This window comes from Streptomyces xingningensis (assembly GCF_054957865.1).
Genome location: NZ_JBDJPF010000039.1, coordinates 1 through 56,615, shown reverse-complemented (window position 1 = coordinate 56,615; position 56,615 = coordinate 1). Strand labels below are relative to the sequence as shown.

Below are 56,615 nucleotides of genomic sequence, written 5' to 3'. Positions count from 1 at the left end.
TGGTCTTCGACGCCGAGTTCGGCGACCGGGTCGCCGCGGCCCTGCCCACCGCGGAGAAGCTGCGCCATCTGATCCGGGTCGGCGGCTCACCCGGCGGCCCCCCGACGGCCGCCGTCTCCTTCGCGGACGCGGAATCCGGCCCGGCCGGCCGCGACTTCGGCCCGCGTTCCGGTGACGACCGGTTCATCGTCTACACCGGTGGCACCACCGGAATGCCCAAGGGCGTGGTGTGGCGGCAGGAGGATCTCTTCCACTCCGCGCTCGGCGGCGGCGCACCCCGCGGCATACCGGTGCAACACCCCCGGGAACTGGCCGAACGCGTCGCGGCGGGCGGCGACGGCCTGGTCTTCTTCCCCACCGCACCGCTGATGCACGGCACTTCGACGTTCACCGCGCTGATCGCCTTCAACTTCGGGCAGAAGGTCGTGGTCCACCGCGGCTATGCGCCCCGGGAGGTGCTGCGCACCATCGAGCAGGAGAGGGTCACCAACCTCTCACTGGTCGGCGACGCCATGCTGCGCCCGCTGGCGGAGGCACTGGCCGGACCGATGCGGGGCACCGACTGCTCCTCGCTGCTGAGCGTCAGCAGCTCGGGGGCCATCCTCTCGGAGGCCGTACGCGCCCAGTTCACCGAGCTGCTGCCGCGGGTGACGCTGGTGAACAACTTCGGTTCCTCCGAGTCCGGTTTCAACGGCACCGCCGACGCGGACTCCCGCCGGGGGCTGCGCATCAGGGTCAACGAGCGTACGGCCGTGGTCGATCCGCTGACGCACCGCCCGGTGGAGCCCGGAGCGACGGGCCGGATCGCCCAGCGCGGCCATGTGCCGCTCGGCTACTACAACGACCCCAAGAAGACCGCCGAGACCTTCTTCCAGGAGCGGGGCGAGCGCTGGGTCATGCTCGGCGACCTGGCGACGGTGGACGCACAGGGCGTGGTCACCGTGCTGGGGCGCGGCTCGCAGTGCATCAACACCGGTGGCGAGAAGGTGTTCCCCGAAGAGGTCGAGCAGGTGCTCAAGGCCCATCCCGCGGTGTACGACGCACTGGTGACGGGCGTCCCGGACGAGCGGTGGGGGCAGCGCGTCCTGGCGATCGTCCAGCCCCGGGAAGGCATGGACCCACCGACCCTGGACGGCCTCCAGACGCACTGCCGCACCCGGCTCGCGGGCTACAAGCTGCCGCGCGGCATGCTCCTCGTCGAACGGATCCGGCGTTCACCGAGCGGGAAGGCGGACTACCGATGGGCACGCTCGGTGGCACTCACCCACGAGCACCGGCCATCGGACAACCCCTGAGCTATTCTTTCGACCGGGTCAAACTCCGGCCACACCCAAGAGACTTCGGTCATGCCTTTACCTGAAACCCCTCATAGGCGAGCCTAATTCAGGCTGAATATGTCAGGTCTCTCCGTCACTTCCGTAAGCAAGAAAGAAAACATTGACCTTCTCTCGGGCTCCTGATGAACTGTCCGGCGTCATCGATGCGTTGACCCTGGAATCCGAGAGGACATCGGCAATGAAGAGAATGTCGAGACTTACCGCCCTGGCCCTTGCGCCGGCCGCAGCCGCTGCGGTTCTGGCGGCGCCGGGCACAGGTCAGGCTGCGCCGAGGCTCAAGGATGGTCCAGTGATGCTGATCAACCGGGAGAGCGGTAAGTGCCTGGAGATCGAAGGCTCCAGCCAGAGCAACGGTGCGAGAGCTCAACAGTGGGACTGCAACGGCCAGCCAGGTTCTTTTTGGATCCTCGATGGCCAGTACATCAAAAATTACGCGAGCGGGAAATGCCTGGAAATCGCGGACTCTCGCAATGATAACGGCGCTCCGGCCCAGCAGTGGACCTGCGCGGGTGTCTACACCCAGCGGTGGGATTCCTGGTCATGGGCGGGCAAGGGGCGCATCCTCACAAACCTGAACAGCGGCAAGGTGCTTGAGATTTCCAATGGGAGCCATGCAAATGGTGCGCGAGCCCAACAGTGGGGGAACGTGTTCCACGACACTCAGGTATGGTCCCTCCCCGACGGCACCTGAGCCTGCGCCAAATAGCCCTGCCTACCGGTCAGTTGGCGGTCCGGCTGCATGGCGCGGCGAGCGGTTCGGCCTGGTGGGCCCGGTGCAGCAGCTCCAGGAAGGGCGGCGCATCGGGCAAGGGCGCGGAACCGATTCGGCGTACCACCACGCCTGGTGTCCATTAAGGCCGCAGAAACTCCTCGACAACGGCCCGGAACTCCCCCGGGCACGCCTCGTGCACCAGATGCCCCGCCCCCTCGATGGTGACCAGACGGCCGTCCGGCAGCCGCTCGGCCGCGGCGGCGAACAGCTCCTGGGGCAGCTGGCTGTCCCCGCCGCCGGCGATCAGCAGTGTCGGCGCGGTGATGGCCGTCAGCCCCTCCCACCACCGGGGATCCGGCGCATTGCGCTGCCTGGTGATCTGCACCTTGACGTCCCAGTCAAAGCCGAGCATCCCCTCGGGCCGCTCCGGAACGACGAGCGGCGGATCGGCGGGCACCAGCGGCGCGGCCTCCTCGAGCACCAGCCTCTCGACCGCCCCCGGCCGCTCCTGGGCGACCAGTTGGGCCACCGCTCCCCCGAGGGAGTGCCCTATCAGCACCACCCGGTCCAGGCCCAGCGCACCGAGAAGGCCGATCACATCGTCCCGCATGTGCGGCAGGCCGTAGTCCCCCGGCCAGTCGCTCTCGCCGTGCCCGCGCAGATCCGGCGCGAAGATCCGCCGGCCGGCGGCCAGTCCTTCGGCCACCTCGCTCCAGTCCCCGCCGTCCGAGCCAAGGCAGTGCAACAGCACCATCGGCGGGGCGCCTTGCGGCCCCCATGCCCGGTAGGCCAGCCGCACTCCATTGGTCTCCACCCGCTCAAGATCGCCCATACGGCCGAGGGTAGCCATGGCTCACCCCTTGACGTCCACACTCGCTGCTGATTGTTTGCTCTCAGCAGATCCACCGAATGATCGGTCGGCACTCAGGGCGGTGGTACATCATGGCGGACTCCCACGTCCCGGCGGACGCGGCGGAGCTCCTGTCCCGCGAGGAGCTGACGGCGCTGCAACTGGCGCGACTGCGCACCACCTTGCGGCAGGCCTACGATCACGTGCCCTTCTACCGGCGGTCGTTCGACGCGGCGGGGCTGCGCCCCGAGGACTGCCGGGAGCTCGCCGATCTCGCCCGCTTTCCCTTCACCACCAAGGCGGACCTCCGCACCCACTACCCCTTCGGCATGTTCGCCGTGCCCGAGGAGCGCGTACGCCGCATCCATGCCTCCAGCGGCACCACGGGCGAGCCGACCGTCGTCGGCTACACCCAGCGCGACCTCGACACCTGGGCCGATCTGGTGGCCCGCGCGATCCGCGCGGCGGGCGGGCGGCCCGGCGACAAGGTCCATGTGGCCTACGGCTACGGCCTGTTCACCGGGGGTCTCGGCGCCCACTACGGCGCCGAGCGGCTCGGCTGTACGGTGATCCCCGCCTCCGGTGGAATGACCGCGCGCCAGGTGCGGATCATCCAGGACTTCCGTCCGGACATCATCATGGTCACGCCGTCCTACCTGCTCACCCTGCTGGACGAATTCGAGCGCCAGGGCATCGACCCGCGCTCCACCTCGCTGCGGGCCGGCATCCTCGGGGCCGAACCCTGGACCGAGGCGATGCGCCGCGAGATCGAGGAGCGCTTCGCCCTAGACGCGGTCGACATCTACGGCCTCTCGGAGGTGATGGGCCCCGGCGTTGCGCAGGAGTACGCCCGGACCAAGGACGGGCCGCACCTCTTCGAGGACCACTTCTACCCGGAGATCGTCGACCCGGTCACGGGCGAGGCGCTGCCCGACGGCTCCCCCGGCGAGCTGGTTCTCACCTCGCTCACCAAGGAGGCCATGCCGGTGATCCGTTACCGCACCCGTGATCTCACCCGGCTGCTGCCCGGCACCGCCTGCGCCTTCCGCCGGATGGAACGGATCACCGGCCGCAGCGACGACCTGGTCATCCTGCGCGGGGTCAATGTGTTCCCCGCCCAGTTCGAGGAGATCGTCCTGCGGGTGCCCGGCATCGCCCCGCACTTCCAGCTGCGCCTCACCCGAGAAGGACGGATGGACCGGCTGACCGTACGCGCCGAGGCCCGCCCGGAGGCGACACCGGAGCAACGCACGGCGGCCGTCGGGGAGATCGCCCGGCGGGTGAAGGACGGGATCGGGGTGTCGGTGGGAGTCGAGATCGTGGCCCCGGAGACGCTGGAACGTTCCCTGGGCAAGCTCAAGCGGATCGTGGACGAACGCGGACCGCGCGTCGGGCGGTGAAGTTCCCGGCTCCGTGTCGGCATCCCTGCAACGTTCCGGGTCAACTCCGCCCGGCGATACGGCCGATACGGTCGACGGCCCGCTCGAACCCCGCCGTCAGCTCGTCGAATACGGCCCGCACCCCGCGCACCGTGTCCATCCGCCCCACGATCTGGCCGACCGGCGTACCGAGCAGCGGCACCACCTCGTACTTCCGGATGCGGGTCAGCGCCTCGGCCACCAACAGTCCCTGGAGCGGCATGGGCAGGGCCCCGGGGCCCGCCGGATCGTCCCAGGCATCGGTCCAGGCGGTCCGCAACTGGCGGGCGGGCTTCCCGGTCAGGGAACGGGAGCGCACGGTGTCCCCGGAACCTGCGGCGAGCAGCTTGGCGGTCAGCGCGGTGGAGCGCAGCCCGGCCTCCTCCACGGTGAGCCAGACCGACCCCAGCCACACGCCCTGCGCGCCGAGGGCGAAGCCGGCGGCGATCTGTTCCCCGCTGCCGATGCCCCCGGCGGCCAGCACGGGCAGTGGGGCAACGGCCCGTACCACCTCGGGAGTCAGCACCATGGTGGCGATCTCCCCGGTGTGGCCGCCCGCCTCATAGCCCTGGGCGACGACGATGTCGCACCCGGCGTCCCGGTGCCGCAGGGCGTGCCGGGAGCTGCCCGCGAGCGCGGCGACCAGGACGCCCCGCTCATGGGCGCGCCGGATGACATCGGCCGGCGGCGAACCCAGCGCGTTGGCCAGTAACGTGACCGGATAGTCGAAGGCGACATCGAGCTGCGAGCGGGCGACCTCCTCCATCCAGCCGGTGATGCGCCAGGAGGACTCCTCCCCCTCGGCCAGCTCGGGAACGCCGTGCCGGGCCAGCATCTCGCGCACAAACCGGCGGTGCCCCTCCGGGATCATCGCCTCGACCTCGGCCTCGGTCACCCCCTCGGCCCGCCGGGCGGGCATGACCACATCCACCCCGTACGGCCTGCCGTCGGTGTGCTCCTGCATCCAGTCCAGGTCTCGCGCGAGCTCCCCGGGCTCGCGATAGCGCACCGCCCCGAGCACGCCGAACCCCCCGGCCCGGCAGATGGCGGCGGCCACGGCGGGGAACGGCGTGAACCCGAAGACGGCGTGTTCGATGCCCAGTTGCTCGCTCAGCTCTGTCCGCATGGGCGGCAGGATGGCCCAACGGACCGGCCGAAGGAAGGGCCGCGGGTCAGCCTTAACTGTCCAGGACCGGGTTGTCGGTCGCGGTGACCGTCGAGACGGCGCCGTCGCCTATCCGGTAGTCGACGTTGGTGTCGTAGTAGACGGCCACCTTGTAGAAGCCGAACTCCTTGTCCGCATGGGCGGTGATGGCGCTCAACTGGCCACCGGAGTCGGTCACCTGGCTGGTCTCGGCGATCTGCTTGGTGGTGCCATGGCCCAGCGGCCAGTAGGCGATGCGCTCCACCAGCGTCACCTTCACGATGGTCACCCGCTGGTTGCCGGCGGCGGTGCCCACCGCACGCACCTGCGGGGTCTTCGGGTCGTTGGTGTACTGGACATGGGCGCACACCTGGGCGGCGCCGCCCGCGCAGACCACCTTGGCGTCCTGGTACAGGTCGTCGGCGGAGGCCGGGGCCGCCATGGCGCCCATCAGTGCGGCGGTCAGCGCCACCCCGCCAAGTCCGGTGGCCGTCCTGCGCGGTGAGATTCTCATCAGTCACTCCCCTTGCCTGGTCATCCCGAGCGGCCCGATCAGGCCCCTCGGGATGCTAACGGGGCTGCCGGAGGGACGCCCGGGAACAACGGCCTCGCGGCCGGTGACGATGAACACCCCCGACTCGGCGAAATCGACGTTTGACCGGGCTGGGAATTCGCCGGGTCCCGGCCGCCCCGCTGGTCCGGGGGACCAGGTCGGCGGCGCCGGCACGCTCGTCCGGTCGTCGAGGGCACCACCCGTGCCCACGGCCGACGCTCAAGCATGGTGAGCGCGATAAGCCCGGTGAGGCGTGCAGCCACGATCTGCAAGCGTCGGCGCACGGGGGCGGGGTGCCGGCGGCGGAGGTGGCGCTGCGGCGCGGCGAGGTCGTGCAGCAGCCCCTCCTCGGACCGGTAGCGGGTGGCGCGGCCGTGCCTGTCGGCGGTGTACTCCCATTCCTCGACGCTCGCCTCCGTCAGCGCGGTGGCCATCGGCGGTGACGGCTGACCGCGGCCGGACTCCAGATCGTCGACGGAGGACTTCCCGCACTTGGCCAGGCGGGCGACGTCCCGAAGGCGGCCGAGCACCAGTACGCCGGGGTGACCGGATGAACGACGGGATCACTGACCACCCGCTACGGGCTGCCCTGGCGCTGCTCGTTCTCGGGCTCGCGGGCCCGGCGGCCGTGCTCCACCAGCAGGTCGGCGACCTGTCCGGTTCGTCCCCGCCGAGTCCCCCGCGCCGGTCATTGCGCTCGATACCGCGCCCGCGGAGCCCTGAACCGAACACCGCCACAACAGTGCCGGGCAGGCCAGAGCTCATGGCCCCGGCCTGCCCGGCGCCCCGTCTGATCAGCGCCTTTCGCCGTCACCGGTCACCCGGCACACCACACTGAGAAGGCCCGGGGAGTGGACGATGTGGTCATGTGAGCGCGTCCCGGATGCGGTCGCGGGTTTCCGCCGCGGCCGTGGCGGACAACGCCGCGAGTTCGGTGTCGAGCTCGCGGAGCCGGTCGGTGACTCGCGTCGAGGTCACCCGCCCGAGCAGGTCGAGCGCCGTGGCGGTGGTGTGGTCGACTGCTTCGAGCTGGCCCGCCTGGATCTGGGCGCGGGCGAGCGCGATGTGGTCGAAGGCGCGGGAGCGAACCCGCTCGGCCGGACGCTGCGCCGTCCCCCTGGTGATCAGCTCGATGGCCCGGAGCGCGCGGCGGGGGTCGTGGGTCGCGGCGATGGACTCGCAGACGCCGGCGGTGACGCGGTACTCGGCGTCGTCGAACCATGCGGCCCAGCTGGGGACCGGCTCGTCGTGCTCGGCGGCGAGTGCGTCGTCGGCGGTGCCCAGGGCGCGCTCGGCTTCGGGGAGGTGCCCGAGCACGGCGTGGCAGCGGGCTTCGAGGGTGGACAGGAAGGCCCGCAGCTGTCCGGGCGGGAGTTTGCGGGTGCCGTACTGGGCGGCCTGGACCAGGTCGAGGGCGTCTTCGGCGCGGCCGAGGTGGTTGGCCTGGCGGGAGAGGCAGTTGAGCAGGTGTCCGGCGATCCCGGCGCCGTCCCGGCCTGCTTGCTTGGCGGCCTGCAGGCCGAGGAGGAAGTAGTGCTGTGCTTCGCTGTGGCGGCCGACGTCGTGGTTCATCCAGCCGGCGACGGAGGCGAGGTCCGCGATGGCGACGAACAGGGCGCGTCCGACGTTGTCGCTGGTGCGGCCGTGGGTGGCCAGGAGGGTGACGTCGTGGAGCTGGCCGACGACGGCGCGGCGGGAGAGTCCGCCGCCGTGGGCGCTGTCGAGTCCGCGGAAGGCATCGGTGGTGGCCATGATGTTCTGGACGTCGTTCATGCCCAGGCGGCCGGGCCGGATGGGGCTGGGGAGCGGTTCGTCGGGGAGGTGCAGCCAGGGCTGGACGGCGCTGATCAGCTCGGAGCCGGTCAGCATGCGGGCGGTGGAGGGGCCGGTCTCGTCGGTCACTGCGTCGCTCCGTGCGGTGTCGATGATGGCTGCAACAACGGCTTCCGCCTTCCACGATCCGGTGGGCCCCGTCCCCGGAGGACTGTGCAGTCCGAGGTCGGCGGGGGTCAGGGGCCGGGGCCGGTGGCACAAGCGGGTCAGGGTCTCGGCGATCAGGGCGGGCAGCGGCCTGCGCGGCTGCTCGCTGTACTTGATCCACTTTCCGACGCGGGACCGGTCCGGCTGGATGTTGTGCAACCCGTGGGTGCTCGCTGTCGTGGTGACTTCCTCGGCGAGTTCCTCGTAGGTGACGTCAGCAACGTCCACCCAGTAGGCGAGGGCGACGTTGCGTCGGCGTGCCGGTCCCGTCACCAGGGCCCCCTTCGGTCAAGGGTGCAGCGATCGATGGACGGTGGCGCACCAGCCAGCCTACTGCCGGGCTGCCAACTGCCCGAGAGCTGCGCGCGCTTCGCCACAACACGCCACAGAACGCCACATGGCCCGGCCTGCGGTATCCGCCCGTAACCACGCCGGTCAACGGCTCGAAGCGCCACAGGCCCCGGGTGTCTGCTCATGAGCGACCGGCCGGCGCCCCTGCCGGGGCGTCCGGCGCCGCAGGACCACCACCAAGGAAGGGGACGCCCATGCGTATCAGCGTCAGCGGCTTGGACGGGAGCGGTAAAACCACCCTGGCCGAAGCGCTCGTCGAGGAGTTCGAACATCGCGGCCACCGTGCGGTGCGGCATCGGGGCCTGCTCGCCGAGCACCACCCCGCCCGGCGCCTGCTGAAGAAGCTGCCGCTGGTCAGGCAGCCGGACAGCGGCTTCATCACCACCGCGTACCTGCTGGCCGGGTACGCACTTGACACCCTCCTGGTCAAGCACGACCCGCCCCAGCCCTCGGATGCCGTCATCGTCCAGGACGGGTACGTCGACCGCACCGTGGCCTTCGGCATGGCCGGCGGCCCGTACCTGGCCGCCGTCCTCGCCCTGCGCTGGCCCCACCTCTTCGCGAAGTTCGACGTCGCGGTCTACCTGCACGCCCCGCTCGAAGTGCGGCGCGAGCGCCTGATGGCACGGGAGAAGCTGGACGCGGTGGACCTCCGCGGCATCGAGGACCCCGACTTCGCCGCCACGTTCACCGCCATGTTGGTGCACGGCATGAGGCGACGGCACCGGAACCTGCTGGTCTTCGACACCTCCCGCCACACCCCCCAGGAGATGGCCGCCCAGATCGTCCAGGTCGCTCTCGACGCGACGCCGCCTCCCCTGCGGGGCACCCTGGTCCGCTCCGCGTGGGGCAGGGCCGCCTGATGGCTGCTCAGGTCCTGGTCGAGGCAGGCGTCATATCGGCTGCGGACCGCGCGTTGCGCGAGGCGCTGGCGGGCCGGCCGCTGGTGAGTGCCGAACGGTTCTGCGGCTCCCTGCGCACCGCCTACGCCGGACCCGGCCCCGTCGAGGCTGCGCGACCCACCGTGGCGGTCGGCTGCTACCCGGCGTGGACGGCAGCGGCGCCGTGCTCGATGCTCGCTGCCGAGGAGCGCACCGGCGTGCGGGGGCCGGACGAGCGCCGGTCCTGGGAGGATGCCCTCGAGGGCCCGGCTCGTGCGCTGCTGGCCGGGCTCGCCCGGCGGCCGGTGATCTCTGCCTGGTACGCCACCGACCGGCTCCGCACCTGGGCGGGCCTGGGCGGCACGGTGGCGGCCGTCGACGGGCGGCTGCGGGCCGTCGTCGAGGACAAGGCCGCTTTCACCGCGCTACTGACAGCTGCCGGGGTGCCGCAGCGCATGCGCATCCCCGCCGTCCGCATCGACGGGGCACTGCCCGTGCTCGGCGAACTGCAGAGCATGGTCGGCTCCGAGCAGTTGGTCGTGCAGTGCGGGGCCGACTCCGGTGGGCGCGGCACCACCTTCGTCACCACCGGCGCCGACTTGGAGGTTGCCGCGCGGATGCCGGGCCCGTACAAGGTGGCGGCGTTCGTGGTCGGCTGGTCCTCGAACACCACCGTGCTGACCGTCCCGACCCGTCGCGGAGTCGCCGTCTACGTCGACCGCCCGTCGCACAAGGCGGTCGGGGTGGCGGAGGCGGGGATCGGGCCGGGCAAGAGCGCGGGCAACGACTGGTCGCGGCCCTGGCCTGCCCGCGCAGCGACCGACCTGGTCGACGCCGCGGTGCGGGTCGGCGAGTTCCTCTGGCGTGAGCACCGGGTGGCCGGCCTGTTCGGCCTGGACGCGATCCTCACCCCCGACGGCGCCGTGATGTTCAACGAGATCAACCTGCGCAACCAGGGCACCACCGAGGTCTCCGGCGTCAACCAGCAGCTGCGCGGGCTGCCGCCCTTCGTCGTGGCGCACCTGACGGTGCTGCTGGGCGGCCGTGCCCACTGGCTGCCTGCGGCGGACGAGTTCAACGCGGCGACGATCGCCACGGCCACGCGGAGCGTGCCGGGCCCGTACTACCTCAAGCTGCGCCACCGCGGTCCCAACCCCGTCCGGGTGACCGGGCTGCACGGCCCCGGGATCTACCGGATCACCGACGGGCGCCTGGCCTGGGTCCGGCCCGGGGCGCACCCGGCGGACGCGGCCGCCGATACCGGCGAGGTGCTGCTGGCCAGCCTCCCCGACGAGCGCGTGGTGTGCCTGCCCGACGCCGAACTGGGCACCGCCGAGGCCCTGACCACCGGACGCGGCTCACCGTTCGCCGAACCGCACGCCCTGTCGTCCTTCGGCCGCAGCGTCTTGGACGCCCTCGGCCGCCAGCTCGAACCCGCAACCGAACCCACCACAGCGAGGTGAGCCCTCCGTGCCCGCAACCACCGTGACCCCCGGGCTGCGCGACCAACTGCGCGCCCTGCCCGACGACGCCTTCACCCGCCTCCAGTACGCCGCCCCGGCCATCGGCTGCTTCAACCGGTGCGCCTTCTGCTCCCAGTCCGCCGGCCGCAACGTGTGGCAGCTAACCCGGATCGGGCTCGTCACGGTCCTCACCACTCTGGCCGAGGTCGCCCGTGAACGGGGGCTGACCATCGCGGGCGGGCGCATCCACCGGCCGGGCGTGGTCTTCCCCTACCTGGACAACGACATCGGCTCCTACCCACACCTGGACACCTACGCCCAGCTCGCCCGCGACGTCCTCGGCGTGAAGCTGCGCATCTCAACCGTCGGTTACTCCTCCCGCTCGCCGCAGCTGACCGCGATGCACCGGCGCCTGGTCGACGAGCACGGCGAGGTCTTCGACGGCATCCGCTTCTCCATCACCCCCTACACTCTCGGCTTCACCGAGCAGGGGCCGGGGATGTCGAGGGAGGCGTACGTCAAGGACCTGGCCGCGGCGCTGGCCACGTACCGGCCGCTGCTGGACCGGCTCGGCCACGGCGCCGCCACCGCCGCCTGCGAGCTGCGCTTCGCCCCGCTCCTGGCCACCGGGGAGCTGACAGACACCGTCATCGACGGCCGGCACGTCCTGCACTGCGGCCCGCACCTGCTCATCGCCCACCAGCAGGACGGTGAAGTGCCGTTGCCGGAGACGGTCATCGAGCGGCTGGACGCGAACACGCGACCGGTCTTCTCCCGCCCTGGCGCCACGTATCTGCACGTCACCGCGGACGCCGCCGAGCCGACCACGGTGGCAGTGCGGGCGGCGCTCGCCGGGGAGCTGACGGTGCCGCACCGGGCGAAGGGGGTGCGACTGCACCGGTTCACCAACGCCGACGGCCCGTACTACGCCGCTGACCCCGACTTCCACCCCGACGGCACCTTCACCGCCCTGCACCTGTACCCCAAGACCGGCACGCGGAAGGCATCCGGATACACCGACGCCACACGCTGGTTCCTCAACGCCCTGCTCGTCCACAAGGCCCGGCTCGGCCTCGGCCGTCGCGACGAAGACCAGGCGGCCACCGGCGCGGACGTCGACGCGGTCCTCGGCGCGCTCACCGACCAGGCCGACGCCCTCGAACGCATCGACCGCCGGGCCACCGCCCACCTGCGCGGGCACGTCCACCCACAGGTCGCCACCTACGCGGCGGCGCTGGAACGCGCCGGCTACCCGCCGCGCACGTTCTTCTCACGCCGCTTCACCATTGACACCGGACAGATCGTCAACCAGGGCCGCGCCCAGACCCTGTTCCGCGGGCTCGCGGCCACCAACGGCGAGCCGATGACCCCACGCGAGGAACGCGGCTTCGGACAGGTCAGCCTCTCCACCGTCCGCGGCCCCATCTGGCGCATCACCCCGCTGCCCCTCGTCCCGGCCGGGCACCTGCCCCTCGCCGTAACGGGGAAGAAGAACCCGGCTGTGACGGAGCCGAGTCTGCTGGTCGAGGAACTCGACCCCTGCCACCTTTCCCCCGTGATGCGCGCGACCGGCTGCCGCCTGCGTCGCCACACGCTCACCCTGCCTGATGGAACCGTTGAGCACGTCGGCCTGGCGCAGGGGCGGAAGGACTTTGCCCTGCCCGGCCTGGCCGCGGCCTGACCTCTTCTCCGCGGGGCGGCCGGCGCTCATGGGCGGGAACCTGCCCGGTTCCCGCCCGGCACCGGCCGCCCCGCGGCAATACTGCGGCCATGACGACCCCAGAACCGTTCTCCCGCATCAAAATCCGCACGGGCGCCTTGCTGTTCTGCGGCACCGACGTGGCCCTGATCCGCCGCGACCGCCCCGACTCCGTCCACTACACCCCACCTGGCGGCAACGTCGAGCCCGACGAGGACCTGGACGCCGCACTTCGCCGCGAGCTCCTCGAAGAGCTGGCCCTCGACACCGCGCGGGCGAGCGAGCCGGAGTTGCTGTGGGTCGTCGACCAGCGCGTCTCACGCCCCGGCTCCACCCTGCCTCCGCGCAAAATCCACCTGCTCTACCGGCTCCACATCAGCACGGACGTCCGGGCGACCCTGGCCACCGAGGAGCACGACGAACTCGACGACGGCACGTTCGAGACCGGCGCAATCGCGTGGGTTGACTACCGCAAGGCCGCCGACCTGCCAATCTTCCCGCCCATCGGCCCCGCACTCGCGAGTCTGCCCAGCCCCCACGCCATTGTCGGCAACGTGGCCCTCCCCGCAGTCACCGATGAGAACTACACCTGGAAGTGACCCGAAAACGGATCAGCAGCTGGAGGACAGCCATCGGATGCCGGAGCGATCTCGACCAACTTCCCCCTTGCCCTCCAGACGAGACCGGAGGCTCCAATTGGAACCATTCCGTTCGAGAATGCTGACGAGGACTGCCCCGTCGTTGCATCAACTCCCAGGGCTCCCTGGAGGAATGGTCGCGGCGCGTCCCTCAAGGGAAACTGCCGTTCGACTACGTCGTTACAGCCAGCCCCGCTCGTCGGCCACCCGCACCGCCGCCATCCGGTTGCGCGCACCCGTCTTCGCCATCGCGGCGGACAGATAGTTCCGCACGGTCCCCTCCGACAGATACAGCTTGGCGGCGATCTCGGCGACGGTGGCGCCGGAGCGGGCCACGTTCAGTACGTCGCGTTCCCGTGCGGTCAGCGGGCTCTCGCCCGCCGCGAGAGTCGCCGCGGCGAGTGCGGGGTCGATGACGCGTTCGCCGTTCATGACGCGGTGGATCGCGTCCACCAGGGCCTCGGGCGGGGCGTCCTTGACGACAAAGCCGACGGCTCCGGCCGTCATCGCCCGCCGCAGGTAGCCGGCCCGGCCGAAGGTCGTGAGGATCACGACGCGGCACTCCGGCACCTGTGCGGTGAGCACCGAGGCCGCGGCCAGTCCGTCGAGGCCCGGCATCTCGATGTCGAGCAGGGCCACGTCCGGCCGGTGGGCGCGGGCGGCTTCGACGACCTCGTCACCGCGGGCCACGGAGGCGACGACCTCGAAGTCCTCCTCCAGTTCGAGGAGGGCACACAGTGCGCCGCGGATCAGATCCTGGTCGTCGGCGAGCAACAGCCTGATCGTCATGCCGGGGTGTCCTCCGTCGCGCTTCGGGGCCGTGACGGTCCGGGTTGGTCCAGCGTCGCGCGGAGCCGCCAGCCGCGGGAGCCGGTCGGACCCGCCTCCACCGTGCCGCCCGCGGCGGCCACCCGTTCCCGCAGACCGGTCAGGCCGTGGCCGCCGACGGCCGGGGCGCCGGTCCCGTCGTCGCGGATCTCCACGCACGCCGCCGACAGGGTCACGGTGCAGCGGGCGGCCCGGGCATGACGGACGACATTGGTGATGCCCTCGCGCACCACCCAGCCGAACAGCTCCTGGTGGGCGGCGTCGACCGCGTCGGTGGCCGTGGGCAGGTCGGCGACGACGCCCGCCGCGCGCAACAGTTCCCTGCCGCGGGCCAGTTCACCGGCGAGCGTCACCTCGCGGTAGCCCGACACGGCGGCCCTTACCTCGGTGAGCGCCTGCCGCGACAGGCTCTCGACCGCGGTGATCTCCTCCACCGAGCGGGGCGACCCGCTCTCGGCAAGTCGGCGGGCCAGAGCGCTCTTGACGGCGATGACGGTGAGGGAGTGCCCGAGCAGGTCGTGCAAGTCCCTCGCGATCCGCGCCCGTTCGGCCTCCGACGCCAGGTGCGCGACCTCGGCGCGGGCCTCCAGCAGGGCGCGGTTGGCGACGGTGATCTCGGAAAACCCGCACACCATCAGGCTATTGAAGACGATCACGAGCGCCTCCATCCAGCCGAGCCCGTAGTGCCACGGCCGCACCGCCCAGGGCACCACGAGCGCCGCGAGGGCACCACTGGCGATGATCGCCGCAATGTGCCGGCGCAGCACCGTGGCCATGAAGGCGACGACGACGGCAGCGAGGTAGAAGGCAAAGTGCCGGGCCACGGGCAGTTCCGCCACAAACAGCAGGGCCATGACCCCGACCAGCGCCCACATCCGGGCCGGGCGGCCCGAGGCCTTGGAGACACCCGCGAGGACATAACTCACGCAGAAGACGCCCAAGAGGGCATACCCGACGACCGCGGTGGTGCCGGTCGCGTACTGGGCGACGCCGACGGCGGTGACGCACGGATAGGTGAGCATTCCGGTCGAGAGCACGGTGCGCCGCCAGCCTCGCACCCATCGCTGTCCGTCGCCCCCGTGCGGCTCCCCTGTCCTGCCCATACCGGGCACGCTAACACCGGCGTGCCGGCCGGCGTCCGGGTGCCCGTTCGGGTCTCCGGCCGGGCGGCTCATCAGGCGGCGAACAGGGTGCGCAGCCGCCTGCCGTTGACGACCGCGACGACGCCGAGGAGCAGCAGTCCGCAGGCCGCCTGTTCGGTCTTCATCCACACCGGGAAGGTCCCGGGCAGCGCGACGATCGCCACGATGGCGACCACCATGACGCCGGAGACGATGCGCAGCCTGCGGTAGGCGCTGCGGGAACCGCGTGCCGTACGGGCCGCGAAGGCATAGGCGAGCAGGGCGCTCACGACGACGATGGCGCCGCGGACCCGGACGGCGGAGTTCACCGCGACCGCGTCGTCGTGGAGGAGGGCAATGACCGCGAGCGTCAGCACGCTCAGGGCCAGGTAGCCACCGACGAGCATCTTGACCGTGCGGAACGCCTGTTGGCTGAGGGGATGCCGAAGATCCGCCTCGGGTATGGAAGCGTGCTGCTTGTTCATGCGCACCATCGTCGGCGCGGGCACCGGTTCCCCTGCAGTGCGATCGCACCCTGTTCACCCATGACTTCTGTCATGGGTGACCGACGGATCGCTCGCCAGCACGGCCCCCGGGACCGATCGTTCGAAGAACGTCTCCAGCACCACCGTCGCCTGAGTGCCGCTGACCCCCTCCACCGCGTACAAGCGCCGCAGCACATCCTGGAGTTGCTCGGTCGTGGAGGTCCGCACCTTTACCAGGAGGGCGGCGCTGCCCGCGATGACATGCGCCTCCTGGATCTCCGGGATGGCCGCGAAGGCATCGGCCGATTCGCCCATCCAGGCCGTCGACTCGACCATCACAAAGGCGAGCACCCCGCAGCCCACCCGCGCCGGGTCGACATCGATCGTCGTGCGGCGGATCACCCCGTGCTCCCGCAGCTTGCGCACCCGCTCATGGGCGGCTCCGGCCGACAGGCCGACCGCCTTCCCCAGGGCCGCATAGGAGCGGGTGGCGTCCTGCTGCAGCAGTGCCAGCAGTTCGCGGTCGATGTCATCCACCTTCTTCATGCCAGCAACCATATGTCATCTGGCAAATCCCGTGCTAGCTTGAATTTTGTTCAATTGATGGCGAGCTAGGGGCAACGATGTCCAATCAGGCTGGGCAAGAGGTGTACGAGATCCTGGACGACCGCTTCCGTACCGGGCGGTGCACCAGCGGGGACATGCTGCTGGAGCGGCTGCACGGCGACTGCCGCTGGGCGGAGGGCCCCCTCTATCTGCCGGCCTGGCGCCAGCTCATCTGGAGCGATATCCCCAACGACCGGATGCTGCGCTGGGACGAGGCGACCGGCGCGGTCAGCCTCTTCCGCTCCCCCGCCGGTCACAGCAATGGCAACACCCTTGACCGGCAGGGCCGGTTGATCACCTGCGAGCAGGGCAATCGCCGGGTCACCCGCACCGAGCACAACGGCACCCTCACCGTCATCGCGGACCGTTTCCAGGGCAAGCGGCTCAACAGCCCCAATGACGCGGTGGTGCACTCCGACGGCTCGGTCTGGTTCTCCGACCCGGACTTCGGGATCCTCAGCGACTACGAGGGACACCGGGCCGAGAGCGAGATCGGCGCCTGCAACGTCTACCGAGCGGATCCGGCCACCGGCGAGGTACGGCTGGTGGCGGATGGCTTCCGCGGCCCCAACGGGCTGGTCTTCTCGCCCGACGGACAGCAGCTGTATGTGTCCGACACCCGCAACAACCACGTCCGTGTCTTCGATGTATCCGATGTGCGCGAGGGCGGCACGCTCTCCGACGGCAAGGTCTTCGCCGAGTGCCGCCCCGGCGACGGCACCTTCGACAACATCCGCTTCGACAACGCCGGACGCCTCTGGGTGGCCGCCTGCCACGACGGGGTGCACTGCTACGACCCGGACGGCACCCTGATCGGCCGCCTGCGCACCCCGGAGCCCGCCTCCAACATCACCTTCGGCGGCCCCAAGAACAACCGCCTGTTCATCACCGCCACCACCTCCCTCTACTCACTGGTGATGTCGGTGACGGGAGCACCGCGGGTCTAGGGATGCCCGCAAAGTCTTTGGTCAAGCCGTGAGTTCGAGGAAGGCTTCGACGGCGTTGGCCGTGCGGTGGTCGGCAAGCTGAGACCGTAGGTCGGTCAGGACACTGCTGCCTCGTGCGGAATCGACTCCGCCGAGCAGGCCCACGGCCCGGTGGGCAATGTCCACGGCGGCGTCCAAGTCGCCGAGCACGAGGTGGGCTTCGGCCTGGCGGGCGAGGTAGATGCCCGCGCCTCGGGCCTCGGTGCCGGTGTCGTAGGGGTCCTGGTGCCGCAGGGCCGCGTCGAAATGTTCCAGCGCACGGGCGGGCATGCCCAGAGAGAGCGCGCAGGAGGCGGCGACTTCGTGGATCTCGCCGTGGGTCATCCAGTACATCGACGGCAGGTCGCCTGCTGCGGGCCCGGCACGGTCGTACGCGGTGAAGGCTGCGTCGATTGCCCGGTAGGCCGCGGTCGGCTCGTCGGCCTTGGAGTGGGCGCGTGCCTGGCGGGCGTGAAGCATGGCCAGCACCCGGCCGGAGGTGATGGTGTGCCGTTGGTCCAGGGCCCGCTCGGTGAGGCCGAGGGCGCCGTAGGGGTCACCGGCGCTGTAGCGGAGGTTGGCCCAGAACGCGAGGGCGCTGGCGCCAAGAGTGGGGTTGCCGCCGGTGGCGGAGGCTCGCAGGGCGGTGGTGAAGCGTTTCTCGGCGTCGGCCAGGCGGCCGCTGTCGTAGGCGCACCACCCGGCGAGCCGACATGCCTCGGTGGCTGCCGCGTACAGGCGGCGCCCGGTGGCGTCGCTGTAGGTGCTGGTCTTGAGCACGCCCGTGATCAGCCGTAATTCGGCGATGGCGGCGTCGTAGGCGTGGCTGGAGCCGAGTTCGTCGTCCAGATGCCGCAGGGTGTCAAGGCGGGTCTCGAAGAGCACAGCCGCGCTCTCGCCGACACGGCGGCCCCGGGTGGCAGCGATGGCGGTGAGGTTGGTGGCGGCCCAGTGGGCGCCGGTGGAGGCGAGTGTGCCCAGCGATGCGATGACGAAGCCGCGTCGGTCCACTGGTCCTCCTGCGTCCTCCAGTGCTTCCACCGTACCCGCCGCCGTCCAGGGCAACTCCCATACGGAGCGGTCGTCATGGAAAGCGAGCAGGAGCCAGTCGGGCCAGGGGCGGCGGTGGACCTCCTCCGGGTCGATGCCGTGCAGGTCGGCCATGGCGAGCTGGGCGCGGAGGCTGGGGGTAGCGGTGCCGTTGGTCCACCGGGTGAACTTCTCGGGCCGGGTGGCCATCTGCCCGAACCCCAGCGCCCGGTGCCGGGCGGCGACCCGCGTGAGGTAGCCGGTGTTCGTCAAGTGGTGACGGGTAATCAGGGTTGTCAGCGGGTGACGTTCCAGCACCGGGCCCATGAGCGCACCACCTCCAGCCGCCGGCCCCAAGTGTGCTGGCACCTGCGCGCCACGGGAACAGGGCCGGCACGCGAAAGGCAATAGGAAGCAACACGGAAGCAACCCCCGGCAGCCTCCACCGACTTCACGAGCCCTGGGCGGCGGCGCTGTCCTTATGAACAGCCGGTCCGCCCGCGGAGCCTGCACTCCTGGGCGGGCCGGCCACCAGCGGCACCCCGGCACTACCGGGGTGCCTCCACCGGAATCGTTGGAGGCGCGTCATGACGACCGCAACCGAACACCGGACGTTCTCCGTCGAACTGCCCGAGGCGTTCACCGAGACATGGAACCGCATCGACGGCATCACCGTCACCGGCCACACCATCAGCGTCAACCCCGGCCAGTACTTCTTCCGCTACGAGAACCCCAGCTGGCTCCTGGCGGACTGGGACCTGGTCCGCTCCGAACTCCTGGACGCGGCCGAGACCAGCGAGCAGGCCATCGAGCAGCGGGCCCTGGAGTTCGTCCAGGCCCACGGCAAGCTCACCCATGACCCGGCAAAGGTCCTGAAGACCGCCTACGAGGTCGCCGCGTACCTGTTCCGTGACGAGTACGTCGACGTCGGCAACCTGGACGTCACCGAGCGGGAACTGAAGGCCCTGCGCGAGGCGACCACGATCATGGCCCTGAACCGGGTCGAGGTGGACGGGCACCTGTCCAACGTCGGCCCGTGCTGGTTCTTCCCCGTCGCCACCTCGGTGGTCTTCGACTTCACCGAGGACCAGGGTAAGAAGGTCGATGAGCTCTACCACGGCGGATGGTTCAACGAGACCCGGCGCCGCGAATCCGTGCTCGCGCATGCGGCTCTCGGCGGCCGGCTCGTCCATGGATGCCAGGCGTCCGCCGACATGATGGGCGGCTGCGTCCTCGCCTACGGCACCGACCTCGACCGGTTCCGCACCGAGCTGGGCGAGATGAAGACCGGCTGGATGGACCGCGTGGCGGCCATGGGCCGCCGGTGACCGACACCGTGCCAGGCGGGGGGCCGGGGCCCGTGCCCCGGCCCCTCGCCGTTGAGGGGAGAGGGACATGACGCAGGAGAGCCTGCCGGACAGGCGCCCCGTGGTCGATGCGCGGATCAACGCCGAGGCATGGAACAGCATCGCCCGCCAGGAGGTGACCGGCGGCAACAGCCCGACTGAGGCGGGCAGGGTCCCCGATGGGATCGAGTGGACGTGCTGGCCCGGCCTGGGCCCGCGCAGCGACTTCCTCGGCGACCTGACCGGTCTGCGGGCCGCGGAACTGGGCTGCGGAACCGGCGAGCACACCGCCTACGCCGCCAGCCACGGCGCCCGGCTAGCCATCGGCGTGGACGTCGCCGAGGGCCGCGTCCAACAGGCCCGGACCCGCTTCGACCACCTGCCCGCCACCATCTGGCGCGTCGGCGACGCCGCCGAAGTCCTCACCAGCCTGCCCCGCCTGGACGTCTGCTTCTCGATCTATGGAGCCCTCTGGTACTCCGATCCAGCCGCGCTGCTGCCCGTCATCCGCAATCGGCTGCGGCCCGGCGGCATCCTCGCCTTCACCGTCAACGCCCCGCGCCGCAGGGAGCTGCCCGGCCGACGCGTGGACAACCTCACCCTCCGCACCGGGGCCCGGCCGCCCGTCGTCCACTACTCCTACGATGCGGACGCCTGGGGACGCTTGCTGGCCGCAGCCGGCCTCACCACGGAGGTGGTGGTGACCGTGGACGACCCGCAGGGCCGCGACTACCGAGCCCTGGTCCTGCGAGCCCGGCGCCCGGTCGAGGAGTAGGGCCCCGGGTCAGGTGCGGGCCAACTCCACCTCGCGGCCTGCTTCCTGGCCCCGGCGGCGGCCGATGATCCTCAGCACGGCCCACGCCAGCAGGGCAGTGGCCGCGGTCGCCGCGCCGCCCAGAGCGAAGGACGCCTTCGGCGCCCGCTGAAGCACCGCGGGCAGCAACAGCATGCTGCCCATGCTCGCCACGTGCAGCTTCACCGAGTAGACGCTGAACATCCGCAGCCGCTCCGGCCCGTCGAGAGCCGCGATCTCCGCGTTCAGCCCGATCGACGTCACCGGCACCAGCACGCTCCCGGCCGCCGCCAGGACGACCACCTGCGTCAGGCTGCTGCTGACCGCGAACGCCGCCAGCAGCAGCCCCCTCACCGCCCACACCACGCAGAAGCCGCCCGGGAACCGGCCGGCCAGCTCGGTGTTGCCAGCAAGCAGGTTGCCCGCCACCGACCCGATCCCCATCGCCGACAGCACCAGCGCATAGGCCCCCGGGCCCGCGTGGAGTCGCTCGGTCAGCCAGATGGGGATGCCGACGGTCAGGACGGTCTGGAAGAACTCGCCGACCGCGCTCAGCACGAACGCGCCCCCGATCACCGGCCGGGCCCGCAGCACGGCGAGCGCCTTCACCCCGCCCGGCTTCGTGACCTCCGGCGCACTGATCCGGGCGGCATGCGGCACCGTGCGGCCGAGCCAGGCGAACGCGAGGGCCGAGACGACGAACGTCGCGGCATCCACCAGGAACAGGTCCTCGGCGGCCATGAACGCCAGCAGCACCACCGCCGAGCCGGGGCCGAGAAACCAGGTCAGCCGGTTCGAGAAGTCCATCAGCCCCGTCACCTGCCGCACCCGGTCACCTGGAACCACCCCCGGCACCAGGGCCGACAGGCCCGGACCGGTCAACGCGTCACAGGCACCGATGACGACGATCACCATCAGGACACCGGCCAGACCAATCGACTGCCACAACCACGGCATCGCCCCCACCACCATGACCTGAACCGTCTCGACAGCGGCCAAGGCCCGGAAAGAGGCGACCTTCGTGACCAGCTTCCGGCCGAACGCGCCGATCAGTAGATGGGGCACGGACTCCAGCACGACGACGAGCCCCATCGCCGTCGCACCGGATCTCTGCCATGCCGTCCACGCCAACGCAAGCGTGAAGAACCGGTCGCCGAAGACGGACAGCATCTCGGCGAGCCACAGAATCAGGACCGGGCGGTGCCGCAGGAGTTGCCAGTAGTGCACGGCGCGACTGTAGGGGCCGGATCAACATCATGAGACGAGAACGGAAACACGAACACCGAACGGCCCGCATCTGCCCAGGCGTCATGCGCGATGCATGCCGCTTACTCCCAGAACTGTCCTACGTTCTTCGGGGTGCAGATACCGGTCATGACGATCGAGGTGTCGGACACCGAACTCAGACAAGCGCCGGTGGCGACGTTCTATATAGCCGACGGGTGCGCGCGACTGGCCACCGACGGCCCACAGTCACATGACCTCACGGCCGTTGCGCGCATAGAACCGGCGGGCCCGGGCATTGCCGGCCACCACCGCCAGCCATGCCTGCCGGTGACCACCGGCGGCGACCAAGCGCTCCGCTTCGCCGAGCAGGGCCGTGGCCACCCGACTCCCCCGGTGCCCCTCGGACACATACACCTGCTCGACCTCGTCGTCGACCACCATCACAAATCCCGCCACCGCGCCGCCGACGACTGCGACCACCGTGCCATCCACCCGTTGCCCGGCTCGCACCCCGAATGACTCCTGCGTCCGTACGGCCACAAGAGCATCGGGAACATTCCCAAGGTGTGCTTCGCACCACCCGCGATACCAGATGTCCGCGACGGCCTCCGCATCATCGGGCCGGGCCGGGCGTATGTCCACGAAGTGGATATCAGGTGTCATGCGCGCAATCCAACAAAGATGACGGCGAGTTGATCACGACTCTCACCCGGAACGGGAGTCATCGTCAGACCGCCAGGCGCAGCGCCGCATCGCTCAGCCCCCAGCGGCTGAGGTGACGCACGGTGCGGGAGATCACCTCGGCCGCCATCCGGTCCGCTCGGGTGCGGGCCTCGTCGGACGGTGTCACCGCGGACGGTCGCTCCGGCGGCCGGAGCGCATGGTAGTCCGTGAAGCGGCGGGTGCCGCAGGCCGTACAGCGCTCCTCACCGGCGTGGAGGGACTCCCAACCCGCTTGGTGCGGACAGTTGTTGATCAGGCGGCCCACGGTGTGCGTCATTCGTCTCTCCTCTGGTGATGTCAGTGCGCTTCGCGCTGGTGGCGCCCCATGGCCGTGATCCATGTCTCGGCGATGTCCCGGTTGCCCGTATCGGCGGCTCGGTAGTACTGCACCTTGATCTCCGAGCAGCCCTGGCAGCGCTGCGGCTCGACCCCGGGCTCCTGCGGGACATCGATCCAGCAGTGGATTTCCTTGCCGCCGAGTGCCGTTGGCGCGACCTTCCATCGCCGGTGGGTGAGCGCGTCCACCAGGGCCAGGCCGCGCCCGGCCGTCTCGCCCTCGCCCGGCTCCCGCCGGACGGGCAGGTCAGGAGAGCCGTCGCCGACGCGGATGTGCACGGTGCGGCCCTGGCATTCCAGGTTCAGGGTGCAGCGGGCGTCCGGTACGTGATCCAGGACGTTGGTCAGCAGCTCATTGACGACCGTCAGCGCGTCCTCGGCCTCGGGGAGGGTGCGGTCACCCCGCCCGACGAAGCCCCAGGAGCGGAGCTGGGCGCAGGCGATGCGGCGCACTATCCAGAGCTCCGCGGGTCCCAAGGTGAGCTCCATGGTGAGCAGTTGGTCTGAGCGGTCCGCGTGGATCGCCATGTCCCCTCCCAATCGGCTTGGGGTCACACGGTGCGTGATGGAGGCGATCCTGGGCCCGTCGGCATCGCTGAGGCAAGTATTCCTGGCGGATGTTTCACTATCGAGTGAACGGACGCACACTGAGCTCACCGCTCCCACAAGTCGGCGATGATGCAGCCATGGCTCAGAGCGACATGCCCACCATGCGAAGCAAGAGGCTCGGCAACGAGCTGCGGCGGCTGCGCATCGCCAGTGACCTGAAGGTCTCCCAGGTTGCGGAACTCCTGGAGTGCGGCCAGCCCAAGATCTCGCAGATCGAGAACGGCAAGCGGGGGATCCGACAGATCGACTTGACACTCTTGCTCGACAGATATGGGGTGACGGACGAGACGTACCGTCGGAGCCTGAAGCAACTGGCGCGTGATATCCACAAGGTTGACTGGTGGTCCGCGCAGGGCCCGTTGATCCATGACGCACTCCGCGACTACCTCACGCTGGAGTCCGACTCGGGAGTTGTTCGGCTGTACGAACCCACCCTCATCCCAGGGATTCTGCAAACCGAGTCATACATGCGGGAGTTGTTTACCGCCCGCATGCCCGCAGAACAAATCGAGACACTCGTCCAGACCCGGCTCAAGCGCAAGGAACTCATCGGCGGATCTGTGGACTTTACGCTACGCGTAATTGTGGACGAGCTGGCTTTCCATCGCCTCATGTCTTCTCGGGCACACAAGACCGAACAGCTTCAGCACCTCACGGAACTCAGCCGTCGTCCCAATGTCAACGTCCAAGTGCTGCCCCTCAAAGCAAAGTTCCAGATCGATCAATTCGGCCCGTTCAGCCTCTTCACTTTTCGGGGTGAATCGTCCATCGACGTCGTGTGGTTGGAACACTTGACTGGTGGTACGTTGCTGGAGCAGCAGCGTGATGTACATGCATACACGAGGGCATGGGAGGAGCTGACGGCCGCCGCACTGCCACCGTCTGACTCCCGCCAGTTCATCGGCGCACTTATCAAGGAAAATGATTCATGACGTCCAAACAAGCGCCCATATGGCACAGCAGCAGTTACAGCGGCAGCAACAATAACTGCGTAGAACACGCCCAACTCCCCAACGGCCGCCAAGCCATACGCGACACCAAAGACCCCGAACGCCGCACCACCCTCCTCTTCGAGGCCGCCGCATGGTCGCACTTCGTCAACGGGCTGTCCGGATCCGCCCAAGGGGCGTGAGCCCAAGCGCACGGGCGGTCGAGAGGCTATCTCCTGCGCAGCTCCCCCCTGGTGGCCCGCATCTGCCGGAGTGCCGCCACCTGCCGGTAGAGCTCGACCGCCTCGGCGGAGCGGCCCAGTTGCTCCAGGCAGTGGGCCTCGTCGTTGCGGCTGGCCAGGGCGTCGGGGTGGTCGGCGCCCAGGACGCGCTGGCGGGCCTGGGCGACATCGCGGTAGACGGCGAGGGCGTCGGGCCAGCGGCCGAGCCAGCCCAGGCCGACCGCGATCTCCCGGCGGCTGACCAGGGTGTCGGGGTGATCCGCACCCAACACCCTGGCCCGGATGGCGCAGACGTCGCGGGCCTCGGCGAGGGCCTCCTCCCAGCGGCCCAGGCGGCCCAGGTTGACGCCGAGGCCGTGCCGGGCGCGCAGGGTGTCGGGGTGGGCCGGGCCCTGGGCACGGGTGCGGTCGTCGATCAGGGAGCGGTAGAGCTGGAGTGCCTGCGCGCTGCGGCCCAGGCGGCCCAGGCAGATGCCCGCCTCATAGCGGGCGGCCAGGGTGTCGGAGTGGTCGGGGCCCAGCACCCGGGCGCGGGCGGCGGCCACCTCGTGGTAGGTCTGCAGGGCCTCCTCCCAGCGCTCCAACTGGCCCAGCGCATAGCCGACTTCGAAGCGGGTCACCAGGGTGTCGGGGTGCTCGGCACCCAGCACCCGGGTGCGGGCCGCCGCCACATCGCGGGCCATTCGGTAGGAGTCCTCCAGGCGCCCCAGTCTGCTGAGGCTGAAGGCGAGGTTGTGGGCGCAGCGCAGGGTGTCGGGGTGGTCGGGGCCCATGGTGCGTTCGCGGGCGGCGAGCACGGCCGCGTATACCTCGCGGGCCTCGAAGTGGCGGCCCAATTGTCCTAATACGTAGGCGGTTTCCTGGCGGGCGGCGAGGGTGTCGGCGTGGTCGGGGCCGAGGGTGCGGGCCCGGCCGGCGGCGGTCCGGGCGAATTCGCGCAGTGCCTCGTCGGGGTGGCCGAGCCGGCTGAGGGTGAAGGCGACCTCATAGCGGCTGGCGAGGGTGTCCGGGTGGTCGGCGCCCAGGAGTCGCTCGCGTTCGGTGACGACGGTCCGGTGGGCCTCGCCCGCCTCGCCCCAGTGTCCCTCGCGGCCGAGCCGCAGCGCCTCGCTGTGCCGGGCGGCGAGTTCGGCGAGGAGTGCGGCGGGCAGGGCCGGGGGTTCGCCGCCCGCGGCGGGGGACGTGACGGGAGACGTGGTGGGGGGCGTCGTGGGCGCCGGGTTCTGCTCGCCGAGGCCGGTCCAGGAACCGGTGAGGGCGGCCGAGGGGTCGGGTGGCAGCGAGGTCTGCGGGCCGCTGCCGACCGCCTTGGAGCCGGTGGTCATGTTCCGGGCCCAGCCGGGCAGTCGGGGTGGTTCGGCGGGCTGGGCCGGTTCCGGTACGGGGTGCGGCTGTTGCTCGGGGGTGGACGGCCGCCGTCCGGTGCCCGCCGTGTCGCGGCGGGCCTCGGCCAGGCGGCGCACCAGGTCGGTGGCGTCCTCGGGGCGGTCCTCGGGGTCCTTGGCGAGCAGGTCGAGGACGATGCGCTCAAGGGATTCGGGGATTTCGGGCCGTAGGTCGCGCAGCAGCCGGGGCGTGGTGTCGCGGTGGCCGACGAGCACCGCCCAGGCGTCGTCCATGTCGAACGGCGGTACGCCGGTGGCCATTTCGTACAGCACACAGCCCAGCGAGTACAGATCGCTGCGGTGGTCGACGCTGCCGGCGCCGATCTGTTCGGGCGACATGTAGTGCGGGGTGCCCATGGCGATGCCGGAGCCGGTGAGCCGGGCGGTGAAGCCGATGTCATGCCCGAGGCGCGCTATTCCGAAGTCGCATATCTTCACGGCACCGTCGGTGAGCCGCATGATGTTGGCGGGTTTGAGGTCGCGGTGCACGATGCCCTGGCGGTGGGTGTAGGCGAGCGCGGCGCCGACCTGTTCGGCGATGTCGACGACCTCGGTCACCGGCAGTGGATGGTGTTTGTTGTCCTCCAGCAGCTGGCTGAGGTTGCGGCCGTCGAGCAGTTCCATGACCAGGTACAGGACGCCCTCGGACTCGCCGAAGTCATGGACCACGGTGATGCCCTGGTGCTGGAGCGAGGCCGCGACCCGCGCTTCGCGGCGGAACCGCTCGCGCAGCACCCGCAGATACGACGGCTCGTGCTGGGGGCCCAGTGGCTTGAGGCACTTGACGGCCACCTGCCGGCCGAGTGATTCATCGCGGGCTCGCCACACCTCTCCCATGCCGCCCCGCCCGATCCGGTCGAGCAGCAGGTACCGGCTCTGGATCAGCCTGGTCTCCGCCATCCTGCGCCGCCGCCCCCGTCGATTCGCTGTGCCTCCCCCGGCCCCTCAAGTATGGCGGCCAGCCGGTGCGGCTTGTAGGGCGACGGACAGCTGCCCGGCCCCGGTCCGGCCGCCGCCCGCAGCCCGCGCCCGGGCGGGGGTTGTCGGCGCAAGGTCCTGGGAACCAGGCGCAGCACGGTACCCGTGATACGCAGGCGGCGCGTGGTGACCGCGATCGGTGGAGCGGAGCGCGCATACAGCCGGTGGGTGTGTGGAGGCAGAGAGGCGTACGCAAAGCGGGCCACGCGCCCCCGGGTCAACCGGTCCGGCGGCCGGCCTCGCCCGTGCCGGTGACCGGTTGGGTGACGTCGACCGGTACAAAGCCGGTCGCCCGGCCCTCCGAGTCGAGCAGCCGTCCCATGAGTTTGGCCGCCCGCAGGGTGATGGCGCGGTCCGTGATCCTCAGGTGGGGAAGCCGGGCGGCGAGCCGGACTTCCAGCTCCTGGGTGTCCACCAGGGAACCGACCCAAACCGTGGCGATCAGGTTCTGGGGTCCCGCCACGCCGATGCACATCCGGATCTCGGGGAGCTTGGCGAGCTCGCGGGCGGTGGCGTCGAGGTGTTCGGGCGGTACGGACCCGAAGAAGGTGGCGGCGACCGGGGAGCCGGACAGATAGCGGGCCAGGTCGCAGCGGAGGATCAGCTGGCCGGAGTCGAGCAGCCGCCGCAGGCGCCGGCCCGCCGTGTTGAGGCTGACGTCCAGCCGGGTGGCGAGCGCGCTGAGCGAGATCCGTCCGTCCTCCCCCATGGCGCGGATGAGGTCGCGGTGTTCGAGGAGGTCCACCGGCGCTCCCTGGGCGGGCCGGCGGGCGCCCGCGAGCAGCTCCTGCTGCGCCCGGGTGAGGCTGCGCAGCCGCCAGCTGCTGCCCTCGGTGTAGCCGCTAGTCACCAGGTGTGCGCGGGTGGAGGTGATGCCGGGCACCGCTCCCAGGCGGTCCACGATGTAGCGCGAAAGGTCCCCGAAGTTGCGCGTCATCACCATGACGAGCAGATCCCGGCCGCCGGCCGCATGCTCCACGGTGACGGAGAGCGCGTCGGCCGAGAGGGTTCTGGCCACGGCGGTGTCCTGGCCCGGTGCGCAGTCGACCTCGATGAGGGCACCGGTGCCGCCGCCGTCATAGGGATAAGCGGTCACCCAGGCGTGACCCGCGGCCTTCAGCCGTTCCCAGCGGCGCGCCACGGTCGCCGCGTCGACGTCCAGCGCCCCGGCCAGCTCCGTCCACGGGGCGCGGGGGTTGATCTGCAAGGCGTTGACCAGGGCCAGGTCGAGCTCATCGAGGCCCACCGGGCTTTCGGACACAGACATGAGCCCCGCTCTCATAGATAGGCAGATTCCTGCATTCGATCTCTGTATGCAGCTGATTCCTGCAATAGCTCGACTGCTTGTGGCGTGAGATTAGCATCGGCGCACCCGATTGATTCCAGCCACTCTTTCGTCAGGAGGTGCCTCGTGGGGCAGCCCCTCGCCACGCTCTCCGAAACGGCTCATGCTCTGCGCACGGAGACCGTCTCCAGCCATGAACTCGTGGCGGCGGCCCTCGCGGACGCCGACCGTCTCGACCCGCTGCTCGGCGTGTATGTCAGCCGGTTCCCGGAGGAGGCGCTGGCCGCGGCCAAGCAGGCCGACGCCCTCCCCGCGTCGGCACGGGGGCCGCTGCACGGTCTGCCACTGGCCGTCAAGGACAACTTCGCCACCCGGGAAGGGCCGGTCACCGCGCAGAGCCCCGCACACGATCCCGCCTGGTGGAGCGGGGAGGACGCCCCGGCGGTCGGCCGGCTGCGGGCGGCGGGCGCGGTGGTGCTGGGGAAGACGACCATGGCCGAATACGCCATGGGCCGCCCCGACCCCGCCCACACCTTCCCTGTCCCGCGCAACCCCTGGGACCCGGACCGCTGGACCGGCGGCTCCAGCACCGGAAACGGCGCCGGCATCGCCTCCGGCCTCTTCCTCGGAGCCCTCGGCACGGACACCTCCGGCAGCCTGCGGCTGCCCGCCGCACTCTGCGGGACGACGGGGCTCAAGCCCACCTACGGGCTGGTCCGCACGGACGGCTGCATCCCGCTCAGCCCCTCGCAGGACGTGGCCGGCCCGATGGCCGTCTCCGCCGAGGACTGCGCCCTGCTGCTCACGGCGCTGACCGGCCGGTCCTACGACGTGGCCGCCCCGGCCGCCGAGGGTGCCCGCGGGCTGCGCATCGGTGTCCCGTACGAGCTCCTCGACGGGCCCGCCGTCAGCGAGGACTGCCGGGCGGCCTTTGGGCAGGCCCTGGACCGGCTGCGTGAACTGGGCGCGGAAATACGGGAGTTCCCGTTCCCCGAGTTCGCCGAACTCTCCGGCGCCAATGGCGTGATCATGCTGGCGGAGGCATTCGACGAGCACCGCGCGCGGCTCGCCGACCGCTGGGAGGCGTACGGGCGTCCGTTCCGCCGCCTCGCCGCGATGGGAGCGCTCATACCGGCCCATCTCTACCTGTCCGCCCGCCGCTCGGCGGAGCTCACCACGGCCCGCCTGCTCGACCGGATGTCCGGGACGGACGGCGTCGACCTGATCGCGACCCCGACCTGGCCGGCCGCCGCGCGCCCGTACCACCAGGAGACCGTCCCCGGCGGGGAACTGAACCTGACCTCCCCGTGGAACCCCACCGGCTTCCCGGCCCTCGCCCTGCCCATGGGCGCCACCTCCGCGGACCTTCCGCTCTCGCTCCAGCTCGTCGGACGCCCGCACTCGGAACGCACCCTGCTGGCCGCGGGAGCGGCGTACCAAACCACCACCTCATGGCATCTGCGCCGCGCCGACCCCGATCCGGGGCAGCGGCCCCTCCCGCTGGCCGACCCGGAGCGTGACGGCACACCTCCCGTACCGCCCGACCCCTCCGCCGAAACGGAGCGGATCCGGTCCGCCCTCGCCGCCACCGGCATCACCCCCTCGCCGGCCGACCTCGCAACGGTCCGGGTCATGGCGGCCGCCCTCCTCCAGCCGGAGAGGCAGCCCACCGCCTGACCCCTCGTACGTCCTCCGACCCATCCGCCGCCCGAGGGGCGGCCGTCCACCCACTGGAGAACCCATGCCGCGTATCCAGCCCGCCACGGGCGCGGGAACGCCCGGTCTCGGCAGCGCGCGCGTCGCCGCGGTCGTCGGTTTCCTGGTCTTCGTCGAACTCACCAGCGGCATCATCCAGGGCATGATGCCGACGCTCCTGCCGGAGCTCGGCACCACGCTCCGCGTCAGCGCGGGCGACCTCAACTGGGTGAGCAGCGCGCAGCTGCTGGCCGCCGCCATCTCGGTGCCGCTCTTCGGGCGGCTCGGCGACATGTACGGCCACCGCCGGATGCTGCGCGTCGCCGCGATCGTCCTCGCCATCGGCTCGATCCTGGTGGCCTGGTCGCCCTCCTTCGAGATGCTCTTGGTCGGCCGGGTCCTGCAGGGCCCGCTCGCCGCACTCCTGCCCCTGGAGATCGGTCTCGTCCGGGACCGGCTCAGCCCGGAAGGCGCCCGCGGTGCCATCGGCATGCTCGTGGGGTCCCTCGCCTTCGGCTCCAGCGCGGGCATGGTGCTGGCCGGTCTGCTGAGCAAGGTCCTGACCGGTGTCCATGGAGTGCTGTGGTTCCCGGCGGCCGCCACCGTCCTGTGCGTCGGCGTCGTCTTCTTCCTGGTGCCCGAGTCGGCCACCCGTGCCAGGGGCACGATCGACTGGGCCGGTGCCGCGCTGCTCAGCGTCGGCCTGTCGGCGCTGCTCCTCGGCATCGCGCGGGGCCCGAAGACCGGCTGGACCGCGGGCAGCAGTGTGGCGCTCTTCGCCCTGGCCGCGGTCGCCCTCATCGTGTGGGTGCTCGTCGAACTGCGGGTCGCCGAACCCATCGTGGACATCCGGCTCACCGTCAAGCGCACCCTGCTGCCCGTGTACGGGGCGGGCTTCCTGTTCGGCGCGGCGCTCTTCGGCTCACAGACCGCGGCGGTGCTGTTCCTGGCCAGCCCCCCCGGCAAGGTCGGCTACGGCTTCGGGTACGGGCCCCTCGACGTCGCCTGGATGCTGCTGCCCAGCGGGCTGCTGGCCTTCGCGGGCTCCGTGGTGGCGCCTCGCCTGACCCGGGCCGTCCACGCCCGCGTGGTGCTCGCGCTGAGCGGTGTCCTGATGGGCGGCGGCTATGCCGCCCTGGTCCTCGCGCACGCCGAGCCCTGGCAGTTCGTGGTGGCCAACATACCGATCGGCTTCGGCACGGGTCTGGCATTGACCGCCATGCCCGCGCTCGTCCTGGACGCCAGCCCCGCCGACCGCACCGGCATCGCGACCGGTGTCTACAACACCGCCAAGACGCTCGGCGGCAGCGTCTCCGGCGCCGTCTTCGCCGCCCTGCTCACGGCCATCACCTTCAGCGGCACCAAGGTCCCGACCGAGTCCGCGTACGCCGCCGTGTGGTGGTGCTGCGCCGGCGTGTCCATCCTGATCACCGCCGCGGCGGCCGTGCTCGGCGGCCGGCGCACCGCCGGCACCGCCGTGGGACAGCCCGCGCCCGTCGGCTGATTCGAAAACCCTCTCGTCCCGCGTCCTCTCCGGAAGGAATCTGCCATGACCGATCGAAACGCCACCCCCGTCCTGTTGCACAACGGACTGCTGATCGACGGCACGGGCGGCGAACCGGTGCCAGGCGGCGCCGTGTTGGTGAAGGACGGGCTCGTCCAGTGGGCCGGCCCCGCCGGCCAGTGGCCCGAACTCCCGGAGGGCACCCGGCGGATCGACGTCGCGGGCAAGACGATCCTGCCCGGCTTCATCGACTGTCATGTCCACATGGCCGTGCCGGGCGGGGCCATCAACCATCAGGAGCTCGCCGCGATGCCCGCCTCGCTGCGCACCTTCCTGTCCGCGCCGCGGATGCGGCTGACCCTGGAGGCCGGCGTCACCACGGCACGCGACCTGGGCGGCGCCGACGCGGGCCACCGCAGGGCCGTCGAGTCGGGCCTGGTCGTCGGTCCGCGACTGCTGGTCGCGGTGGCCATGCTCAGCCCCACGGGCGGGCACGGCGACTTCCGCGCCGGTACGGACAACAGGCCGGCCGATCCGGAGATGGGCCGTCTCGCCGACGGTGTCGCCGAGTGCCGCAAGGCCGTGCGCGATGTCCTGCGGGCGGGCGCCGACTGTGTGAAGATCACCGCCACCGGCGGGGTGTGGAGCCCCACCGACCAGCCGGACGACGACGGATTTCTCGAGGACGAGATCCGTACGATCACCGAGATCGCGGCCGGGCACCGCGGCAAGAAGGTCGCCGCGCACGCTCAGGGGCGCGGCGGGATCCTCAATGCGGTGCGCGGCGGGGTCGCCAGCGTCGAGCACGGTTACGAGATCGATGACGAAGGCATCGACCTGATGCTGGAGCGGGGCACCTTCCTGGTCCCCACGCTCACCACCGCGAACACCGACCCCGACCCGGCGAAGGCGGCGAGCTGGGCGTACGCCAAGAAGAAGCACTGGCAGACGGTGGCCCGCCGGCACGTCCCGCGCGCGATCCAGCGGGGCGTGCGGGTGGCGATGGGCACGGACTGCGGCATCGCCGAACACGGCACCAACCTGCGCGAGCTGGGCCACCTGGTGGACTGCGGGATGACGCCCATGGGGGCGATTCTCGCCGGGACCTCCGAGGCCGCCGAACTCCTCGGCCTGGGCCATGAGATCGGGACCCTCACGGCCGGCAAGCGCGCCGATGTCGTCGTGGCGCAGGGCAATCCGCTCACCGACATCGCCTCGTTGGCCCGGACGGAGAACGTCCGCCTTGTGATGAAGGACGGCGTCGCCTACAAGGACCTCGACGGCCTCGCGGCCTGATTCCTATGTCTTTTGATCGGCTTTGATCGCCGTACGACAACACAACGGTCACAGCCGGGCGATGCGCGCCGGCCCGCTCCCCCGGGCGGGCCGGTGCTTCCGGTCGGCCGGCCATCGGCCCCCGGGGTCATCGGCGTGCCACGTGCCGGACTCCCCCTCCATGGGGGATGTTGGCGCGGTGCGATTCACCGTAGCGTCTGACTGGTAGGCGGACGACCGGTTGTTCCGCTGAGCGGACCGGAGCGGAGGGTTCCTGGTCAACTGGCAAATGTTTCTTGCCAGTTGATGTTTATGGGCCGTTTATCACCGTGGCGTTGACTGGTTTCCGGAGAGGGAGAGGGGGCCCGGATGCCCAGATCCGCTGCCGGGGAGCCCGGCGAGCGATTCGCTCCCGGGCGGGGAGTGCTGGAGGGGGCGTTCGCCCTGCTGGAGGCGGTGCAAGGGGCGAGGGAAGCCGGGCTGACCGCGCTGGCGGCGGAGAGCGGGCTGCCCAAGACGACGGCGTACCGGTTACTGGAGCAGCTGGTCGAGCTGGGCGCCCTGGAACGCCATGGCACCCGCTATCGGATGGGGCCGCGGATGTTCCGGCTCGGCCTGGGGTGGCAGCCGCATCCGAGACTGCAGGCGGCGGCCAAGGGGCCGATGCGGCGGCTGGCGGCCGTCACGGGTGCCACGGTCGGGGTGTGTGTGCTGCGGGAAGGGCGGGCCCTGGCCGTCTCGGGGATTCCCGGCGAGGTGGATCATCTGGCCCCGATACAGCCGGGGACGACCTGGCCGTGGACCACCGCCGCCGGAAAGGCACTGGTGGCGACGGCATCGCCACGGATGCCCCTGGACCCCCTGCCGGCTTCCTGGCGGCGGGAGGCGTCGGCGATCCGGGACAGCGGGGTCGCCGTGGACCGGGAGGGTCTGATCCCGGGAGTGTGCTGTGCGGCCGTGCCGGTGGTCGCCGGGCACGGCGAAGCCATCGGCGCTCTGTTCGCCATGGTCGGCCCTTCGCACGATGTGCGGCGGTTGGTGCATGCCGTCACCCAGACCGGGCGGGCGGTGAGCGCGACCCTGCGCGGCCTGTGAACAGCGCTGCGGCGGTGCTCGCCCCGGCGCGTTCGGGGCGTGTCCGATGGATCAGCACCGGCTGGATCAGCACCGGCTCTTTCGAGTCCCCCGGTGACGGGTGCGGATCCAGAAGGCGAGCAGGGCGATGAGGGTGAGAGCTCCGGTCCAGGCAAGGCTCGCGGCCACCGGCCGGAGTGGAGTTGTGGGGGTGAAGCCGGCGGCGAGGCAGGTCTGCATGGAGCCGTACATCGGTAGCAACGGGCCGAGAAATCCCTGGGGGTCGGGGTTGACCAGGGGGCTTTGCGGCAGCTGGTCGAGGCCGGTGGTGATGACGATGACGACCATGCCGTCGAGTTCGCCGGGCAGGAAGAGAGCCAGGACGAGACCGAGCGCTCCATAGACCAGGGACGCGGTGAACAGCCCGATCCACAGGTGTTCCGGGTGGCGGGGCGACCATACGGTGAACGTCCACGCGGTGGTGTAGAGGGCGACGAGCGCGGCGGCCGAGAGCAGCGAGGTCGCCTTGGCCAGCAGGAGTGGTGCGCGGGGGTAGCCGGCAGCGGTGAGCCGGCGGTCGAAGGGGCCGGCCTGGTGGGCGGCGCTGAAGGTGAGGAAGGCCATCAGGAGCGTGATCAGGTTGAGGGAACCGTGAATCATGCCGATGTGGTCCGTGGGCGCGGTGAGCATCCGGCCGGTCGCGCGCAGCCGGAAGGGCAACGAGGCGTGCGGGAAGATCTGTTGCGCGGCGAGGATCCACAGCGGGATGAGGGCGGCCAGCAGAAAAGCGGCGAGCGTGTTCTTGGTGAGCTCGGCCAAGGTGTAGCGGGCGGCGATGAGGTAGGCGCTCAAGGACCGGCTCCCGGCGCGATCGCGGCCACTTTTCCGCCCAGTTGGAGGACGGTGTCCAGTCGCTCGACATCGTGGGCGAGGTGGGAGATGACCACGGTGCTGCGCCCGGCCAGACGGCGTTCGGCGGTCAGGTCCCAGAAGGCGAGGTAGGTCTGCCAGTCGAAGCCCTGATAGGGCTCGTCGAGCAGGACCACATCGGGGTCGTGCATGAGGGCGAGGACCAGGCTGAGCTTTTGGCGCGTGCCGCCGCTGAGGGCTTTGACGGGGACGTGGAGGTGGTCGGCGAAGGCGAGTCGGTCGACCAGTTCGTGGGCGCGGTCCAAGTGGCTGAGCCGGAAGGCCTCTTGGAACAGGCGCAGGTGCTGGAGGGGCGTGAGCGCACTGTTGAGGACGGGGTGCTGGGGGCAGTGGCTCAGCGTGCCGCTGACGGCGACGGTGCCTCTGTCCGGGCGCAGGTCACCGCACAGGATGCGCAGGAGGGTGGTTTTGCCCGCCCCGTTCTCCCCGACGATGCCGACGAGCTCGCCGGGGCGGACGGTGAGGTCGACGTCGGCCAGTACGACGCGCTTGCCGAAGGCCTTGTGCAGGCCCCGCGCGCGCAGGGCGGGGCCGGGAGCTGCGGGAACGGCGGTCATGAAGCGGCGCGGCTGTCGGAGCCGCGGGAGTTCCGCAGGTGAGGCGTCATCATCAGCGGCGGGGCCTCCAGCATGATGTCGACCCGGGGTGCTACCGGGCCCGAGGGGACGGCTTCCCCGTGGAGGGTCCAGTTCTGCAGAACCCGGGCGAGGACGACGACGATCTCGATGGACGCGAAAGTCCTTCCGGGGCACTGGCGGGAGCCGTTGCCGAACGGGATGTACGCTCCGCGCGGGCCGGGGGTGCCATGTGCCCAGCGGTCCGGATCGAATCGTTCGGGGTCGGGGAAGAGGTGCGGCTGCCGGTGCAGCTGGTAAGGGCTGACGACCACGCTGGTGCCGGGTGGCAGGATCCGCCCGGCCAGTTCGACGGGCGTGGCGACGCAGCGGGTGATCAGCCAGCCATGGGGGTACAGCCGCAGCGTCTCCAGGACGACCTGCCGGGTGAGTTCCAGACGCCGTACCGCCTGCTCGTCCGGTGGATCGTCACCAAGGACGCCGTCGATCTCATGCCGGACGCGCCGGGCGACGTCCGGATGCCGGTCCAGCAGGTGCAGGGCCCACACCATGGTGCTGGCGGGGCCCGCTGCCGTCGCGGCGGTGAACATGTTGATGACGTTCTCCTGCACCTCGCGGTCGCTCATCGGCTCGTCGGCGTCGTCGCGTGCCGCCAGCAGTGCGGACAGGATGTCCGCATGGTCCGTGCCGGAGTGGCGGTAGAGGCGGATCACCTTGTCGACGACCTGCTTGTATCTGGCCAGCATTCGGTGGAACCGGCGGGTGCGGTGGGGGAACAGCCATCGTACTCCGAGCGCGGAGGCCAACACCTCGTGGTAGATCCCCTGGTTGATCTCCTGGAGGCAGGCGTGGACCTCGTCGCGGTAGTGCTTCGTGAACTCCGCGGCGAACATGACGTGTACGCCGGTCATCGCCGCCATGTCCGTCATCTCCCGCGTCACATCGAGCGGGACGCCGGGCCGCCAGGAACCGGTCATCGTGTCGGTCATGGCGACCATGGTGGTGATGTGCCCGGCGACGCGAGTGTGCTGCAACGCCGGCTGGACCGACCGCCGCACCCGCTTGTGCGCCGCGTTGGGGCAGGTGAGGATTCCGTCCCCGAAGAGCACACGCATCTCGTCCTTGCCCGGGCCGCCGGTGTCGAACGTGCGGGAGTCGCGCAGTACCCGGTCGGCCAACTCCGGGTGGCAGACCAGGTAGACGGGCTTCCGTCCCATCCGGAGGCGTACGAGGTCGCCCTGGGCCGACAGGGAGCGGAGGAACGGCAGCGGTTCTCTCCAGACGCGCAATGCGTGCCCCAGCCCGGGAAGGGCGCCCCGAGCGTGTGCGAGGCGGAAATCGGACCGTGTCGTGCTCATGGGGTGGGCTCCCTCTGCGGGTGGGATGACATCACTTGCCTCGGTGCGCGTGACGCCTCGTGTCGAGGTGTATCGGAGCCCCGCGTCAGCGCGGGCACGGCGGAGATCCCGACGGAGTGAACGGGGGCGGCCCGCGTTGCGGAAGCCGCTGATATCGCACGACCATCATGGCGCGGGCATTGGTCCCTCCCGCTGCTGCGCCGGTGACCGGGACCGGACCGTTTCCGACCGTCAGCCTCGGCCGCAAGGAGATCATCTTGTCCGGTGCCAACACTGTGCAGGAACGCCCGCTCGCGGCCGGCGAGGCGGCCTTCGCCTTCTTCGGCACACCGATCTATTTCAGCCAGCGGCTGCGTGGCCGGCTCGACCTGGATGCCCTGACGGCTGCCGTCGGGGAACTGCTCGTCCTGCACCCCGTGCTGTCCGCACGCATCGTCACCGCGGACCGGGGCTACGTGCTCCGGCTGGACCCGTCGGCACCCGGGCCGCGGCCGACCGTGGGCGACGGCCACCGGGTCCGGGCGCCCTATGCGCCGGACACGCCGCTGTTCCGGGTCGCCGTGACGAGGGAAGGGGAAGACCGCCATCAGGTGGCCCTGTCGGTTCACCACGCCATCAGCGACGGTGTCTGTGCCCTGACACTCCTGCACACCTTGTGGCGGAGCTACACCGCACGCGTCACCGGCCGTGCGCTTTCGCTGCCGCCCCGGGCCGTCGGCCTGCCCCGCCCCGTCGAAGAACACTTCCGGGCCCGCTTCTCCGACGAGGAGATGGCGGAGTACCTCAGGGAACGCTCGGCCACGATGCGGGACTTCATCCCCGCGGGTATGCCCGCCCTCGCCGCCGGCAACGGCACGGGACCGGAAGCCGGTGTGCACAGCCGTCAGGTGCGTCTGCCCGTCGAGACCGTCGCGGGACTCACCCGCGTCGCCAAGGCGGCACGCCTGAGCCTGCACGCCCTGGCCTGCGGTATCGCGCTGAGCGCGGTCCATTCGCAGACGGCGCGCCCGGGCGAGACCCACACCATGACGTGCCTGTCCACGCTCGATCTCCGCCCGCGGTGCAGGCCGCCGCTGCCCTGGCACGCGATGGTGCAGGCCGCCACCGCGTCGCAGGCCGTGGTCGAAGTGGGGCCCGGCCATCACCCTGCCGACATCGGACGCCGTGTCCTGCGCCAACTGCGCGACGCGGTCCTGGACAACAGCGTGCTGAAGGCCGTCGCCGCGACTGCCGAGCTGATGGACGAGGCGGCCCATGCGCCGATGAGTGTCCTGGTCAGCAACCTCATGGCGAAGACCCCGCCGCTCCAGCTGCCCCCGGATCTGGTGTCCGACCCCATCCAGGGGTGTGCCGTTCCCCCCGGCCCCTTGCCCTCCCTCTTTCTCTCCGGCAGTCAGGACGGCACAGCCGGCCTCGTCATCACGCTGGTCATGGCCGCGGACTGGTTCACCGCAGAGCAGACCGACCGGCTGGCCGAGGCCATCGAGCGGACTCTCCACCGCGTGCTGTGCGAGTAGTGGCCGCGGAGGTGGCAAGGGCACGGCCTTACTCGGACAGGTGGCGGCGGTGCAGGCGCAGATCAAGGTTGCGGGGCTCGATGATGCTGCGTCCGATGATGGTGACCGGCCGTGCTGTGGCGGGGGGGAGTTTCCAGTCGGCCAGGATGGACGCCAGTGCCAGGACGATGTTCATGACGGTGAAGTCATGTCCGATGCACTTGCGAAAGCCGGTCCCGAAGGGGATCAGCGTCATCGCGCGCTCGGCCCTGGCCCAGCCACGCCCGTCGTCGCTCCAGCGCCGCGGGTCGAATCGGTCGGGCTCGGGAAAGAGCTCGGGCCGGTGATGAATGATGTAGGGGCTGATCAGGATGTCGGCACCGCCTGGTACGCGGTAGCCGCCCAGGGCGGTGTCGGTGACGGCGATCCTGCTGAAGAGCCAGGCCGAGGGCCTGATCCGGAATGCCTCGGTCACCACGGTCATCAGGGTCGGCAGCTGCGGAAGGTGCTCGTGACGGGCGGGGCCGCCGCCACAGACCCGGCGTGCCTCGGCCGCGACGGCCGCGTCGAGGTCGTCGTCGAGCGAGAGGTAGTGCAGGGTCCAGGCGAGCATGGCAGCGGTGGTGCTGATGCCGGCGATGAACATCGTCATCACCTGCTCGCGCACTTCCGTGTCCGACAGCGCGTCTTCGGTGCCGTCCTCGGCCAGGAACATGGACAGCAGGTCGCCCTGGTCGGCTCCGTCCCGACGGTAGGCGGCGATGGTGGCGTCGATGTGCGCATACAGGGACTGCCGAGCCTGCGCATAGCGGCGGTTGGCCGGCAGCGGCAGGCGGGTGATGCCGGGCGCGACCATGCGTAGGAAGGCGCCGTTGACCAGTGTGTCCACGTCGCCCAGCGTCCGGCGCACCACGTCGGCGTCCGCGCCGGAACCGGTGAACCATGATGCGAACATCGTCGAGACGGTGATCCGCATCGCGAGTTCCTGCATCAGCCGGCGGACATCCAGCACCTGTCCTTCGCGCCAGGACCGGGTGACGACCGTGATCTCGCGGCCCGCCAGCTCTCCGTATCCCGCCAGCTTGCCGGGGTGGAAAGCCGGCTGGGTCAGGCGGCGAAGCCGCGTGTGCTTGGCGTTGGGGCAGGTTGCCAGGCCGTCCCCGAAGAACACGGCGATGTTCTCGAAGAAGGGCCCGCCCTTGTCGAAGTCGCGATGACGGGTCACCAGGACCTCGGAGACCACTTCGGGGCTGCAGACCACATAGGTGGGGCGGGTGCCGAGCCGGATCTCGACCAGATCGCCGTAGGACGGCAGGCGGGTCAGGAACCGGGTGGGGTCGGCAAGCAGCTGCCGCAGGTGGCCTACGCCCGGCAGGGCACCAGGTGCGCGCGGGGCGGCGATGGCGGACGCCGGCCGGACTGTGGTCGTCATCGTTCAGCTCCCCGCGCTCACGAGCAGACCGGACGCCCAGTCCGGCATGACACGGTGTTGGTCGTGACGTGCGGTGATCCGCTCCCATTCGTAGTCACCGCGGATCCAGTCGTGGATGATGCCCGCGTATCCGCGCAGCGCGGCGCGCTCGCTGTCGTCGACGGCCCGGAGCAGTCGCGGCAAGTCCCTCTCCTCCAACTCCACCAGTTCGTCCACCTTTTCCTGGGCATGGCGGGACGCCTCGGCCAGTGCCTCCTGCCGTGTGCAACCGTGACTGCGCTGGATGAGGTGGATCGCGTTGTGTCCACCGGCGACATCCTCGTGCTTGAGCGACATCGAGTCGTTCCGCAACGCGACGATATCGGCGCCCAGTTGCCGCATGTGCTGGAGCACGGGGTGGTGCCACAGCGCCGGCGGCACCTCCGTGCCACCCCATTTCTCGCCCAGGTCGTTCTGTCCGAAGGCGCACGTGGTGGCGGCGCGCAGCCGGAAGTAGTCCTCCAGGTCGCGGTAGGCGAACCCGGTCGTACGGTCGATCGCCTCCGTCAGCTGGGAGGAGAAGTACGAGGCCCAGTGGAACGCCACCCGCGACCGCAGCGATGCGGACATCCCCCGCACCATCCGGCTCCACAGATCGGCGAATGCCCGCACCGTCGGTGTATCCAGCGGGCCGGGACCGGGTGCTCCGTGCACGATTCCGATCAGGGCGTTGCATACGGCGGCCACCTGCCGCGGATCGCGGCCTGCCGCTCCGTCCAACTGGTCGTCGAACGGCAGGAAGTACCACCCCATCATCTGCGCCGCAGTACAACAGTCGTCGGCGTGAGCGTCGGGGTAGAGGTAAGCGGCCACCTCTGCCAGCCGCCAGTTGGCGAAGTCCTCCTCGGCCTGCTCGCCGACCAGCAGACCGAACTTCCTCATCCAGGCGACCGCGCTCTCGCGTGCCTGATCCAAATGCGGGTTGATCCGTAGGGGCCATGGGGTGGTGAACACCGCTCCGGTACGCGTCACGCTCGACTGCTCCTTACGCTGAACTCCACTTGCCAGAGCGATCTTTGGGCCGGGTCGCGGGCAATGATGCCGTCTCGGCGGGGGTCCACCCCATCGAGCGAGCGTGAGGGAAATGCCGGGCGCGGGCCCGAGCATCGTGAGCGCTGGTGCCTCACCGGCGATCGGCTGTCCGAGCCGCCTTGCGACCTCCGGGTGCAGCGAATTGACAACCCATCAGGAATCCGGTGGCGCGTGACTCGACCGGGTGATCTGCGCCGGGTGGAGCGCGGCCGTCGATGCCGGGAGTGGAACATGGCGGGTGCCGTGTGCTGCGGCTCACATCACGAACAGGAGATGCAGGACATGACAGAGGCAGCGGAACAGGACGCGCAGCCGACGCTCCCCCGGCAGCTCGTCGCCCTCCTGACCGAACATTTCAATATCGGCGTGGCGCCGGAGCTGCTGACCGCCACGAGGTCGTTCGAAAGCCTCGGGATGGACTCGCTGTCGTTGATGGAACTGGTCGTGGCGGCCGAGCAGGAATTCGGGATCGTCCTGCCCGAGGGCGAGCTCGACCTGTTCCCGTACTCCACGCTCGGTGACGCTGCCCGGGCGTTCGAGAATGCGGCCTGAGATCGCGGTCACCGGGCTGGGCCTGGTGACCCCGGCAGGGCACACGCCGGAGGCGAACTGGGCGGCCTTGTGCCGGGGCCGCTCGCTGGCCATTGCCGATCCCGAACTCGCCGGGCTGCCCGTCGACTTCTCCTGTCAGGTCACCGGCTTCGACGCCCTGGCCGAACTCGGCCGGCCGCTCGCCCGGCGCGTGGACGACTTCATCCGGTTCGCCCTGGTCGCCGCGCGACGGGCCGTTGCCGACGCCGCGTTGGACCCTGGAACCTGGCCGGCGCAGCGGGTGGGCGTCGTGCTGGGCGTCGGGTCCAACAGTCTGAGCACCTATGTCACCGAGTTCTGCCATCTCGGCTCGAGCCGGCCCGAGCGGGTCTCGCCCCTCGCGCTGCCGCGCAGTGTGCCGAGCATGGCCGCGGGCGAGGTCGCCATCGACCTGGGCGCCCAGGGGCCGAACTTCACCACGTCCAGCGCCTGTGCTTCGGGCGCGACCGCGATCGGTGTCGCGCGGGACCTGCTGCTGTCCGGGACGTGCGACATCGTGCTGGCGGGCGGCAGCGAATCGGCGCGCTCCCGTATGACGGCCAGCTGCTTCACCCGGATGCGGGCGCTGTCACGGCGGCGGGAGCATCCGGAGCTTGCCAGTCGGCCGTTCGACACGGCCCGGGACGGCTTCGTCCTCGGAGAGGGTGCCGCCGTCCTCGTCCTTGAACGCCTCTCCCACGCCCGCGCCCGCGCGGTGCCGGTCCAGGCGGTGCTGCGCGGTTACGGCGCCGGTGCGGACGCGCACCATCCGGTGGCTCCGCAGCCGGACGGCGGAGGAGCGGTCCGGGCCGTCCGGGCCGCGCTGGAGGACGGGGGGTGCGGGCCGGGAGAGGTGAGTCTGGTCAATGCGCACGGCACCTCGACACCGTTGAACGACGCGGCCGAGGCCGCGGCTCTCACCGGGGTGTTCGGAGACGAGGTGCCACCCGTGACGGCCGCCAAGGGGGTGATCGGCCATGCCCTCGGGGCAGCGGGAGCGATCCAGGCGGCGTACACGGTGCTCGCCCTGCGCCACCGGACGGTGCCGCCGGTGGCGAACTTCGAGAGCCAGGAAGGCGCATACAAGCTGGACGTCGTCGCCGGACACCCGCGCGAGGTGGGCAGGGGCGCGGGCATCAGCTGCTCTTTCGGATTCGGTGGCCAGAACGCCGTGCTGGTGTTCACTGCCGACTGAAACGCACCCCACTTCCCCGAGACCCGAGACCGCTCAGCGGCGGACCCTGGGCATGCCCAGCCCGATCCAGGAGATGATCTCCCGCTGGATCTCGTTGTTGCCGCCGCCGAAGGTGAAGATGACGGCGCTGCGGTAGCCGCGTTCCAGCTCGCCGTGCAAGACGGCGTCCGCGGAGCCCTCCTTGAGCGGACCGGCGGCGGCCAGCACCTCCATCATCCAGACGTAGGCGTCGCGGCGGGTCTCGGAGCCGTACACCTTGACGGCCGAGGCGTCCTGGGGGGTGAGCTCGCCGCGCTGGAGGGCGTCCACCATCCGCCAGTTGAGCAGCTTCATGGCATCCAGCCGCAGGTGCGTACGGGCGAGCCGGGCGCGGACCCAGCCGAGGTCGATGACCCGGCGGCCGTCGGCGGTCTTGGTGGCGGCGGCCCAGTCTCGGACGTCACGCAGCGCCCTGATGGCACCGGCGCCATGGGCGGCGAGGGTGACACGCTCATGGTTGAGCTGGGTGGTGATCAGCCGCCAGCCCTCGTTCTCCGCACCGACCCGGTTGGCCACCGGGACCCGGATGTCCTGGTAGTGGCTGGTGGTGGTGTCATGGGAGGCGAGGGTGTGAATCAGGGTGCAGGAGTAGCCGGGGTCGGTGGTCGGTACCAGGAGGATGCTGATGCCCTTGTGGGGCGGCGCGTCCGGGTCGGTGCGCACCGCGAGCCAGATCCAGTCGGCGGTGTCGCCGTTGGTGGTCCAGATCTTCTGCCCGTTGACCACATAGTGGTCGCCGTCGCGCACCGCACGGGTGGTGAGGGAGGCCAGGTCGGTACCGGCGCCGGGTTCGCTGTAGCCGATGGCGATGTCGATCTCGCCGGACAGGATCCTGGGCAGGAAGTAGTTCTTCTGCTCCTCGGTGCCATGGCGCATGAGCGTGGGGCCGACGGTGTTGAGCGCCATCAGCGGCAGCGGCACGCCCGCCTGTGCGGCCTCGTCGAAGAAGATGAACTGTTCCATGGGGGTCAGGCCGCCGCCCCCGTACTCCTTGGGCCAGCCCACCCCCAGCCGGCCGTCGGCGCCGAGCCGGCGAATGGTCCGGCGGTAGTAGCGCTTCTGTTCGGCGGGGTCGGCGTGCCGGGCGTAGGCCTGGTCGGGCACCAGGGTGGCGAAGTACCGCCGCAGTTCGGTGCGCAGCCGCTGCTGTTGCGGGGTGTGGTCGAGATGCACGTGCCCCTCCCAGGATTCGTCCCACGACGACGGCGCACACGGTAGAACGCGTTACAGCAATGCGGAAGGGCCTTTGTCGGCCCCTCACTCAACTGCGTTTCCGCTAGCCGCCGTTGACGGACACTCCAGCCACCCACACGCTTGTGCCACACCCGTCAACTCAGCGATTGGGATGGCCAGTTGGGCTCCCGGTCGTTGTCTTCTCTTCGAGGTGGACTGGATGGTCATGAGAACCGCACGGAAGATTGCCACACTGAGCGCAGTGGCCACGTTAACCCTTGCCGGGGTGCTGGCCGGTACCACTACGGCTGGGGCCGCAGGACCGTTCCCGGCTCCCACGAGTGGCCCTTGAACATACGCTGAGCCTGCGCAAGGCGATCAGACGGGCAGGGCGAAGCGGATGCCCTGCCCGTCGATCCGGTGTCGTGATGTTCCGGCGCTCAGCGCCGCTCGCGCCTGCGGTGGCGCCCACCGCGCCCCGGGCCGGGCACGGCGGCGCCGGGGCCGCCGTGGGCCGCCTCGAGCTCGGCGCGCTCCTGGGCCAGGCCAAAGCTGCCCAGCAGCGGCAGGCGGTCCAGGTTGGGCAGCAGCCAGGCGTGCCACACCCCGGTCACAAAGAGGATCGCGGCACCGGCCACCAGCACCGAGCCCAAGGTGTCGGTCGGGTAGTGGGCACCGATGTACATCCGGGAGAAGGCGACCAGCAGCACCGCGAGCACTCCGCAGACGGCGACGGTCCGCCGGTGACGGGACTCACGGAAGAGGAAGTACGCGGCGACGGCCACTGCCACGGTGAATGCCGTGTGTCCGCTGGGGAAGCTGTTGGAACCGATCTCCGGGTCGAGGGAGAACTTGGCCGGGGGCCGGTTCCGGGCCACGATGAACTTGGCGATCTGGGTGCTGTTCCAGCCGACGGCGACGACCAGGAAGGTGGCGACCGCGCGCATCGGACGACGCCGTACGAACAGCAGCCAGCCGCTCCAGACCACGAGAACGATCACGCCGGCGACGGGTGAGGCCAGATAGCTGACCCCCTTCATCGCGTCGTTCAGCCAGCCGGTGCGGGTGTTGGTCTGGATGGTGCGGTCCAGGTCCAGGTCGTGCGGCTGGATCAGCTTGGTGTGCGCGGCGATCAGTCCGAGCACGATCGCGGCCGCGAACAGCAGGACGGAATTGCGCAACCAGTGGCGCACGTAGGGCATGGGTGGGGCGTCCTTCGTATCGGCATGGCGGCGCCGGGGCGGCTGCACGCACGTTGATGACGAGTACACGCCGCGCCGAGGTGATCGACGCGGCCGTACAACAAACGCTACATGCGCGCGGCGCCGGTCTCCCAAGCCCGTCCGCCCTGAGCGATGATCATCGGCACCCTGTGTGACGGGAGCGCTCCCGGCAGTGAAGGCACCAGTGCCCGGCCACACCCCGGCACCGGCCCGGCAGGCGGGGGCGGCGCTGGTGACGCCGCCCGCCGTCTGCCGCGGGTCAGCCGCGGATCTTGTGGAACCAGAGGCCGACCGTGGTGCCGCCGCTGAACACCGCACAGACATGACGGTCGTACCTGTTGCGGTCGTAGGGGTGGCTGTACGCGTACTTGTTGCAGTTGTCGAAGGTCCAGAACCAGGTCTGGTACTCGTAGCACGGGTTGACATTGCCGTTGTCGGCGCAGTCGGGGCCGGGCGACTCCAGGGGCCGTGCCGCCGAGGCCGGCCGTGCCCGGCCGGTCTCCGAGGCCGTCGCGGTGCCGATGCCCAGGCCACCGATGGTGCCGATCGCCGCCAGCGCGGCGATGGTGGTGCGAACGCCGAGTTTCATGGTTTCCCCTCACGGTTGACCGCTGTTGTGCCGTGAGAGTCTGTCCGCGCCGTCCACGCGGGACCAACACTTTCAATCCTGCCGAAATACGACGAACGCCGCCGTGACCGTCAGAGCAGGCGCCTTATCTCACCCCGGACCCGGTAGAAGCCTCCGGCGGAGGGCGAGAGCGCCTCGACGACATAGCGGGCGCCGGGCTCACGTATGCCGCGGGGGAACTGGACGTTCCAGCCGGGGTCATAGCCCTCCGAGACCACATGGACGCGCAGCCGACCGCCCTCCTGGACACAGGCGACCACCACGCCTCCGGCGGGGGCCGCGGTCACCGTCCGGACCGTGGTGGCCGGGGCGTAAGTGGGCAGTGCAGCGGCCGACTTGATGTCCAGCGGGGTCGGCACGGTGCCGGACCGGGCCGCGGAGATGGCGGACTCGGTGGCGTCCACGCAGATCAGGGAGCCGTCCGTGGTGACCATATAGAGCTTCTCGCCGAGGTGCTGCATGGAGAGCGCGGAACCGCCGCCCGTGCCGAGCTTCCACAGCCGGGTGCCGTCCGCGGCGAAGCAGTAGACGGACGAGGCCATGTCGCCCGCGAAGACATGGCGGCCACCCGGGGCGGTGGCGCAGGAGTAGACCGCGGAATCGCACCGGTAGGTGGCCTCGATGGCGCCGTCGGCCTTGGACAGGCGCTGGACCACGGTGCGGTTGGTGCCCGCGTAGACGGCGTGCTCCTCCTGCCAGCCGAAGAGCACCGAGCCATTGGTCGGCGTGTGCCACAACTCCCCGCCGCCGTCCTGGGCGTAGGCCGTCACTCCGGCACCATGACCGTGGTAGACGGCCCGTGCGTCGCGGCGCACCATCCAGGCGTGGCTGCCGGTGCTCCTGCGCGACCACTGGTACTCGTCCTCATGGTCGATGACCGTCAACCCGCCGCTGCGGTCGGCGACATTGAGGACGCCCTCGTGGATGTCGAGCCAGAAGATGTCGACATCGGAGGCGATCTCATAGGCGGCGAAGGGCAGTTTGACGGAGAGGTCGTACACGGTGCCGTCATCGCACCCCGCGTAGATCCAGAAGTCGTCCGCCACCAGGCACTTGACGCCGTCCGGCAGTTGGTAGCGGGCGAGCACCTCGCCATCATGGCCGAGGGTGTACACATCGCCGGACTGGTTGCCGACCCAGCAGCGGTCCTCGCCGATGTGGATGCCGAACGCGGGGGCACCGGTGCGGAAACGCCACAGCACCGGCGCCACCGACCGTGCGGTGGAAGGCGCGGAGGTGATCTGACGACGCGTCACAGGGCGGGGCGCCCGGCCGCCCGGCACGGCCGGGGCGTACCCCTTGCGGACCTTTTCGCCGATCTTCTTCGCCGCCGCGGCCTGCGCCTTCTGCGCGGTGGGGAAGGTGGAATTCTGGGTCTGCCCGGGCGTCCCGATCCGCCCGTAGCGGACCGTGACGGCCGTGCCGTCGACGGACACCTCGTAGAACTTGTGCGCCCCGCCGCCGTCTTGGGACAGCTCCAGATAGGTGGTGCTCCGGGCCATGGCATGACTCCTCTCCCCACCGGCCGCGATGACCGGTCGTCACTGAGGAGAACGCTAGGGCCAGCCACTGACAATCAGCGCCGCGGAAGGTCCGCGGGGCCCCACAGCTCGGTGCGGTGGGCGGCGGTGAGGGCGCCGATGCGGGCCAGGACCTCGGCGGCCGGCCGGGTGGCCGGCCGACGGCCGTCCCGCAGCCGCAGGGCCACCAGATCGTCCGCGGCCTCCTTGGCACCGATCACCGCCTGGTAGGGCACCAGCCGGGCGGCCCGGATCCGGGCGCCCAGGGTGCCGCGTTCCGGTCCGGCGAGCTCCGCCCGCAGCCCCTGGCCGACGGCCCGCCGCACCAGCGCGGCGGCCTGCGGCGACTCGGCCTCGGAGACCGGCAGGACCACCAGCTGGGTGGGGGCGAGCCAGCCGGGAAAGGCGCCTCCGTGCACCTCGATGAGATGCGCGACGGCCCGCTCCATGCTGCCGATGACGCTGCGGTGGACCATGACCGGGCGGTGCTTGGCACCGTCCGGCCCGATGTAGTGCAGGCCGAACCGCTCGGGCTGGTGGAAGTCGATCTGGACGGTGGACAAGGTGGCCTCCCGGCCGGCGCCGTCGGCGACCTGTACGTCGATCTTCGGCCCATAGAACGCCGCTTCCCCCTCCACGGCCTCATATGCCACGCCCGAGCTGTCGAGGACCTCGGTCAGCAGGGCGGCCGCCCGCCGCCACAGCTCCGGCTCGGCGACATACTTCCCGCCCGCTCCGGGGAGGGAGAGCCGGTAGCGGGCCGGGCGGATGCCGAGTGCCCGATACGCCCCGCGGATCAGCTCCAGGGCCGCCCTCGCCTCCTCGGCGGCCTGGTCCACGGTGCAGAAGATGTGCGCGTCGTTCAACTGGATGGCCCGGACCCGGGTCAGTCCGCCCAGCACCCCGGACAGTTCGGAGCGGTACATGCCGCCCAGCTCGGCCATCCGCAGGGGCAGCTCGCGGTAACTGTGGGCCCGGGAACGGTAGATCAGCGCATGGTGCGGGCACAGGCTCGGCCGCAGGACGACCTGCTCCTCACCCAGGTCCATCGGGGGGAACATGTCCTCGTGGTAGTGGGACCAGTGCCCGGAGATCTCATAGAGCTCCCGCTTGCCCAACACCGGTGAATACACATGCCGGTACCCCGCCCGGCGCTCGACGTCCCGGATGTACTCCTCCAGCGCGTGCCGCACGGCCGCACCGTCGGGCAGCCAGTACGGCAGCCCCGCGCCCATCAGCGGGTCGGTGTCGAACAGGTCCAGTTCACGGCCGAGTTTGCGGTGGTCATGCATGGTGCTCTCCTCGTGGATGCCGAGGCGGGCGCCCGCATGCCGAAGCCCCGGGGCACTCGCCCCGGGGCTTCGGACTAGGACAACCGTCAGCGCGCCGGGACACTCTCCGGCGTCGTCGTCATGGCCATACCAGCGCGCTTCATGTGGGTGAGGGTAACAGACGCCGCGGTGCGGCGAGGTGGCGCTAGATTCGCAGGCATGATCTTGCTCAGTGATGCCCAAGTGCGGCTGCGCTCCGCGGCCCGCGCCCTTCCGGACGGTATCGGGCTCCTGCTCGTCGAAGGCCACCGCAGCAGCACCGAACAGGCCCGCAGATTTGCCGACTACCAGGACCGGTTGCGGCGCACCGGCCTCACCGACCCGGCCGAACTGCGCAGCCGGGCCAGCGCCTTCGTCTCCCCGGTGGAGGTGGCTCCGCATTGCACGGGCGCGGCCGTCGACCTGACCCTCGTCGACGCGCACGGCGCCGAACTCGACATGGGCGGGGCGGTGAACGGTCACCGGACCGGCGACGAGCGGTCCTGTCCACTGCGGGCGCCCGGGCTCTCCGGGCCCGCGCGCCGCAACCGCGGCCTGCTGATCGACGCCATGACGGTGGCGGGGTTCGTCAACTACCCGACCGAGTGGTGGCATTGGTCCCATGGAGACCGTTACTGGGCAGTGGTGTCCGGAGCCGGTGCGGCCGTCTACGGGCCCTGCTGAGCCCGGCGGCCGGGCCGGTCCTGCCGGTCACCTGCCGGCCGCGCGGCCCCGGAGGGCGATCGGCGTGACCGCCAGGCCAAGGGCCACCGACGCGGTCGCGGCGAGCGGGACCAGTCCGGGGCCGGCGGCCATCGCGGCCCCGCCCAGTGCGCCGCCCAGCGCCGCTCCGACGTAGACCGAAGCGCTGTGCACCGCCATCGCCTGTGCTGCGGCCCGCGTTCCCACCCGGGCGAGCATCAGGGACTGGATGCCGGGCGGCACCGCCCAGGCGGCCGCGGACCAGCCGGCCAGCAGTACGGCGACCGCCGGGGCGGGGACCGGCCTGACCGGCCAGAGCAGGGCGAAGAGCAGCATCGCGGCACAGAACACCGTGCTCGCGATGACAAAGGCGCGCAGCGGGTGGTAGCGGTCGATGAGGCGGCCGGAGGTCTGGGTGCCCAGGATGCCCCCGATGCCGGAGCACACCAGCAGGGCGGCCAGCGCTCGGGGCGACACCCCGGCGAGGCCGGCCAGGAAGGGCGCGAGATAGGTCTGGAAGGCCAGGTTTCCGGCCACCGTGAGGACGGTGACGGCGAGGATGGCGCCGATGGCGCCGTTGAGCAGCGGGCGGACCAGTTCGGCAAACGTTCCGCGGTCGTCGGCCGGGTGCGGCTCGGCCGGGGGGAGGGTGCGTACCGCCAGGAGGAGTGCGCCGATGCCGAGGAGTCCGCCGAAGGCGAAGGTCGCCTGCCAGCCGAGCAGCGCTCCGATCCAGGTGCCGGCGGGGACGCCCAGCAGGATCGCCCCGGTCAGCCCGGTCATGACCGTGGCCAGATACCTGCCCCGGCGCTCCGGTGGCGCCTGTGCGCTGACCGTCGCCAGGGCGGTGGGCAGCACCACGGCCGCGGACAGTGCCGCGAGGACCCGCAGGGCCAAGAGTGCCGGGTACGAACTCGCCAGCGGCACGGCGAAGTTGGCCAGCGCGAAGACGGCGAGCGCGCCGCCGAGCGCCCGCTTGCGCGGGATCCGGCCCGGCAGGAGTGCCCATACCGGCGCGGCCAGGGCGTAGACCAGCGAATACGCCGTGACCAGCTGGCCGGTGACGGTCTCCGAGCGGTGCACATCGGCCGCGATCCCGGGGAGCACTCCGATGATGATGTAGTCGTCCGTCTGAACCGCGAAGGCCGCGAGCGCCAGGGCGTAAAGCCACCAGGGGCGTAGGGGTGGGGAGGAGTCCATCCCGTAAGGGTAACAGTCGTTACCTTTATGGGTGTGTGAAAGTCTGGACCGGACCCAGGAGGTGGTGCGCCACAATGCCCAGACCCGCCAACCCCCAGCGCCGGCGCGAGGTGCTCGACGCGATCATCGGCGAGCTCGCCCACACGGGCATCGGCCACTTCTCCCTGCGCACCCTGGCGGAGGGCCTGGGGCAGAGCACCCGCGTGCTCACCCATCACTTCGCGGACAAGAACGCCTTGCTCACGGCCGTCCTGGAGCGGCTGGACGAGCGGCAGCACGACGCCCTGCGGGCCGCGGCGGGCTGGGACGATCCCGGCGTACCGGTGAGCTCCCTCGTCACCGCGGCCTGGGCGAGGAACCTCGGCCCGGACGAACTGGCCATGACCCGGCTCATCCGGGAGATCGAGGGGCTCGCCGCGGCCGGGAGACTCCCCCTCCCGGGCCCCGGATTCGTCCGTGGGCGTGCCGAGTTCGTCGCCGCCTGCCTGGTCCGGCGCGGCCTGGCCCACGATGCCGCGCTCACCAGGGCCACGCTGCTCAACAGCGCCTTCTCCAGCCTGGAGGCCGACTACCTGATCACCGGGGACCGGGAACGGACCGAAGCCGCGCTCGGTGAGCTCTGCGCCTGGATCGACTCCTGTGTCGGGCAGGCCCGTTGACGGTCACCGCTCCTCCCTCACGATGGAGCGACCGATGACCGGATCAACGGGCCCCGGGAGGCCGGACGGGTCCCGTCCGGGTCAGTTGTCCTTCAGGCCGAAGCGCGCATGGAAGCGCCGCAGAGGCCCCGGCGCCCACCAGTTGGCCCGGCCCAGCAGCCGCATCAGGGCAGGCACCAGCAGCCCCCGCACCAGCGTGGCGTCGACCAGGACGGCCAGTGCGAGCCCGGTGCCGAGCAGCTTGAGAATGCTCAGCTGCGAGGTGGCCAGCGCACCCAGCACCGTGGCGACGACCAGGGCGGCCGCGGTGATCAGCCTGCCGGTGCGCTCCAGGCCGAAGGCGACGGAGTGTGTGTTGTCACCGCCGGCCAGGTATTCCTCGCGGATCCGGGACAGCAGGAAGACGCTGTAGTCCATGGACAGCCCGAACGCGACGCAGAACATCAGGATCGGGATCGTCACCTCCAGCTGCCCGCTGTGCACGAAGTCGCCGACCAGCCACTTCATATGGCCGTCCTGGAAGATGTAGACCATCGCGCCGAACGACGCGGTGAGGCTGAGCATGTTCAGCACCAGTTGCTTGAGCGGGATCACCACACTGCCGGAGAACAGGAACAGCAGCACCAGCATGCTCGCCGCGATGATTCCGCCGGCCCACCACAGCCGTTCACCGAGTACGGCCTTGGTGTCCACCTGTGTGGCCGTGTTCCCGCCGACCAGCACCCGGCCGGGCGCTTCCACCGCGCGCACGGCGCGTACGTAGTCCTCGCCCGGCGCGGAGCCGGGGTCCGCATCGGACACCACGGACACCCAGGTGCCGCCTCCCCGCGCGGCATGGAAGGAGGCCGCAGCCGCCCCGGGCGGAGCCACCCGCCGGCCATCGGCGAACGAGCCCGCCGCGGTGTCCACCCGCACGGTGTGCGGGACGGCGGACAGCCGCTCGGCATACGCGCTCAACTGCCCGCCGTCCCGGGCCGGGTCGACACCCGGGAGAACCGCGACCACCGGCGAGGTCCGTGCCCCGTGGAACTGGGAGCGCACCACGTCGGACGCCTGTTGGGCGGCGCTGCTCCGCGGCAGCACCCGATCGTCCATGAGCGCGAACCGGGCCTGTGTGAACGGCAGCGCGAGCGCCACCAGCACCACCGCCACCAGCCCGCCCACCGCGACCGGCCGACGCATCACCGCGAGCGCGAGCCGATGCCACGCGCCGAGGCCCGGCCGAGACCCCGGCAGCCTGCGGCGGATCGGCGCGAAGATGTCGTACCGGTCGATGCGGCGCCCCATGAGCGCCAGCAGCGGGGGCAGCATCACCAGCGAGACGACCGCGGCCAGAACGACCACGGCGATGCCCGCGTACGCCAGCGAGCGCAGGAAGTACAGCGGGAATACCAGCAATGCGGCCAGCGACAGGGCCACCGTCAGGGCCGAGAACAGCACGGTGCGCCCGGCGCTGCGCAGGCTCGCGGCGATCGCCTCGATCACTTCACGGCCGTTCGCCAGCTCCTCGCGGTAGCGGTTGACGATGAACAGGCTGTAGTCGACGGCGAGTCCGAAGCCCAGCGCGGTGGTGATGTTCAGTGCGAAGACGGACACCGAGGTCGTCTCGGTCAGCAGCCGCAGGACGGCGTAGGCGCCCACCACCGAGACCACACCCACCAGGACGGGCAGCAGGGCGGCCAGGAGCGATCCGAACGCGGCGAGCAGGATCAGCAGGGTCAGCGGGGCCGCCAGCAGCTCGGCACGGGTGAGGTCCTCGGCGCTCTGGTCGGCCGTCTCGGAGGTGATCCGGGCCGAGCCGGTCACCTTGACGTCGAGCGGGCCGTGCCGGCCTTCGAGGGCGGGAACCAGATCGTGCGCGCGGTGGTGGGTGTCGTTGTCGTCACCGGCCAGCTTGACCAGGACGAGTGCGGTGCGGCCGTCCTTCGACCGCAGCGAGGCGTCACCGGTGGTCCAGTACGACTGGGCGTAGACCACCCCTCGGGAGCGCGCGGCGTCGGCGGTCAGCGCCTGCCCGGCGGCGGCAGCGCCGGGCGCGGAAACGTCCGTGGCGTGCGCGACCAGGACGATGTCGGGCGCTCCCGCGTGGAAACGCTCGGCCAGCATGTGGTCCGCCCGTATGGACTCGGCGGAGTTCGGTATGTATCCGCCGCTGGACAGCCTGGATTCGACGTCGCCGCCGCCGACAGCCGAGGCGACCGCGACCAGGGCGATCAGCACCAGCACGAGGCGGCGGCGGTGCGCGAGCCGGCGAGCGAGCGAGGCAAGGCGGCCGGCGACCGGGGCCGGCCCGTTCCCGGCGTCCGGCGGGATTTGGGTGATTGCGGACATGGCTCCCTCATGTCGTCGTTGTGGGGAGGCTGTCATCGGCGCCGCGCCCCGGGCCGCGCCTGCTCAGCGTTTGCCGAGCAGGTGACAGCACAGGCCGTCGGACACCCACTGCTCCCACTGTTCGGGCGTCCAACCGCGCTCGGTGACCAGCAGTTGGTATACCTCGGGCCCGAAGAGCGCGTAGCAGACATCCACGGCGCGCTCGGGCGTGAGGCTACCGGCCAGCGGGGTCCGTTCGACGAGGGCGTCGATGAACCGGCGCTGGACCAGGCGGCGTTGCTGCTTGTTGGTCTCCCAGAGCTCCGCTCCGTCGCCATTGGTCACGGCGGCGTTGCGCAGCACCTCGATCAGTGCGGCGACCCGGTCATAGACGATCCGCGTGGCGCGGGTCAGCCGCCGGATCATCTCGACGGGGTCGTCGGCGGACAGCGCTGCGACCACCTGTGGACGCTCCAGGGTCGGGATGGGCTCCTCGTCCCCGGCCACGTGAAGGTCGATCAGTTCCTTGAGGATCTTCTGCTTGTTGCCGAACGAGAAGTAGATCGTCTGGACGGCGACTCCGGCTTCCTGGGCAATGGACTCGATCGTCGTCATGCCGTACCCGTGCTCGACGAACAGCTTCATTGCCGCATCCAGCATCCGCCGCTTGGTCTGCTCGGCACGCAAACGCCTGCCGTCGGTCTTCTTCACCGTCATCACCGGCCACCTTATTGTACCTACAATCTAGAGCTACACTACAGTAACTCCGTGCGGTGCAAGCACTCCGCCGCCGCCGAACCCGGCCGGAGGCCCGACCCCGCGGCGTGACCGCTGTCCACACCCTTCCATCACCGGGCGGGTGTTGGGACCGCCGAGGCCGCACTGCTGCTGCCGACCAGCGTCGAACTCATCGTCTTCCTGGACGTATCCACCATCGATCCGGCGATGCCGACCATCGGCAGCGCACTCGATTTCGGCGCGGTCGCACTGGCCTGGGTCAGTACGGCCTGCCAAGTGACCTCCGGCGGCTTTCAGTTCGGCGCCGGACGCGCCACCGACCTGCTCGGCAGGCGGCAGATGTTCCAGGCCGGCCTCACCGTCTTCACCGCCGCGTCACTGCTGGCCGGCCTCACCACCGCCGGGCGGGCGCTGATCGCCGCCCGCCCTCGGGCTTGGGGAACATCGGTACAGCCATTAACGCTAAGCACTTGATCATGGTCAACGTGTCGTGATCGCTTAGCACGGGCGATCCGTTCCGTGAGGACCTTCGGCCAAAGATCCACGCTCTGTCGCGGCCGGGTGGTTGACTCCGCCGCATGCCAGTGGAGTTCTTATCTGACGATCAGGCCGCGTCGTACGGGAAGTTCAACGAGGAGCCGACCCGGCCGGAGCTGGAGCGGTTCTTCTACCTCGATGACGAGGACCGCAAGCTGATCGCGAAGCGGCGTGGGGATCACAACCGGCTCGGGTTCGCGCTGCAGATGTGCACGGTGCGCTATATCGGCCGGTTCCTGCCGGATGATCCGCTTGATGTGCCGTGGGTGGTGATTGAGCACATCGCCGAGCAGCTCGGTATCGAGGACGTCTCGTGCGTCAAGGCGTACACCGAGCGCAAGCCGACGGCGTACGAGCACGCGTGGGAGATCCGGGACGCGTACGAGTATCACGAGTACGAGGATCCGGAGTGGGGGCGGAAGTTTAGGACGTTCTTGCACGGGCGGGCGTGGACCGCGCACTCGGAGGGTCCGAAGGCTCTGTTCGATCATGCGGTGGGCTGGCTGCGCCGCAAACGGGTGCTGCTGCCGGGTGTGTCCGTGCTGGCACGGCAGGTGTCCGAGGTCCGCCAGATCGCGGAGAAGCGCCTGCACACCACGGTCGCCCGGTCGGCGTGGCGGGTGGATCGGTCGCTGCCCGCCGACCTGGTGGCGTTGCTTCAGACGCCGGAGGGCCGGCGGTACTCGTACCTGTAGACCTTCCGGCGGCCGCCGACGAAGACGACGGGCACGGCGATGAAGCGGGCGCTGGAGCGGGTGGACGAGATCGCGGTGTACCGGCTGGGGCAGGTGAAGCTGGACAAGCTCCCGCCGAACCGGCTCGCCGCGCTGGCCCGGTACGGCCTGGGGTCGAAGGCGACGAGCCTGGAGCGGGCCCCGGAGCCGAAGCGGACCGCGATGCTGACTGCGGTGATGCGGCACCTGGAGGCCAAGGCCATTGACGACGCGCTGGAGCTGTTCACGGTGCTGATGGCGACGAGGCTGATCAGTACCGCGAAGCGGCTCACGAACAAGGAGCGCCTCTCCACGCTGCCGCAGCTGGAGAAGGCGTCCCGGATCACGGCCCGTATCTCGAAGGTGTTCATGCAGGAGCTGGAGCACATCGAGGAGAGTGGCAAGGCGGTGGACGCGGCCGCGATGTGGAAGGTGCTGGAGGAGGTCGCGCCGAGGGCCCAGCTGTGGAGCGCGGCCGCCACGGTGGCGAGCCTGGTGCCGGAGGACGACGACTCGGCGGAGATCGCGGTACGCGAGGCGCTGGCCAGCCGCTACAACACTGTCAAGCCGTTCCTGTCGCTGCTCGGCGACACCAAGATGCTCGGCGCGGCCCCGTCCGGGGAGCGGGTCCTGGCCGCGGTCAAGAGCCTGCCTGCTCTCAGCCGGCGCCAGGTGGCGAAGAAGCCTCTGCTGAAGCGGGAGGTCGACGACAAGGTGGTGCCGCCGTGCTGGCGCAAGGCGGTGTATGCGAACAAGGACCTGCCGCAGGGCGCGGTGGACCGCGACGCCTACGTGGTATGCGTGCTGGAGCAGCTGTACCGCGCTTTGATGAGCCGCGACATCTTCGCGTCGCCCTCGCACCGCTTCTCCAACCCGCGTGCCCGCCTGCTGGACGGCAAGCCGTGGCTGGCGGTGCGCGAGGACGTGCTGGCCGGCCTGAGCCTGGAGATGCCGGTCGAGGAGCATCTGGCGGAGCTGGTGCGGGTGCTGGACGCGGCGTGGAAGCAGATGGCCGAGCGCCTCGAAGAAGCCGGCGCGGACGCGAAGGTGAGCATCGAGACGCTGCCGAACGGGCGGGCCAAGCTCAACGTGGACGCGCTCGGCGCGCTCGGGGTGCCCACGTCGCTGGCCCGGCTGCGCAAGCGGGTCGAGAAGATGCTCCCGAAGATCGACCTACCGGACCTGCTGTTCGAGGTGCACGCCTGGACCGGGTTCCTGGACGCCTTCGTGCACCTGGGCGACGGCAAGACCCGCATGAAGGACCTCACCACCTCCCTCGTCGCGCTCCTGGTGTCCGAGGCGTGCAACATCGGCATGACCCCCGTGGTCAACCCCGGCCACGAGGCGCTGACCCGCTCGCGCCTCGTCCACGTCGACCAGTACTACCTGCGCGCGGACACCATCGCCGCGGCCAACGCCGCCCTGATCGCCGCCCAGGCCCAGGTGCCGATCGTGAAGTTCTGGGGCAACGGGCTGCTCGCCTCCGTCGACGGCCTGCGCTTCGTCGTCCCGGTCCGCTCCATCGCCACCGCCCCGAATCCGAAGTACTTCGGATTCAAGCGCGGCATCACCTGGCTGAACGCCGTCAACGACCAGGTCTTCGGGATCGGGCAGATGGTGGTCCCGGGCACCCCGCGCGACTCCCTGCACATCCTGGACGCGCTGCTGAACCTGGACGGCGGGGTGAAGCCGGAGATGGTCGCCACCGACAACGCCTCGTATGTTGTTACCTGGACACCTCACGCCCCGTTAGCTCAGAGGGGCGGCAAAGTGGG

General features: G+C 70.6%; 50 protein-coding genes and 1 pseudogene (1 of these 51 running past the window's edge). 23 read left to right on the top strand and 28 right to left on the bottom strand.

Features of this window, described 5'->3' with window-relative positions:
- Nucleotides 1-1,295, top strand: the 3' portion of a protein-coding gene (locus tag ABCR83_RS20640; protein WP_462696574.1) for an acyl-CoA synthetase. It extends 316 nt beyond the left edge of the window; 1,295 of the gene's 1,611 nt are visible here — the last part of the coding sequence; the start codon falls outside the window, past its left edge; it ends in the stop codon at nt 1,293-1,295.
- A gap of 142 nt (nt 1,296-1,437) precedes the next feature.
- Nucleotides 1,438-2,028, top strand: a complete 591-nt coding sequence (locus ABCR83_RS20635) for an RICIN domain-containing protein (protein WP_462696573.1) — start codon at nt 1,438-1,440, stop codon at nt 2,026-2,028.
- A gap of 160 nt (nt 2,029-2,188) precedes the next feature.
- On the opposite strand, the gene ABCR83_RS20630 is transcribed toward ABCR83_RS20635, so the two are convergent.
- Nucleotides 2,189-2,881 carry an alpha/beta fold hydrolase gene (locus ABCR83_RS20630; protein ID WP_462696572.1) on the bottom strand — a complete coding sequence of 231 codons (693 nt, stop codon included), beginning with the start codon at nt 2,879-2,881 and terminating at the stop codon, nt 2,189-2,191.
- A gap of 110 nt (nt 2,882-2,991) precedes the next feature.
- Between ABCR83_RS20630 and paaK the strand changes: the two genes are divergently transcribed.
- Nucleotides 2,992-4,299 carry a phenylacetate--CoA ligase PaaK gene (paaK, locus tag ABCR83_RS20625; RefSeq protein ID WP_462696571.1) on the top strand — a complete coding sequence of 436 codons (1,308 nt, stop codon included), beginning with the start codon at nt 2,992-2,994 and terminating at the stop codon, nt 4,297-4,299.
- Nucleotides 4,300-4,339: 40 nt separating this feature from the next.
- On the opposite strand, the gene ABCR83_RS20620 is transcribed toward paaK, so the two are convergent.
- The 3 genes from ABCR83_RS20620 to ABCR83_RS20610 form a co-directional block, all read right to left on the bottom strand.
- On the bottom strand, nt 4,340-5,443 hold the full coding sequence (locus tag ABCR83_RS20620; protein ID WP_462696570.1) for an NAD(P)H-dependent flavin oxidoreductase: 1,104 nt from the start codon (nt 5,441-5,443) through the stop codon (nt 4,340-4,342).
- Between the two features lie 52 nt (nt 5,444-5,495).
- Entirely contained in the window at nt 5,496-5,975 is a 480-nt protein-coding gene (locus ABCR83_RS20615; RefSeq protein ID WP_462696569.1) for a hypothetical protein, read from the bottom strand.
- Between the two features lie 903 nt (nt 5,976-6,878).
- On the bottom strand, nt 6,879-8,267 hold the full coding sequence (locus tag ABCR83_RS20610) for a transcriptional regulator (protein WP_462696568.1): 1,389 nt from the start codon (nt 8,265-8,267) through the stop codon (nt 6,879-6,881).
- A gap of 272 nt (nt 8,268-8,539) precedes the next feature.
- On the opposite strand from ABCR83_RS20610, the gene ABCR83_RS20605 reads away from it, so the two are divergent.
- The 4 genes from ABCR83_RS20605 (at nt 8,540) to ABCR83_RS20590 (ending at nt 12,987) form a co-directional block, all read left to right on the top strand.
- Nucleotides 8,540-9,208: a nucleoside/nucleotide kinase family protein gene (locus ABCR83_RS20605; RefSeq protein ID WP_462696567.1), complete on the top strand. Its 669-nt coding sequence runs from the start codon at nt 8,540-8,542 to the stop codon at nt 9,206-9,208.
- Entirely contained in the window at nt 9,208-10,689 is a 1,482-nt protein-coding gene (locus ABCR83_RS20600; protein ID WP_462696566.1) for a hypothetical protein, read from the top strand. The genes ABCR83_RS20605 and ABCR83_RS20600 overlap by 1 nt, the downstream gene beginning before the upstream one ends.
- 7 nt (nt 10,690-10,696) lie before the next feature.
- Nucleotides 10,697-12,370 carry a hypothetical protein gene (locus tag ABCR83_RS20595; protein WP_462696565.1) on the top strand — a complete coding sequence of 558 codons (1,674 nt, stop codon included), beginning with the start codon at nt 10,697-10,699 and terminating at the stop codon, nt 12,368-12,370.
- Nucleotides 12,371-12,459: 89 nt separating this feature from the next.
- Nucleotides 12,460-12,987 (top strand): NUDIX domain-containing protein, encoded by a 528-nt coding sequence (locus tag ABCR83_RS20590; protein WP_462696564.1) that lies wholly within the window; start codon nt 12,460-12,462, stop codon nt 12,985-12,987.
- Between the two features lie 219 nt (nt 12,988-13,206).
- Here ABCR83_RS20590 and ABCR83_RS20585 read toward each other — a convergent pair whose 3' ends face one another.
- The 4 genes from ABCR83_RS20585 to ABCR83_RS20570 all read right to left on the bottom strand — a co-directional run bounded on the left by ABCR83_RS20585 (nt 13,207) and on the right by ABCR83_RS20570 (nt 15,997).
- On the bottom strand, nt 13,207-13,815 hold the full coding sequence (locus tag ABCR83_RS20585) for a response regulator (protein WP_462696563.1): 609 nt from the start codon (nt 13,813-13,815) through the stop codon (nt 13,207-13,209).
- Entirely contained in the window at nt 13,812-14,957 is a 1,146-nt protein-coding gene (locus ABCR83_RS20580; RefSeq protein ID WP_462696562.1) for a sensor histidine kinase, read from the bottom strand. Before ABCR83_RS20580 ends, ABCR83_RS20585 begins: the two co-directional genes overlap by 4 nt.
- A 71-nt stretch (nt 14,958-15,028) precedes the next feature.
- Nucleotides 15,029-15,460, bottom strand: coding sequence for a hypothetical protein (locus tag ABCR83_RS20575; RefSeq protein ID WP_462696561.1), 432 nt, complete (start codon nt 15,458-15,460; stop codon nt 15,029-15,031).
- A gap of 54 nt (nt 15,461-15,514) precedes the next feature.
- On the bottom strand, nt 15,515-15,997 hold the full coding sequence (locus ABCR83_RS20570; RefSeq protein ID WP_462696584.1) for an Lrp/AsnC family transcriptional regulator: 483 nt from the start codon (nt 15,995-15,997) through the stop codon (nt 15,515-15,517).
- 86 nt (nt 15,998-16,083) lie between these two features.
- On the opposite strand from ABCR83_RS20570, the gene ABCR83_RS20565 reads away from it, so the two are divergent.
- Nucleotides 16,084-17,013 carry an SMP-30/gluconolactonase/LRE family protein gene (locus ABCR83_RS20565; RefSeq protein ID WP_462696560.1) on the top strand — a complete coding sequence of 310 codons (930 nt, stop codon included), beginning with the start codon at nt 16,084-16,086 and terminating at the stop codon, nt 17,011-17,013.
- Between the two features lie 21 nt (nt 17,014-17,034).
- Here ABCR83_RS20565 and ABCR83_RS20560 read toward each other — a convergent pair whose 3' ends face one another.
- Entirely contained in the window at nt 17,035-18,333 is a 1,299-nt protein-coding gene (locus tag ABCR83_RS20560; protein WP_462696559.1) for a transcriptional regulator, read from the bottom strand.
- 314 nt (nt 18,334-18,647) lie between these two features.
- Between ABCR83_RS20560 and ABCR83_RS20555 the strand changes: the two genes are divergently transcribed.
- Both ABCR83_RS20555 and ABCR83_RS20550 read left to right on the top strand, forming a co-directional pair.
- The gene (locus tag ABCR83_RS20555; protein WP_462696558.1) at nt 18,648-19,388 is read left to right on the top strand and encodes a hypothetical protein; all 741 of its coding nucleotides are present in this window, start codon (nt 18,648-18,650) and stop codon (nt 19,386-19,388) included.
- 67 nt (nt 19,389-19,455) lie between these two features.
- Entirely contained in the window at nt 19,456-20,181 is a 726-nt protein-coding gene (locus ABCR83_RS20550; RefSeq protein WP_462696557.1) for a class I SAM-dependent methyltransferase, read from the top strand.
- A gap of 9 nt (nt 20,182-20,190) precedes the next feature.
- On the opposite strand, the gene ABCR83_RS20545 is transcribed toward ABCR83_RS20550, so the two are convergent.
- The 4 genes from ABCR83_RS20545 to ABCR83_RS20530 all read right to left on the bottom strand — a co-directional run bounded on the left by ABCR83_RS20545 (nt 20,191) and on the right by ABCR83_RS20530 (nt 23,013).
- Nucleotides 20,191-21,426 (bottom strand): MFS transporter, encoded by a 1,236-nt coding sequence (locus ABCR83_RS20545; protein WP_462696556.1) that lies wholly within the window; start codon nt 21,424-21,426, stop codon nt 20,191-20,193.
- A gap of 246 nt (nt 21,427-21,672) precedes the next feature.
- Nucleotides 21,673-22,089, bottom strand: a complete 417-nt coding sequence (locus ABCR83_RS20540) for an N-acetyltransferase family protein (RefSeq protein WP_462696555.1) — start codon at nt 22,087-22,089, stop codon at nt 21,673-21,675.
- 64 nt (nt 22,090-22,153) lie between these two features.
- Nucleotides 22,154-22,426, bottom strand: a complete 273-nt coding sequence (locus ABCR83_RS20535; protein WP_462696554.1) for a DUF6255 family natural product biosynthesis protein — start codon at nt 22,424-22,426, stop codon at nt 22,154-22,156.
- 20 nt (nt 22,427-22,446) lie between these two features.
- On the bottom strand, nt 22,447-23,013 hold the full coding sequence (locus ABCR83_RS20530; RefSeq protein WP_462696553.1) for an ATP-binding protein: 567 nt from the start codon (nt 23,011-23,013) through the stop codon (nt 22,447-22,449).
- Between the two features lie 158 nt (nt 23,014-23,171).
- Here ABCR83_RS20530 and ABCR83_RS20525 point away from each other — a divergent pair, with 158 nt between their 5' ends.
- Together ABCR83_RS20525 and ABCR83_RS20520 are read left to right on the top strand one after the other, a co-directional pair.
- On the top strand, nt 23,172-24,026 hold the full coding sequence (locus ABCR83_RS20525; RefSeq protein ID WP_462696552.1) for a helix-turn-helix domain-containing protein: 855 nt from the start codon (nt 23,172-23,174) through the stop codon (nt 24,024-24,026).
- Nucleotides 24,023-24,226, top strand: a complete 204-nt coding sequence (locus tag ABCR83_RS20520) for a DUF397 domain-containing protein (RefSeq protein ID WP_462696551.1) — start codon at nt 24,023-24,025, stop codon at nt 24,224-24,226. Before ABCR83_RS20525 ends, ABCR83_RS20520 begins: the two co-directional genes overlap by 4 nt.
- Nucleotides 24,227-24,252: 26 nt before the next feature.
- Here ABCR83_RS20520 and ABCR83_RS20515 read toward each other — a convergent pair whose 3' ends face one another.
- Nucleotides 24,253-26,550 carry a serine/threonine-protein kinase gene (locus ABCR83_RS20515; protein WP_462696550.1) on the bottom strand — a complete coding sequence of 766 codons (2,298 nt, stop codon included), beginning with the start codon at nt 26,548-26,550 and terminating at the stop codon, nt 24,253-24,255.
- A gap of 295 nt (nt 26,551-26,845) precedes the next feature.
- A complete protein-coding gene (locus tag ABCR83_RS20510; protein WP_462696549.1) occupies nt 26,846-27,895 on the bottom strand; it encodes an Lrp/AsnC family transcriptional regulator in 1,050 nt (349 codons plus the stop codon).
- A gap of 144 nt (nt 27,896-28,039) precedes the next feature.
- Between ABCR83_RS20510 and ABCR83_RS20505 the strand changes: the two genes are divergently transcribed.
- The 4 genes from ABCR83_RS20505 (at nt 28,040) to ABCR83_RS20490 (ending at nt 33,482) form a co-directional block, all read left to right on the top strand.
- Nucleotides 28,040-29,590 carry an amidase gene (locus ABCR83_RS20505; protein WP_462696548.1) on the top strand — a complete coding sequence of 517 codons (1,551 nt, stop codon included), beginning with the start codon at nt 28,040-28,042 and terminating at the stop codon, nt 29,588-29,590.
- Between the two features lie 64 nt (nt 29,591-29,654).
- Complete coding sequence (locus ABCR83_RS20500; RefSeq protein WP_462696547.1) at nt 29,655-31,112, top strand: MFS transporter; 1,458 nt, start codon at nt 29,655-29,657, stop codon at nt 31,110-31,112.
- A gap of 45 nt (nt 31,113-31,157) precedes the next feature.
- Entirely contained in the window at nt 31,158-32,408 is a 1,251-nt protein-coding gene (locus ABCR83_RS20495) for a metal-dependent hydrolase family protein (RefSeq protein WP_462696546.1), read from the top strand.
- A 348-nt stretch (nt 32,409-32,756) separates the two neighbouring features.
- Nucleotides 32,757-33,482, top strand: a complete 726-nt coding sequence (locus tag ABCR83_RS20490; RefSeq protein WP_462696545.1) for an IclR family transcriptional regulator — start codon at nt 32,757-32,759, stop codon at nt 33,480-33,482.
- A 66-nt stretch (nt 33,483-33,548) separates the two neighbouring features.
- On the opposite strand, the gene ABCR83_RS20485 is transcribed toward ABCR83_RS20490, so the two are convergent.
- Genes ABCR83_RS20485 through ABCR83_RS20475 form a run of 3 tightly spaced genes read right to left on the bottom strand, consistent with a single transcriptional unit; the run spans nt 33,549 to nt 36,324 of the window.
- Nucleotides 33,549-34,313 carry a hypothetical protein gene (locus ABCR83_RS20485; protein ID WP_462696544.1) on the bottom strand — a complete coding sequence of 255 codons (765 nt, stop codon included), beginning with the start codon at nt 34,311-34,313 and terminating at the stop codon, nt 33,549-33,551.
- The gene (locus tag ABCR83_RS20480; protein ID WP_462696543.1) at nt 34,310-34,948 is read right to left on the bottom strand and encodes an ABC transporter ATP-binding protein; all 639 of its coding nucleotides are present in this window, start codon (nt 34,946-34,948) and stop codon (nt 34,310-34,312) included. The genes ABCR83_RS20485 and ABCR83_RS20480 overlap by 4 nt, the downstream gene beginning before the upstream one ends.
- A complete protein-coding gene (locus tag ABCR83_RS20475; RefSeq protein WP_462696542.1) occupies nt 34,945-36,324 on the bottom strand; it encodes a cytochrome P450 in 1,380 nt (459 codons plus the stop codon). Before ABCR83_RS20475 ends, ABCR83_RS20480 begins: the two co-directional genes overlap by 4 nt.
- A gap of 257 nt (nt 36,325-36,581) precedes the next feature.
- Between ABCR83_RS20475 and ABCR83_RS20470 the strand changes: the two genes are divergently transcribed.
- The gene (locus ABCR83_RS20470) at nt 36,582-37,841 is read left to right on the top strand and encodes a phthiocerol/phthiodiolone dimycocerosyl transferase family protein (protein ID WP_462696541.1); all 1,260 of its coding nucleotides are present in this window, start codon (nt 36,582-36,584) and stop codon (nt 37,839-37,841) included.
- Nucleotides 37,842-37,869: 28 nt separating this feature from the next.
- Here the strand turns inward: ABCR83_RS20470 and ABCR83_RS20465 are convergent, their stop codons facing one another.
- Entirely contained in the window at nt 37,870-39,252 is a 1,383-nt protein-coding gene (locus ABCR83_RS20465; protein ID WP_462696540.1) for a cytochrome P450, read from the bottom strand.
- Nucleotides 39,253-39,255: 3 nt separating this feature from the next.
- Nucleotides 39,256-40,263 carry a terpene synthase family protein gene (locus ABCR83_RS20460; protein ID WP_462696539.1) on the bottom strand — a complete coding sequence of 336 codons (1,008 nt, stop codon included), beginning with the start codon at nt 40,261-40,263 and terminating at the stop codon, nt 39,256-39,258.
- 342 nt (nt 40,264-40,605) lie between these two features.
- Between ABCR83_RS20460 and ABCR83_RS20455 the strand changes: the two genes are divergently transcribed.
- Both ABCR83_RS20455 and ABCR83_RS20450 read left to right on the top strand, forming a co-directional pair.
- Nucleotides 40,606-40,875, top strand: coding sequence for an acyl carrier protein (locus tag ABCR83_RS20455; protein ID WP_462696538.1), 270 nt, complete (start codon nt 40,606-40,608; stop codon nt 40,873-40,875).
- Nucleotides 40,865-42,088, top strand: a complete 1,224-nt coding sequence (locus tag ABCR83_RS20450) for a beta-ketoacyl-[acyl-carrier-protein] synthase family protein (protein WP_462696537.1) — start codon at nt 40,865-40,867, stop codon at nt 42,086-42,088. Before ABCR83_RS20455 ends, ABCR83_RS20450 begins: the two co-directional genes overlap by 11 nt.
- A 33-nt stretch (nt 42,089-42,121) precedes the next feature.
- On the opposite strand, the gene ABCR83_RS20445 is transcribed toward ABCR83_RS20450, so the two are convergent.
- The 5 genes from ABCR83_RS20445 to thrS form a co-directional block, all read right to left on the bottom strand.
- Entirely contained in the window at nt 42,122-43,300 is a 1,179-nt protein-coding gene (locus ABCR83_RS20445) for an acyl-CoA dehydrogenase family protein (RefSeq protein ID WP_462696536.1), read from the bottom strand.
- Between the two features lie 440 nt (nt 43,301-43,740).
- A complete protein-coding gene (locus tag ABCR83_RS20440) occupies nt 43,741-44,502 on the bottom strand; it encodes a phosphatase PAP2 family protein (protein WP_462696535.1) in 762 nt (253 codons plus the stop codon).
- A gap of 280 nt (nt 44,503-44,782) precedes the next feature.
- Nucleotides 44,783-45,112: a hypothetical protein gene (locus ABCR83_RS20435; RefSeq protein WP_462696534.1), complete on the bottom strand. Its 330-nt coding sequence runs from the start codon at nt 45,110-45,112 to the stop codon at nt 44,783-44,785.
- A 110-nt stretch (nt 45,113-45,222) separates the two neighbouring features.
- Nucleotides 45,223-46,653, bottom strand: coding sequence for a WGR domain-containing protein (locus tag ABCR83_RS20430; protein WP_462696533.1), 1,431 nt, complete (start codon nt 46,651-46,653; stop codon nt 45,223-45,225).
- Nucleotides 46,654-46,727: 74 nt separating this feature from the next.
- Nucleotides 46,728-47,981, bottom strand: coding sequence for a threonine--tRNA ligase (gene thrS, locus ABCR83_RS20425; protein WP_462696583.1), 1,254 nt, complete (start codon nt 47,979-47,981; stop codon nt 46,728-46,730).
- 180 nt (nt 47,982-48,161) lie between these two features.
- On the opposite strand from thrS, the gene ABCR83_RS20420 reads away from it, so the two are divergent.
- Nucleotides 48,162-48,665 carry a M15 family metallopeptidase gene (locus ABCR83_RS20420; RefSeq protein ID WP_462696532.1) on the top strand — a complete coding sequence of 168 codons (504 nt, stop codon included), beginning with the start codon at nt 48,162-48,164 and terminating at the stop codon, nt 48,663-48,665.
- A gap of 27 nt (nt 48,666-48,692) precedes the next feature.
- Here the strand turns inward: ABCR83_RS20420 and ABCR83_RS20415 are convergent, their stop codons facing one another.
- Nucleotides 48,693-49,883, bottom strand: a complete 1,191-nt coding sequence (locus tag ABCR83_RS20415; RefSeq protein WP_462696531.1) for an MFS transporter — start codon at nt 49,881-49,883, stop codon at nt 48,693-48,695.
- 74 nt (nt 49,884-49,957) lie between these two features.
- Between ABCR83_RS20415 and ABCR83_RS20410 the strand changes: the two genes are divergently transcribed.
- Nucleotides 49,958-50,542: a TetR family transcriptional regulator gene (locus ABCR83_RS20410; RefSeq protein ID WP_462696530.1), complete on the top strand. Its 585-nt coding sequence runs from the start codon at nt 49,958-49,960 to the stop codon at nt 50,540-50,542.
- Between the two features lie 81 nt (nt 50,543-50,623).
- On the opposite strand, the gene ABCR83_RS20405 is transcribed toward ABCR83_RS20410, so the two are convergent.
- The gene (locus ABCR83_RS20405; protein WP_462696529.1) at nt 50,624-52,873 is read right to left on the bottom strand and encodes an MMPL family transporter; all 2,250 of its coding nucleotides are present in this window, start codon (nt 52,871-52,873) and stop codon (nt 50,624-50,626) included.
- Nucleotides 52,874-52,936: 63 nt separating this feature from the next.
- Nucleotides 52,937-53,569: a TetR/AcrR family transcriptional regulator gene (locus ABCR83_RS20400; protein ID WP_462696528.1), complete on the bottom strand. Its 633-nt coding sequence runs from the start codon at nt 53,567-53,569 to the stop codon at nt 52,937-52,939.
- Between the two features lie 114 nt (nt 53,570-53,683).
- On the opposite strand from ABCR83_RS20400, the gene ABCR83_RS20395 reads away from it, so the two are divergent.
- Nucleotides 53,684-54,064, top strand: coding sequence for an MFS transporter (locus tag ABCR83_RS20395; protein WP_462696582.1), 381 nt, complete (start codon nt 53,684-53,686; stop codon nt 54,062-54,064).
- Between the two features lie 104 nt (nt 54,065-54,168).
- Nucleotides 54,169-56,615: pseudogene (locus ABCR83_RS20390) on the top strand (Tn3 family transposase); the annotation flags it as partial.

Bases quoted from the DNA above. Each gene is read 5' to 3' on its own strand.
- ABCR83_RS20630 (WP_462696572.1), bottom strand. From the start codon at position 2,881: ATGGGCGATCTTGAGCGGGTGGAGACCAATGGAGTGCGGCTGGCCTAC.
- paaK (WP_462696571.1), top strand. From the start codon at position 2,992: ATGGCGGACTCCCACGTCCCGGCGGACGCGGCGGAGCTCCTGTCCCGC.
- ABCR83_RS20620 (WP_462696570.1), bottom strand. From the start codon at position 5,443: ATGCGGACAGAGCTGAGCGAGCAACTGGGCATCGAACACGCCGTCTTC.
- ABCR83_RS20615 (WP_462696569.1), bottom strand. From the start codon at position 5,975: ATGAGAATCTCACCGCGCAGGACGGCCACCGGACTTGGCGGGGTGGCG.
- ABCR83_RS20605 (WP_462696567.1), top strand. From the start codon at position 8,540: ATGCGTATCAGCGTCAGCGGCTTGGACGGGAGCGGTAAAACCACCCTG.
- ABCR83_RS20600 (WP_462696566.1), top strand. From the start codon at position 9,208: ATGGCTGCTCAGGTCCTGGTCGAGGCAGGCGTCATATCGGCTGCGGAC.
- ABCR83_RS20590 (WP_462696564.1), top strand. From the start codon at position 12,460: ATGACGACCCCAGAACCGTTCTCCCGCATCAAAATCCGCACGGGCGCC.
- ABCR83_RS20585 (WP_462696563.1), bottom strand. From the start codon at position 13,815: ATGACGATCAGGCTGTTGCTCGCCGACGACCAGGATCTGATCCGCGGC.
- ABCR83_RS20580 (WP_462696562.1), bottom strand. From the start codon at position 14,957: ATGGGCAGGACAGGGGAGCCGCACGGGGGCGACGGACAGCGATGGGTG.
- ABCR83_RS20575 (WP_462696561.1), bottom strand. From the start codon at position 15,460: ATGAACAAGCAGCACGCTTCCATACCCGAGGCGGATCTTCGGCATCCC.
- ABCR83_RS20565 (WP_462696560.1), top strand. From the start codon at position 16,084: ATGTCCAATCAGGCTGGGCAAGAGGTGTACGAGATCCTGGACGACCGC.
- ABCR83_RS20555 (WP_462696558.1), top strand. From the start codon at position 18,648: ATGACGACCGCAACCGAACACCGGACGTTCTCCGTCGAACTGCCCGAG.
- ABCR83_RS20550 (WP_462696557.1), top strand. From the start codon at position 19,456: ATGACGCAGGAGAGCCTGCCGGACAGGCGCCCCGTGGTCGATGCGCGG.
- ABCR83_RS20540 (WP_462696555.1), bottom strand. From the start codon at position 22,089: ATGACACCTGATATCCACTTCGTGGACATACGCCCGGCCCGGCCCGAT.
- ABCR83_RS20535 (WP_462696554.1), bottom strand. From the start codon at position 22,426: ATGACGCACACCGTGGGCCGCCTGATCAACAACTGTCCGCACCAAGCG.
- ABCR83_RS20530 (WP_462696553.1), bottom strand. From the start codon at position 23,013: ATGGCGATCCACGCGGACCGCTCAGACCAACTGCTCACCATGGAGCTC.
- ABCR83_RS20525 (WP_462696552.1), top strand. From the start codon at position 23,172: ATGGCTCAGAGCGACATGCCCACCATGCGAAGCAAGAGGCTCGGCAAC.
- ABCR83_RS20520 (WP_462696551.1), top strand. From the start codon at position 24,023: ATGACGTCCAAACAAGCGCCCATATGGCACAGCAGCAGTTACAGCGGC.
- ABCR83_RS20515 (WP_462696550.1), bottom strand. From the start codon at position 26,550: ATGGCGGAGACCAGGCTGATCCAGAGCCGGTACCTGCTGCTCGACCGG.
- ABCR83_RS20510 (WP_462696549.1), bottom strand. From the start codon at position 27,895: ATGTCTGTGTCCGAAAGCCCGGTGGGCCTCGATGAGCTCGACCTGGCC.
- ABCR83_RS20500 (WP_462696547.1), top strand. From the start codon at position 29,655: ATGCCGCGTATCCAGCCCGCCACGGGCGCGGGAACGCCCGGTCTCGGC.
- ABCR83_RS20495 (WP_462696546.1), top strand. From the start codon at position 31,158: ATGACCGATCGAAACGCCACCCCCGTCCTGTTGCACAACGGACTGCTG.
- ABCR83_RS20490 (WP_462696545.1), top strand. From the start codon at position 32,757: ATGCCCAGATCCGCTGCCGGGGAGCCCGGCGAGCGATTCGCTCCCGGG.
- ABCR83_RS20480 (WP_462696543.1), bottom strand. From the start codon at position 34,948: ATGACCGCCGTTCCCGCAGCTCCCGGCCCCGCCCTGCGCGCGCGGGGC.
- ABCR83_RS20475 (WP_462696542.1), bottom strand. From the start codon at position 36,324: ATGAGCACGACACGGTCCGATTTCCGCCTCGCACACGCTCGGGGCGCC.
- ABCR83_RS20465 (WP_462696540.1), bottom strand. From the start codon at position 39,252: ATGACGACCACAGTCCGGCCGGCGTCCGCCATCGCCGCCCCGCGCGCA.
- ABCR83_RS20455 (WP_462696538.1), top strand. From the start codon at position 40,606: ATGACAGAGGCAGCGGAACAGGACGCGCAGCCGACGCTCCCCCGGCAG.
- ABCR83_RS20450 (WP_462696537.1), top strand. From the start codon at position 40,865: ATGCGGCCTGAGATCGCGGTCACCGGGCTGGGCCTGGTGACCCCGGCA.
- ABCR83_RS20440 (WP_462696535.1), bottom strand. From the start codon at position 44,502: ATGCCCTACGTGCGCCACTGGTTGCGCAATTCCGTCCTGCTGTTCGCG.
- ABCR83_RS20435 (WP_462696534.1), bottom strand. From the start codon at position 45,112: ATGAAACTCGGCGTTCGCACCACCATCGCCGCGCTGGCGGCGATCGGC.
- ABCR83_RS20430 (WP_462696533.1), bottom strand. From the start codon at position 46,653: ATGGCCCGGAGCACCACCTATCTGGAGCTGTCCCAAGACGGCGGCGGG.
- ABCR83_RS20420 (WP_462696532.1), top strand. From the start codon at position 48,162: ATGATCTTGCTCAGTGATGCCCAAGTGCGGCTGCGCTCCGCGGCCCGC.
- ABCR83_RS20415 (WP_462696531.1), bottom strand. From the start codon at position 49,883: ATGGACTCCTCCCCACCCCTACGCCCCTGGTGGCTTTACGCCCTGGCG.
- ABCR83_RS20410 (WP_462696530.1), top strand. From the start codon at position 49,958: ATGCCCAGACCCGCCAACCCCCAGCGCCGGCGCGAGGTGCTCGACGCG.
- ABCR83_RS20405 (WP_462696529.1), bottom strand. From the start codon at position 52,873: ATGTCCGCAATCACCCAAATCCCGCCGGACGCCGGGAACGGGCCGGCC.
- ABCR83_RS20400 (WP_462696528.1), bottom strand. From the start codon at position 53,569: ATGACGGTGAAGAAGACCGACGGCAGGCGTTTGCGTGCCGAGCAGACC.